General features: G+C 72.6%; 58 protein-coding genes and 1 pseudogene (2 of these 59 cut by a window edge). 22 read left to right on the top strand and 37 right to left on the bottom strand.

Going from position 1 to position 53,819, the window contains the following annotated elements:
- The 4 genes from IO33_RS0123140 to IO33_RS0123155 all read right to left on the bottom strand — a co-directional run.
- Nucleotides 1–271 carry the 5' portion of a GntR family transcriptional regulator gene (locus IO33_RS0123140; RefSeq protein WP_031168073.1) on the bottom strand. Its footprint begins 407 nt before the window's first position, so only the first 271 of its 678 coding nucleotides appear in the window; it begins with the start codon at nt 269–271; its stop codon lies beyond the left edge, outside the window.
- Nucleotides 272–434: 163 nt separating this feature from the next.
- Nucleotides 435–1,382 (bottom strand): beta-ketoacyl-ACP synthase III, encoded by a 948-nt coding sequence (locus tag IO33_RS0123145; RefSeq protein ID WP_031168075.1) that lies wholly within the window; start codon nt 1,380–1,382, stop codon nt 435–437.
- Between the two features lie 136 nt (nt 1,383–1,518).
- On the bottom strand, nt 1,519–1,647 hold the full coding sequence (locus IO33_RS53570) for an MFS transporter small subunit (protein ID WP_280921807.1): 129 nt from the start codon (nt 1,645–1,647) through the stop codon (nt 1,519–1,521).
- Nucleotides 1,622–2,965 carry an OFA family MFS transporter gene (locus IO33_RS0123155; RefSeq protein WP_031168077.1) on the bottom strand — a complete coding sequence of 448 codons (1,344 nt, stop codon included), beginning with the start codon at nt 2,963–2,965 and terminating at the stop codon, nt 1,622–1,624. Before IO33_RS0123155 ends, IO33_RS53570 begins: the two co-directional genes overlap by 26 nt.
- A 103-nt stretch (nt 2,966–3,068) precedes the next feature.
- On the opposite strand from IO33_RS0123155, the pseudogene IO33_RS52605 reads away from it, so the two are divergent.
- Both IO33_RS52605 and fdhD read left to right on the top strand, forming a co-directional pair.
- Nucleotides 3,069–3,281 (top strand): annotated as a pseudogene (locus IO33_RS52605) (2Fe-2S iron-sulfur cluster-binding protein); the annotation flags it as partial.
- A gap of 7 nt (nt 3,282–3,288) precedes the next feature.
- The gene (gene fdhD / locus IO33_RS0123160; protein ID WP_031168079.1) at nt 3,289–4,137 is read left to right on the top strand and encodes a formate dehydrogenase accessory sulfurtransferase FdhD; all 849 of its coding nucleotides are present in this window, start codon (nt 3,289–3,291) and stop codon (nt 4,135–4,137) included.
- A gap of 345 nt (nt 4,138–4,482) precedes the next feature.
- Here fdhD and IO33_RS0123165 read toward each other — a convergent pair whose 3' ends face one another.
- On the bottom strand, nt 4,483–5,010 hold the full coding sequence (locus tag IO33_RS0123165) for an isochorismatase family protein (RefSeq protein WP_031168080.1): 528 nt from the start codon (nt 5,008–5,010) through the stop codon (nt 4,483–4,485).
- A 19-nt stretch (nt 5,011–5,029) separates the two neighbouring features.
- A complete protein-coding gene (locus IO33_RS0123170; protein WP_031168082.1) occupies nt 5,030–5,467 on the bottom strand; it encodes a MarR family winged helix-turn-helix transcriptional regulator in 438 nt (145 codons plus the stop codon).
- Nucleotides 5,468–5,596: 129 nt separating this feature from the next.
- Between IO33_RS0123170 and IO33_RS0123175 the strand changes: the two genes are divergently transcribed.
- Together IO33_RS0123175 and IO33_RS0123180 are read left to right on the top strand one after the other, a co-directional pair.
- Nucleotides 5,597–6,514 carry a quinone oxidoreductase family protein gene (locus tag IO33_RS0123175; RefSeq protein ID WP_031168084.1) on the top strand — a complete coding sequence of 306 codons (918 nt, stop codon included), beginning with the start codon at nt 5,597–5,599 and terminating at the stop codon, nt 6,512–6,514.
- 132 nt (nt 6,515–6,646) lie between these two features.
- Nucleotides 6,647–8,521, top strand: coding sequence for a sialidase family protein (locus IO33_RS0123180; protein WP_031168086.1), 1,875 nt, complete (start codon nt 6,647–6,649; stop codon nt 8,519–8,521).
- Here IO33_RS0123180 and IO33_RS0123185 read toward each other — a convergent pair.
- Nucleotides 8,471–9,487, bottom strand: coding sequence for a bile acid:sodium symporter family protein (locus tag IO33_RS0123185; protein ID WP_031168087.1), 1,017 nt, complete (start codon nt 9,485–9,487; stop codon nt 8,471–8,473). The genes IO33_RS0123180 and IO33_RS0123185 overlap by 51 nt on opposite strands.
- A gap of 181 nt (nt 9,488–9,668) precedes the next feature.
- On the opposite strand from IO33_RS0123185, the gene IO33_RS0123190 reads away from it, so the two are divergent.
- The 3 genes from IO33_RS0123190 to IO33_RS0123200 all read left to right on the top strand — a co-directional run bounded on the left by IO33_RS0123190 (nt 9,669) and on the right by IO33_RS0123200 (nt 14,135).
- Nucleotides 9,669–10,538, top strand: coding sequence for a LysR substrate-binding domain-containing protein (locus IO33_RS0123190; protein WP_031168088.1), 870 nt, complete (start codon nt 9,669–9,671; stop codon nt 10,536–10,538).
- Nucleotides 10,539–11,302: 764 nt separating this feature from the next.
- On the top strand, nt 11,303–13,129 hold the full coding sequence (locus tag IO33_RS0123195) for an AMP-dependent synthetase/ligase (RefSeq protein ID WP_031168089.1): 1,827 nt from the start codon (nt 11,303–11,305) through the stop codon (nt 13,127–13,129).
- Between the two features lie 169 nt (nt 13,130–13,298).
- A complete protein-coding gene (locus IO33_RS0123200) occupies nt 13,299–14,135 on the top strand; it encodes an aldo/keto reductase (protein WP_031168091.1) in 837 nt (278 codons plus the stop codon).
- A gap of 181 nt (nt 14,136–14,316) precedes the next feature.
- Here the strand turns inward: IO33_RS0123200 and IO33_RS0123205 are convergent, their stop codons facing one another.
- A complete protein-coding gene (locus IO33_RS0123205) occupies nt 14,317–14,928 on the bottom strand; it encodes a hypothetical protein (protein ID WP_031168092.1) in 612 nt (203 codons plus the stop codon).
- 221 nt (nt 14,929–15,149) lie between these two features.
- Between IO33_RS0123205 and IO33_RS0123210 the strand changes: the two genes are divergently transcribed.
- Nucleotides 15,150–15,860: a glycoside hydrolase family 75 protein gene (locus tag IO33_RS0123210; protein WP_031168094.1), complete on the top strand. Its 711-nt coding sequence runs from the start codon at nt 15,150–15,152 to the stop codon at nt 15,858–15,860.
- Between the two features lie 68 nt (nt 15,861–15,928).
- Here IO33_RS0123210 and IO33_RS0123215 read toward each other — a convergent pair whose 3' ends face one another.
- Nucleotides 15,929–16,861 (bottom strand): class I SAM-dependent methyltransferase, encoded by a 933-nt coding sequence (locus IO33_RS0123215; RefSeq protein WP_031168096.1) that lies wholly within the window; start codon nt 16,859–16,861, stop codon nt 15,929–15,931.
- A gap of 144 nt (nt 16,862–17,005) precedes the next feature.
- On the opposite strand from IO33_RS0123215, the gene IO33_RS0123220 reads away from it, so the two are divergent.
- Entirely contained in the window at nt 17,006–17,770 is a 765-nt protein-coding gene (locus tag IO33_RS0123220; protein ID WP_037685854.1) for a phytanoyl-CoA dioxygenase family protein, read from the top strand.
- Nucleotides 17,771–17,836: 66 nt separating this feature from the next.
- Here the strand turns inward: IO33_RS0123220 and IO33_RS0123225 are convergent, their stop codons facing one another.
- From IO33_RS0123225 to IO33_RS0123235, 3 genes are all read right to left on the bottom strand, one after another.
- Nucleotides 17,837–18,586 (bottom strand): class I SAM-dependent methyltransferase, encoded by a 750-nt coding sequence (locus IO33_RS0123225; RefSeq protein ID WP_031168100.1) that lies wholly within the window; start codon nt 18,584–18,586, stop codon nt 17,837–17,839.
- 5 nt (nt 18,587–18,591) lie between these two features.
- Nucleotides 18,592–18,897 (bottom strand): 4a-hydroxytetrahydrobiopterin dehydratase, encoded by a 306-nt coding sequence (locus tag IO33_RS0123230; protein WP_031168102.1) that lies wholly within the window; start codon nt 18,895–18,897, stop codon nt 18,592–18,594.
- Nucleotides 18,898–19,021: 124 nt separating this feature from the next.
- The gene (locus IO33_RS0123235) at nt 19,022–20,356 is read right to left on the bottom strand and encodes an alpha/beta fold hydrolase (RefSeq protein ID WP_031168104.1); all 1,335 of its coding nucleotides are present in this window, start codon (nt 20,354–20,356) and stop codon (nt 19,022–19,024) included.
- 69 nt (nt 20,357–20,425) lie between these two features.
- Here IO33_RS0123235 and IO33_RS0123240 point away from each other — a divergent pair, with 69 nt between their 5' ends.
- On the top strand, nt 20,426–21,043 hold the full coding sequence (locus IO33_RS0123240) for a TetR/AcrR family transcriptional regulator (protein ID WP_031168106.1): 618 nt from the start codon (nt 20,426–20,428) through the stop codon (nt 21,041–21,043).
- Between the two features lie 40 nt (nt 21,044–21,083).
- Here the strand turns inward: IO33_RS0123240 and IO33_RS54120 are convergent, their stop codons facing one another.
- Nucleotides 21,084–21,404, bottom strand: a complete 321-nt coding sequence (locus tag IO33_RS54120) for a transposase (protein ID WP_425347973.1) — start codon at nt 21,402–21,404, stop codon at nt 21,084–21,086.
- A gap of 134 nt (nt 21,405–21,538) precedes the next feature.
- Nucleotides 21,539–22,609: an ADP-ribosylglycohydrolase family protein gene (locus IO33_RS0123245; protein ID WP_031168108.1), complete on the bottom strand. Its 1,071-nt coding sequence runs from the start codon at nt 22,607–22,609 to the stop codon at nt 21,539–21,541.
- Nucleotides 22,610–22,663: 54 nt separating this feature from the next.
- Between IO33_RS0123245 and IO33_RS0123250 the strand changes: the two genes are divergently transcribed.
- Together IO33_RS0123250 and IO33_RS0123255 are read left to right on the top strand one after the other, a co-directional pair.
- Nucleotides 22,664–23,503, top strand: coding sequence for a helix-turn-helix domain-containing protein (locus IO33_RS0123250; protein ID WP_031168110.1), 840 nt, complete (start codon nt 22,664–22,666; stop codon nt 23,501–23,503).
- A gap of 99 nt (nt 23,504–23,602) precedes the next feature.
- Nucleotides 23,603–24,466 carry a helix-turn-helix domain-containing protein gene (locus IO33_RS0123255; RefSeq protein WP_031168112.1) on the top strand — a complete coding sequence of 288 codons (864 nt, stop codon included), beginning with the start codon at nt 23,603–23,605 and terminating at the stop codon, nt 24,464–24,466.
- Between the two features lie 7 nt (nt 24,467–24,473).
- On the opposite strand, the gene dnaK is transcribed toward IO33_RS0123255, so the two are convergent.
- The 3 genes from dnaK to IO33_RS52610 form a co-directional block, all read right to left on the bottom strand.
- Entirely contained in the window at nt 24,474–26,339 is a 1,866-nt protein-coding gene (gene dnaK / locus IO33_RS0123260) for a molecular chaperone DnaK (protein ID WP_031168114.1), read from the bottom strand.
- A gap of 139 nt (nt 26,340–26,478) precedes the next feature.
- Nucleotides 26,479–26,904, bottom strand: coding sequence for an OsmC family protein (locus IO33_RS0123265; RefSeq protein ID WP_031168116.1), 426 nt, complete (start codon nt 26,902–26,904; stop codon nt 26,479–26,481).
- Nucleotides 26,905–27,050: 146 nt separating this feature from the next.
- Nucleotides 27,051–29,534, bottom strand: coding sequence for a phage holin family protein (locus tag IO33_RS52610; RefSeq protein ID WP_245235851.1), 2,484 nt, complete (start codon nt 29,532–29,534; stop codon nt 27,051–27,053).
- A 166-nt stretch (nt 29,535–29,700) separates the two neighbouring features.
- On the opposite strand from IO33_RS52610, the gene IO33_RS0123275 reads away from it, so the two are divergent.
- Nucleotides 29,701–30,537 (top strand): RNA methyltransferase, encoded by an 837-nt coding sequence (locus tag IO33_RS0123275; protein ID WP_031168120.1) that lies wholly within the window; start codon nt 29,701–29,703, stop codon nt 30,535–30,537.
- Between the two features lie 66 nt (nt 30,538–30,603).
- Here the strand turns inward: IO33_RS0123275 and IO33_RS0123280 are convergent, their stop codons facing one another.
- Complete coding sequence (locus IO33_RS0123280; RefSeq protein ID WP_051926908.1) at nt 30,604–31,038, bottom strand: hypothetical protein; 435 nt, start codon at nt 31,036–31,038, stop codon at nt 30,604–30,606.
- A gap of 85 nt (nt 31,039–31,123) precedes the next feature.
- Between IO33_RS0123280 and IO33_RS0123285 the strand changes: the two genes are divergently transcribed.
- Together IO33_RS0123285 and IO33_RS0123290 are read left to right on the top strand one after the other, a co-directional pair.
- Nucleotides 31,124–31,897, top strand: coding sequence for an MBL fold metallo-hydrolase (locus IO33_RS0123285; RefSeq protein ID WP_031168124.1), 774 nt, complete (start codon nt 31,124–31,126; stop codon nt 31,895–31,897).
- Nucleotides 31,894–32,505: a DedA family protein gene (locus IO33_RS0123290; RefSeq protein WP_031168125.1), complete on the top strand. Its 612-nt coding sequence runs from the start codon at nt 31,894–31,896 to the stop codon at nt 32,503–32,505. The genes IO33_RS0123285 and IO33_RS0123290 overlap by 4 nt, the downstream gene beginning before the upstream one ends.
- Before the next feature lie 15 nt (nt 32,506–32,520).
- On the opposite strand, the gene IO33_RS0123295 is transcribed toward IO33_RS0123290, so the two are convergent.
- The 3 genes from IO33_RS0123295 to IO33_RS0123305 form a co-directional block, all read right to left on the bottom strand.
- Nucleotides 32,521–33,768 carry an MBL fold metallo-hydrolase gene (locus IO33_RS0123295; protein ID WP_245235852.1) on the bottom strand — a complete coding sequence of 416 codons (1,248 nt, stop codon included), beginning with the start codon at nt 33,766–33,768 and terminating at the stop codon, nt 32,521–32,523.
- Nucleotides 33,765–35,021 carry an aminotransferase class I/II-fold pyridoxal phosphate-dependent enzyme gene (locus IO33_RS0123300; RefSeq protein ID WP_031168129.1) on the bottom strand — a complete coding sequence of 419 codons (1,257 nt, stop codon included), beginning with the start codon at nt 35,019–35,021 and terminating at the stop codon, nt 33,765–33,767. The genes IO33_RS0123295 and IO33_RS0123300 overlap by 4 nt, the downstream gene beginning before the upstream one ends.
- A 233-nt stretch (nt 35,022–35,254) precedes the next feature.
- Complete coding sequence (locus tag IO33_RS0123305; protein ID WP_031168131.1) at nt 35,255–36,064, bottom strand: hypothetical protein; 810 nt, start codon at nt 36,062–36,064, stop codon at nt 35,255–35,257.
- 390 nt (nt 36,065–36,454) lie between these two features.
- On the opposite strand from IO33_RS0123305, the gene IO33_RS0123310 reads away from it, so the two are divergent.
- The 4 genes from IO33_RS0123310 to IO33_RS0123325 are packed head-to-tail and all read left to right on the top strand — an operon-like array spanning nt 36,455 to nt 39,872.
- Nucleotides 36,455–38,278, top strand: coding sequence for a thiamine pyrophosphate-requiring protein (locus IO33_RS0123310; RefSeq protein ID WP_031168133.1), 1,824 nt, complete (start codon nt 36,455–36,457; stop codon nt 38,276–38,278).
- A gap of 18 nt (nt 38,279–38,296) precedes the next feature.
- Nucleotides 38,297–38,674 (top strand): DUF2795 domain-containing protein, encoded by a 378-nt coding sequence (locus IO33_RS0123315; RefSeq protein ID WP_031168135.1) that lies wholly within the window; start codon nt 38,297–38,299, stop codon nt 38,672–38,674.
- Nucleotides 38,671–39,324, top strand: coding sequence for a hypothetical protein (locus IO33_RS0123320; protein ID WP_031168137.1), 654 nt, complete (start codon nt 38,671–38,673; stop codon nt 39,322–39,324). Before IO33_RS0123315 ends, IO33_RS0123320 begins: the two co-directional genes overlap by 4 nt.
- 5 nt (nt 39,325–39,329) lie before the next feature.
- Complete coding sequence (locus IO33_RS0123325; protein WP_031168139.1) at nt 39,330–39,872, top strand: type 1 glutamine amidotransferase domain-containing protein; 543 nt, start codon at nt 39,330–39,332, stop codon at nt 39,870–39,872.
- Nucleotides 39,873–39,935: 63 nt separating this feature from the next.
- Here IO33_RS0123325 and IO33_RS0123330 read toward each other — a convergent pair whose 3' ends face one another.
- The 3 genes from IO33_RS0123330 to IO33_RS0123340 form a co-directional block, all read right to left on the bottom strand.
- Nucleotides 39,936–40,223: a DUF6158 family protein gene (locus IO33_RS0123330; protein ID WP_031168141.1), complete on the bottom strand. Its 288-nt coding sequence runs from the start codon at nt 40,221–40,223 to the stop codon at nt 39,936–39,938.
- Between the two features lie 152 nt (nt 40,224–40,375).
- Nucleotides 40,376–41,995 carry an ATP-binding cassette domain-containing protein gene (locus IO33_RS0123335; protein WP_031168143.1) on the bottom strand — a complete coding sequence of 540 codons (1,620 nt, stop codon included), beginning with the start codon at nt 41,993–41,995 and terminating at the stop codon, nt 40,376–40,378.
- A gap of 114 nt (nt 41,996–42,109) precedes the next feature.
- Complete coding sequence (locus IO33_RS0123340; protein ID WP_031168145.1) at nt 42,110–42,766, bottom strand: histidine phosphatase family protein; 657 nt, start codon at nt 42,764–42,766, stop codon at nt 42,110–42,112.
- 81 nt (nt 42,767–42,847) lie between these two features.
- Here IO33_RS0123340 and IO33_RS0123345 point away from each other — a divergent pair, with 81 nt between their 5' ends.
- From IO33_RS0123345 to IO33_RS0123355, 3 genes are all read left to right on the top strand, one after another.
- Nucleotides 42,848–44,350, top strand: a complete 1,503-nt coding sequence (locus IO33_RS0123345) for a bifunctional phosphatase PAP2/diacylglycerol kinase family protein (RefSeq protein ID WP_031168147.1) — start codon at nt 42,848–42,850, stop codon at nt 44,348–44,350.
- A gap of 121 nt (nt 44,351–44,471) precedes the next feature.
- Nucleotides 44,472–45,293 carry a class I SAM-dependent methyltransferase gene (locus IO33_RS0123350; RefSeq protein WP_031168149.1) on the top strand — a complete coding sequence of 274 codons (822 nt, stop codon included), beginning with the start codon at nt 44,472–44,474 and terminating at the stop codon, nt 45,291–45,293.
- A gap of 42 nt (nt 45,294–45,335) precedes the next feature.
- Complete coding sequence (locus IO33_RS0123355) at nt 45,336–45,506, top strand: hypothetical protein (protein ID WP_031168150.1); 171 nt, start codon at nt 45,336–45,338, stop codon at nt 45,504–45,506.
- A gap of 7 nt (nt 45,507–45,513) precedes the next feature.
- Here IO33_RS0123355 and IO33_RS0123360 read toward each other — a convergent pair whose 3' ends face one another.
- The 13 genes from IO33_RS0123360 to IO33_RS0123420 all read right to left on the bottom strand — a co-directional run.
- The gene (locus IO33_RS0123360) at nt 45,514–45,795 is read right to left on the bottom strand and encodes a gas vesicle protein K (RefSeq protein ID WP_031168151.1); all 282 of its coding nucleotides are present in this window, start codon (nt 45,793–45,795) and stop codon (nt 45,514–45,516) included.
- The gene (locus IO33_RS0123365) at nt 45,792–46,007 is read right to left on the bottom strand and encodes a gas vesicle protein (protein WP_031168153.1); all 216 of its coding nucleotides are present in this window, start codon (nt 46,005–46,007) and stop codon (nt 45,792–45,794) included. Before IO33_RS0123365 ends, IO33_RS0123360 begins: the two co-directional genes overlap by 4 nt.
- Nucleotides 46,004–46,771 (bottom strand): GvpL/GvpF family gas vesicle protein, encoded by a 768-nt coding sequence (locus IO33_RS0123370; protein WP_031168155.1) that lies wholly within the window; start codon nt 46,769–46,771, stop codon nt 46,004–46,006. The genes IO33_RS0123365 and IO33_RS0123370 overlap by 4 nt, the downstream gene beginning before the upstream one ends.
- The gene (locus IO33_RS0123375) at nt 46,768–47,103 is read right to left on the bottom strand and encodes a gas vesicle protein (RefSeq protein ID WP_031168158.1); all 336 of its coding nucleotides are present in this window, start codon (nt 47,101–47,103) and stop codon (nt 46,768–46,770) included. Before IO33_RS0123375 ends, IO33_RS0123370 begins: the two co-directional genes overlap by 4 nt.
- Entirely contained in the window at nt 47,100–48,272 is a 1,173-nt protein-coding gene (locus tag IO33_RS0123380) for an SRPBCC family protein (protein ID WP_031168160.1), read from the bottom strand. Before IO33_RS0123380 ends, IO33_RS0123375 begins: the two co-directional genes overlap by 4 nt.
- On the bottom strand, nt 48,269–48,928 hold the full coding sequence (locus IO33_RS0123385) for a hypothetical protein (RefSeq protein ID WP_031168162.1): 660 nt from the start codon (nt 48,926–48,928) through the stop codon (nt 48,269–48,271). The genes IO33_RS0123380 and IO33_RS0123385 overlap by 4 nt, the downstream gene beginning before the upstream one ends.
- Nucleotides 48,928–49,188, bottom strand: a complete 261-nt coding sequence (locus IO33_RS0123390; RefSeq protein ID WP_031168164.1) for a gas vesicle protein GvpG — start codon at nt 49,186–49,188, stop codon at nt 48,928–48,930. The genes IO33_RS0123385 and IO33_RS0123390 overlap by 1 nt, the downstream gene beginning before the upstream one ends.
- A gap of 35 nt (nt 49,189–49,223) precedes the next feature.
- A complete protein-coding gene (locus IO33_RS0123395) occupies nt 49,224–49,997 on the bottom strand; it encodes a GvpL/GvpF family gas vesicle protein (protein WP_031168166.1) in 774 nt (257 codons plus the stop codon).
- A complete protein-coding gene (locus tag IO33_RS0123400; protein WP_031168168.1) occupies nt 49,994–50,413 on the bottom strand; it encodes a gas vesicle structural protein GvpA in 420 nt (139 codons plus the stop codon). Before IO33_RS0123400 ends, IO33_RS0123395 begins: the two co-directional genes overlap by 4 nt.
- A gap of 87 nt (nt 50,414–50,500) precedes the next feature.
- Entirely contained in the window at nt 50,501–50,896 is a 396-nt protein-coding gene (locus IO33_RS0123405) for a gas vesicle protein GvpO (RefSeq protein WP_078963856.1), read from the bottom strand.
- Between the two features lie 45 nt (nt 50,897–50,941).
- Nucleotides 50,942–51,877: a non-homologous end-joining DNA ligase gene (gene ligD, locus IO33_RS0123410; RefSeq protein WP_031168173.1), complete on the bottom strand. Its 936-nt coding sequence runs from the start codon at nt 51,875–51,877 to the stop codon at nt 50,942–50,944.
- Nucleotides 51,874–53,721, bottom strand: a complete 1,848-nt coding sequence (locus tag IO33_RS0123415; RefSeq protein WP_031168175.1) for a transketolase — start codon at nt 53,719–53,721, stop codon at nt 51,874–51,876. Before IO33_RS0123415 ends, ligD begins: the two co-directional genes overlap by 4 nt.
- Nucleotides 53,722–53,797: 76 nt before the next feature.
- On the bottom strand, nt 53,798–53,819 hold the end of the coding sequence (locus tag IO33_RS0123420) for an NAD(P)/FAD-dependent oxidoreductase (protein WP_107069361.1). Its footprint extends 1,514 nt past the window's final position; only the last 22 of its 1,536 coding nucleotides appear in the window; the start codon falls outside the window, past its right edge; its stop codon occupies nt 53,798–53,800.

A 53,819-nucleotide genomic window follows, 5' to 3' on the forward strand; every position in this document is an offset into this window, starting at 1 on the left:
CGGCCTCCTCCTCGGTCGGCTCGTGCACGAACGCGCCCTGCGCGGGCCGCAGATCGACCCAGCCCTCGGTGTTGAGGCGCTGCAGCGCCTCGCGCACCGGCTGCCGGGAGACGCCGAGGTGTCCGGCGAGCTCGCTCTCGACCAGATGCTGGCCGGGCTGCAGGGCGCGGGTGGTGATCAGTTCCAGCAGCGCCTCGTAGACGCGTTCGCGCAGTGGTCCGGGGCGTTCCAGTCGGGGCACGGCACCGTGCGGCAGTCCGGTCGACAACATCGCGTTCCCCCTCCTGAGCAGGACCGACGGGCGGACGCGGGACGCTCCGTCGGATTGCTCAGTATCGATTGTCTTTTGTCTACAGTCTACGGTTGTCTACATCCACGATGGGCGAACTCCAGGGCCGGTGCGCACAGTTGGTTCACTCACGGGCAGCGTCCGCTCACGGGCAGCGTACGACCTGTCCCGCGTACGAGAGGTTGCCGCCGAAGCCGAACAGCAGCACGGGATCGCCGGTGCTGAGCGCTCCCTGCTCGATCAGCTTGGAGAACGCGAGCGGGACACTGGCGGCGGAGGTGTTGCCGGATTCGGTGACATCGCGGGCGACCACCGCGTTGACGGCGCCGAGCTTCACCGCGAGCGGTTCGATGATGCGCAGGTTGGCCTGGTGCAGGACGACCCCGGCGAGATCCTCCGGGGCCAGGCCGGCCTTCTCGCAGGCACGGTGGGCGATGGCCGGCAGCTGGGTGGTGGCCCAGCGGTACACGCTCTGCCCCTCCTGCGCGAACCGCGGCGGGGTGCCCTCGATCCGTACCGCGTGCCCCATCTCCGGCACCGATCCCCACAGCACCGGCCCGATCCCCGGCTGCTCCCCCGGCGCGCAGGCCTCGACGACGGCGGCCCCGGCACCGTCCCCGACGAGGACGCAGGTGCTGCGGTCGCTCCAGTCGGTGACGTCGGACATCTTGTCGGCGCCGATGACGAGCGCCCGGCCGGCCGCGCCGGCCCGGACGGTGTGGTCCGCGGTGGCCAGCGCGTGCGTGAAGCCGGCGCACACCACGTTGACGTCCATCGCGGCCGGCTGCGGGATGCCGAGCCGGGCCGCGACCCGGGCGGCCGTGTTCGGGGATCGGTCGATCGCCGTGGAGGTGGCGACCAGCACCAGGTCGATGTCGCCGGGGGTCAGACCGGCGGCGGCGAGGGCCTTGGCGGCGGCGTGCGCGGCCAGCTCGTCGACCGGCTCGTCGGGCCCGGCGATGTGCCGGGTCCTGATGCCGACCCGGCTGCGGATCCACTCGTCACTCGTGTCGACCAGGCCCGCCAGGTCCTCGTTGGTGAGCACCCGGGCGGGCTGGTAGTGACCGATGGCGGCGATGCGCGAGCCGTTCATGGCGGAGGTCCCTCGTTTCCGTCGTAGCGGGATCCACCAGTCTGATCAGTGACTGGCGAGTACGACGGCAGGTGAAGCCACAGGAATCAGGCGCCCGGGTTGTCGGCTTCGCTCAGCACCTCGAAGGCTCGTGCCCTCATCCCGTGAACAGCTGGGTCGCCTTGTGTACGAGTTCGTACACCCCGTACGCGAGGGGCGCTGCGACCCACAGCCAGGCGAGGGTGATCAGGCCCCGGCGGCTAGGCGGGCTGCTGTCGCTGGGCATCTGCGGCCTCCCTGGGCGCGGGGACGTGATGGCGGGCGTGGACGGGGCGGACGAGTTCGTTGGCGACGAAGCCGACGACGAGCAGGCCGATCATGATGCCGAACGACAGCCCGTACAGCGACGAGCCGTGCTTGCCGGCCTCCTTCTGCCGGTCGGCGATCCAGTTGACGATCAGCGGTCCGAGCACGCCGGCCGTGGACCAGGCGGTGAGCAGCCGGCCGTGGATGGCACCGACCTGGTAGGTGCCGAAGAGGTCCTTCAGATAGGCGGGGACGGTCGCGAAGCCGCCGCCGTAAAAAGAGAGGATCACCAGGGCGCACAGGACGAACAGCGGCTTGGACGCGTCCCCGAACAGGGCGATGAGCAGGTACATCAGTGCGCCGACGCCCAGGTAGACACGGTAGATGTTCTTGCGTCCGATCAGGTCGGAGGTGGACGACCAGCCGATGCGGCCGGCCATGTTGGCGGCGGACAGCAGGGCGACGAACCCCGCTGCCGCGGAGGCCGACACCGGCGCGGAGCTGTCGGCGAAGAAGTCCGTGATCATCGGTGCGGCCTTCTCCAGGATGCCGATGCCGGCGGTCACGTTCATGCAGAGCACGATCCACAGGCACCAGAACTGCGGGGTGCGCACCGCGCCGCGCGCGGAGACCTGCACCCCTTCGAGGCCGCTCGGCCCGCTCGGACCGCTCGCCGTGCCGCCGCCGTCCCCGGTGCGCGGCACACGGACCAGGAGCACGCCGAGGGTCATGAAGACGGCGTACGACAGCCCGTGCACCAGGAAGGCGAGGGCGATGCCATCGTTGTCACCGCCGAAGGACGCGAGCATCTGCGCGGACCACGGCGAGGCGATCAGCGCGCCGCCGCCGAAGCCCATGATGGCGATCCCGGTGGCCATGCCGGGCCGGTCCGGGAACCACTTGATCAGGGTGGAGACGGGCGAGATGTACCCGATACCGAGGCCGATCCCGCCGACGAAGCCGTAGCCGAGGACGATCAGCCAGTACTGCCTGGTCCAGGCCCCGAGCGCGGAGATCAGGAAGCCGGTGCAGAAGCAGACGAGGGCGACGGTCATCGCCCAGCGCGGTCCGTTGCGCTCGACGAGTGTGCCGCCGAACGCGGCCGACAGCCCGAGCATGACGATGGCCAGCTGGAAGGGCAGCGCGCTCTGGGTGCCGTCGAGGTGCAGGGCGGATTCCAGGGGCGGCTTGAACACGCTCCAGGCGTAGGCCTGGCCGATGGACAGGTGGACGGAGAGGGCTGCGGGCGGGACGAGCCAGCGGCTCCAGCCCGCGGGTGCGACAGGGGGGCTGCTCATGAGGCCGGACGGTACGGCGGGGCAGGGGTGTTGAGAAGGCGCGGCGTCGACCGTATGCGATGAGCGGTAGGCGGAATGCGGTAGGCGGTCGACGCGCGGGCGGCGAGTGGCGGGTGCCCGGGATGAGCCGCGGCAGAAGGAGACGGCCCACGGTGTGCGCGTCGCGCGGAGTGGCTGGAGCGGGCTGCAGCCTCACGGTCCCTGTGCAGGACAATGAGATCGTGAGGTCACCTCGCCGCACGACGACCCGGTGACCCACGGCAATCTCCGCATCAAGGGCCGTTTCGGCCACCAGCACGTACAGAACCGGGGCTGATCAGGACATGGGACGAGTCACGGAACGACGCAAGGTCCTGCGCATCCGGGACGGGGCGGTCTCCACGCGGCCGGACACACTGGTCGCCGAGGAACCCCTGGAGATCCGGCTGAACGGAAAGCCGCTGGCGATCACCATGCGCACACCGGGCGACGACTTCGCGCTGGCGGCGGGGTTCCTGGTGAGCGAGGGCGTACTGGCGACTGCATACGATCTGCAGAACATCGTCTACTGTGCCGGCGCGACGGCGGACGGCTCGAACACCTACAACGTCGTCGACGTGAGGACGGCGCCGGACGTCACCGTGCCGGACTTCACCCTGGAGCGGAACGTCTACACGTCCTCCTCCTGCGGCCTGTGCGGCAAGGCCAGCCTGGACGCGGTGAGGACCACCGCCCGCTTCCCGATCGCCGACACTCCCCCGGTGCGGGTCACCCCCGAGCTGCTGGCGAGCCTGCCGGAGCGGCTGCGGGCGGCCCAGCGGGTCTTCGACCGGACCGGGGGCCTGCACGCGGCGGCCCTGTTCACCGAGGACGGGGAGCTGCTGGACATACGCGAGGACGTGGGCCGGCACAACGCGGTGGACAAGCTGGTGGGGCGCGCGCTGCAGAACGGCGGACTGCCGCTGTCGCGGACGGTCCTGCTCGTCTCCGGGCGGGCCTCGTTCGAGCTGGCGCAGAAGGCGGTGATGGCCGGCATCCCGGTGCTGGCGGCGGTGTCGGCGCCGTCGTCGCTGGCGGTGGACCTGGCCGCCGAGACGGGACTGACCCTGGTGGGGTTCCTGCGGGGCAGCTCGATGAACGTGTACGCCGGTGAGGACCGCATCGCCTTGCAGGACGCGGCCGCCCAGGGCTGAGGCCTCTCCCCGCGGCACGGCGGCGAGGCCCCGGCCGGCGGGGAGTGCCCCGTGCGCCGCAGGGCCCCGTTACAGCCGGGGGACGGCGCCGCGTCGGCGCACGCCGTGACCAAGGCTGAGCAGCGACCGGCCACCGGGGCCGGCAGCGCGTGTGGGTTCGGCGTCGGCGACCTGGAGGCGAGCGGTGCCCGCGCGGGGGCTGTTCCGGTCGTCCGCCGGGTCGCCGCCGGTGGGGCGGACCGGGGAGCCGGCGGATGGGGCGGAGGTGCATCCGGACCCGATGCGTGCGGCATGAGGGGACGGCACCGGGCCGGTGGTGCGGGGGCGGAACGCCGCTGCGCGCGGTCAGGCGGGTGTGAGGTGTACGTCGGCGGCGGTGACGACCGTGCCCAGCCGGGGGAAGTCGAGCCGGACGGAGGCCTCGTGCTCGGCGGCGGTGAGGGCGGCCATGGCGTCCTCGGCGAAGACGAGGTCGTAGCCGAGGTCGGCGGCGGCGCGGGCGGTGGACTCGACGCCGAGGTTGGTGGCGATGCCGCCGAACACCAGGGTGGTGACGCCGCGTTCGCGCAGCCGTTCGTCCAGGCCGGTGCCCTGGAAGGCGCCGATGGTCCGCTTGACCACCTCCAGGTCGCCGCTCGCCGCGAGGCCGGGGACCAGGGCGCTGCCGGGCGGCTGTTCGGCGACCGAGGGGCGTTCCACCCGGACGAGGACGACGGGCGCTCCGGCGGCGCGGAAGGTGCGCGCCAACTCCTCGGCGACGACGAGCACTTCGGTGCCTTTGCGGGGTTCCAGGGGCAGCGCGACGATGCGTTCCATCAGGTCGACGAGGACGAGGGCGGTGCGCTGCGGATCGAGCACGGGAGCTGCGGTCATGACGGAACGTTAGCCGCCGTCAGCCGTCCGTGCCGGAAATCCGGATCAACAGGCCCGTGAACTGATCGCGTTCGGCGGCCGACAGCGGGGCGAGCAGCGCGTCGTTGGCCTCGCGGGCCGCCTGCTCGCAGCGCCCGAGGAGGCGGGCGCCGCCGTCGGTGAGGGACACGGCGTTCTTGCGCCGGTCCCTGGGGTCGGGGGCGCGCAGGACGTGGCCGGCGGACTGCAGGTCGTTGAGCACGCCGACCAGGTCCTTGGGGTCCAGGCCCACGCTGCGGCCGAGGTCGGCCTGGGCGACGGGCTGGAGGTCGCGGACGGCGGAGAGGACCACGTGGTGCCACATCTTCAGGCCCTCGGCGGCGAGCGCGTCGGCGACCAGGGCGCGCCCCCGGGCCGCGGCGCGGCCGAGGAGCCAGCTGGGCAGGGAGCGGATCGCGGGCAGGGGTGCTTCGGCCATACGGGCAGCGTATCCCGAGAATCGTTGGACCTCCCCATGAATGTCCGCTACCGTTGGGGCTCCCAACGAGTTCGTGGGGCTTCCCAACGATCGATGCGCCGGCAGATGCCGGCCCTGGAGGTGTGCGCGATGCGTCGTGTCCGGTACGAGTCCACCGGCGGCCCCCTGTTCGTCGAGGAGGCCCCGGTCCCCGAGCCCGGCCCGGGCGAGCTGCTGATCCGCTGCGCGGCGGTCGGCGTCACCCTGCCCGTCGTCCGCAAGGTCACCGAGGCCGCCGAGCCGATCGCGCTCGGCGGCGAGATCGCCGGCGAGGTGGTGGCGGCCGGCGAGGGCGTGACCCGCTTCCGGCCTGGCGACCAGGTGACCGGGATGTGCTTCGGGCACGGGTACGCCGACTTCGCCCTGCTGCACGAGGCCATGACCTCCCCCATACCGGACGGCGCCGACGCGGTGGACGCGATCGCACTGGTGCGCAGCGGTCTGGTGGCCTTCGGGGCCTTGGAGGCGGCACGCCCGGTGCCGGGCGAGGCGGTGCTCGTCACGGCGGCGGCGAGCGGAGTCGGACACCTCGCCGTGCAGCTGGCGCGGGCGCGGGGTGCGGGCCGGGTGGTGGGGGCCGTGTCCGACCCGGGCAAGGCGGACTTCGTCCGCTCGCTCGGCGCGGACGACTGTATCCAGTATGGCGACGACCGCTGGGGAGATCCCGTCGACTGTGTACTGGATGCCGTCGGCGGTGACCTGCTCACCCCCGCGCTCACCGCCCTGGCCCCGCACGGCCGCCTCGTCTCCTACAGCTCCGGCGGCGGCACCATCCAGGCGTACGACCTGCTGGTGGGCGCCAAGTCGGTGATCGGCTTCCAGATGGCGCTGATCGCCCGCGGCCGGCCGGACCTGTACGAGCAGTGGCGCCAGGAGCTGTGGCGGCTGTTCAGCGAGGGCACCCTGAAGCCCGCCGTGCACGCCGAGTTCACCCTGGAGGACGCGGCGAGGGCGCACGAGGCGATCGAGCGGCGGGCCAACCTCGGCAAGGTCGTACTGCGCCCGTAGGCCCCCCGCGCGGCCCTTGTGCTGCACGCTCCTTGTGGGGCGACCAGGCCCCAACTACCTTCGATGAGGCGCACGTTGGACATGGGACGTCCGGATGTCCAGATGTCCGGCCGACGAAGGGCAGGTCGCACCATGCCGTCAGGTCTTCGCGCCCGTCTCAGAGCCGCACTCACCGCCGCCGTCACCGTGGCGGCGGCCCTCGCGGCCTTCCTCCCCGGCACCACGGCACAGGCCCAGCCGGCCGCCAAGGCACCCGAGTTCGAGCAGCAGATCCTCTTCAAGGCGTCCCAGGACCCCGGCTACGCCTGCTTCCGCATCCCGGCGGTCGTGCGGACGACCGACGGCACCCTGCTGGCGTTCGCCGAGGGCCGGGTCCTCAACTGCGGTGACGCCGCCGACATCGACATCGTGCTCAAGCGCTCCACCGACGGCGGCCGCACCTGGGGCCCGCTGCAGGTGGCCAACGAGGGCGCCGGTGACACGCACGGCAATCCGGCGCCGGTCGTGGACCGCGAGACGGGCCGGATCTGGCTCGCGGAGACCTACAACACGGGCCGTACCGACAGCGCCGGTTGCCCGGTCCCCTGCGACCGCACCCCGCATCTGCAGTACAGCGACGACGACGGCCGCAGCTGGTCCGTGCCGCGCGACCTGAGCCCGGAGATCCTGCCCGCCGACTGGAACTCCTGGTACGCGACCGGGCCCGTGCACGGCATCCAGCTCACCCGCGGACGGTACGCGGGCCGGCTGGCCTTCGGGGTCAACACCGAGACCTCGGACGGCAGCCGGGTCACCGCCAACCACGCGGCACTGGTCGTGAGCGACGACCACGGCGAGCACTGGCGGATCGGCGCCACCGACACCTGGCCCATCGCCGACGACGGCACCTTCCGGCAGAAACCGTCCGAACTGACCCTCGCCGAGCGCGGCGACGGCTCGGTCCTGGTCAGCGGCCGGGAGCAGGACGGCACCGACCTCGGCCACCGCACCCAGGCGGTCAGCCGCGACGGCGGCGACAGCTTCACGGCGCCCTTCCACGACCTGCCCGACCTGTACGCCCCGCAGGTCCAGGGCTCCCTGCTGCGCCTGGGCGACCGGCTGCTGCTCGCCTGCCCCGCCGACCCCGACCGGCGGCGGACGATGATGGTCCGCTCCTCCTACGACGGCGGCCGCACCTGGGACAGCGTGGACCGCGGCACGGTCGTCACCACCGACTGGTCGGGCTACTCCGATCTGGTGCGCGCCGACGCGGACACGGTGGGCCTGGTCTACGAGGGCGGCGCGGTGGACGCGCGCGACGAGATCCGCTTCGCCCGCTTCACCGAGGACTGGCTCGCCCCGCGCCGCGGACCCGACCCGGTCACCGGCGACCGGGCTCCGCACGCCCGTCCCGCCGCGGTGCTCGGCGGGGCGGAGGAGACGGACGGGGTGTTCGGCGGGGCGCTGCGGTTCGACGGCACCGACGACGCCGTACGCCTGCCGTTCCGCGGTGGGCTGCCGCTGGGCACCAGGGACTTCACCGCGTCCCTGTGGTTCCGGTACACGGCCACGACCGGCGAGCAGCCGCTGCTGTGGATGGGCGGCGTCGGCACCACCCAGCCGCAGGTGTGGGTACGCGGCGAGCCGGCGAACCACCGGATCCAGGGACTGATCACGGTGCGGGACGGGGCGATCGCGCCGCAGACGGCCTACGTGCGGACGGACACCGCGTACAACGACGGCCAGTGGCACCATCTGGCGCTGCGGAGGGGCGACGGCCGACTGTCGTTGTTCGTCGACGGTATGCAGTCTTCCGTCGCCGACATACCGGGGTCGGTCAGCCGTAACTCACCCTTCGGCGTGCACATCGGTCAGCGCATGGACAGCCGGGCCTTCTTCACCGGTGCCATGGACGAGGTGCACGTCTGGGACCGGGCGTTCAGCGACGAGGAGCTGTCGGACCCGAAGGCGCTCCGGTCACCGAAGGACACGGTCCTGTGGCTGCCCCTGGACCGCGTGCGGGGCTGACGCACCGGAGGCGTCCGGGGCCTCCTCGGGGTCCCGGGCGCGCCGCTTGGCGATGACCGCGCACACCATCAGCTGCATCTGGTGGAACAGCATCAGCGGCAGCACGGCGAGGGAGGCCTGCGCGCCGAACAGGACGCTCGCCATGGGCAGCCCGGAGGCCAGGGACTTCTTCGAGCCGGCGAACTGGATGGCGATCCGGTCGTCCCGGCCGAATCCGAGTGCCCTGGCGCCGTACCAGGTCAGCAGGAGCATCGCGGCGAGGAGGACGGCCTCGACGGCGAGCAGGGCGCCCAGCCGCAGCGGGCTCACCTGGTGCCAGATGCCCCGGGTCATGCCCTCGCTGAAGGCGGTGTAGACGACCAGCAGGATCGAGCCGCGGTCGACCAGGCCGAGCACCTTCTTGTGCCGGGCGACGAAACCGCCGATCCAGCGGCGCAGCAGCTGCCCGGCGAGGAACGGCACCAGCAGCTGCAGCACGATCTTGACCAGGGAGTCGGCGGAGAATCCGCCCCCGTTGCTGCCGAGCAGCCCGGCCGCCAGCAGCGGCGTGACGCCTATGCCGATGAGCGAGGAGAAGGAGCCGGCGCAGATCGCCGCCGGGACGTTTCCGCGGGCGATGGAGGTGAACGCGATGGACGACTGGATCGTGGACGGCACCAGCGTCAGGAACAGCAGGCCCTGGTAGAGCGGCTGGGTCAGCAGCACCGGCACCAGTGCGCGCGCGGCCAGACCGAACCCCGGGAAGAGGATGAAGGTGCAGGCCAGCACCGTGATGTGGAGCCGCCAGTGGCGCAGTCCGTCCAGCGCCTCCCGGGTGGAGAGCCGGGCGCCGTAGAGGAAGAAGAGGAAGGCGATCGCGGCCGTCGACGCGCCCGAGGCCACGTCGGAGGCGGTGCCCCGGGCCGGCAGGAGCGCGGCGAGGCCCACGGTCCCGAGCAGCAGGACGATGTACGGGTCGATCGGCATCCAACTCGGCCAGCGCAGGCGTTTCACGGTGCTCCGATCGCTGTGCGGGGTCTGTTCGGACGGTGTCGTTCTTCGGGGCCGCGGAGCCCCCTTCATCGTCCTCCTGGGGTCGCCGATCGGGAATCCCGTACACCACTCTGACTGTCATCATGTTCTGCGATGACCCGAGTAGCCTGGGGGTGTGTACGACCCCACGCAGCTGCGCACCTTCCTCGCCGTGGCCCAGACGCTCAGCTTCACGCAGGCGGCGGGCCGGCTCGGGCTGCGCCAGTCCACGGTCAGCCAGCATGTGCGCCGGCTGGAGGACGCGGCCGGGCGGCAGCTGTTCGCCCGGGACACCCATTCGGTGGAGCTGACCGAGGACGGCGAGGCGATGCTGGGCTTCGCCCGGCGGATCCTGCAGGTGCACGAGCAGGCGGCGGCGTTCTTCACGGGCACGCGGGTGCGCGGCCGGCTGCGGTTCGGGGCGTCGGAGGACTTCGTGCTCACCCGGCTGCCGGAGATCCTGGAGGGCTTCCGCTACGACCATCCGGAGGTCGACCTGGAGCTGACGGTGGAGCTGTCCGGCACGCTGCACGAGCAGCTGGCCGCCGGGAAGCTCGACCTGGTGCTGGCCAAGCGGCGCCCGGAGGATCCCCGGGGTGAACTGGTGTGGCGCGACGACCTGGTGTGGATCGGCGCCGAGCGGCTGCATCTGGACGCCGACCGGCCCGTGCCGCTGATCGTGTATCCGCCGCCGGGCATCACCCGGGCCCGGGCGCTGGAGGTGCTGGAGCGCGAGGGCCGCGCCTGGCGGATCGCGTGCACCAGCGGCAGCCTGAACGGGCTGATCGCGGCGGCCCGCGCCGGGCTCGGGGTGATGGCCCACTCCCGGCGACTGATCCCGCCCGGCCTGTTGCGCCTGCCGGAGCGTTGCGGACTGCCCGACCTGGGCAAGGTCGACTTCGTGCTCGTCCACGGCCGCCGGCGGGGCGCTGCGGAGGGGGCTGCTGACGCGCTGGCGGCGGCGGTCCTGGCGGGCGGGGAACGCCTCAGCCGCCGGGGCGGCTGAGGTCCGCCGCCCGAGCCGGTCAGCGGGCCCTCGGGTAGGTGAGGTTCCTGACCTGGCGCAGGAAGGGCGTAGCTCCGTGTGCTGGACGCCGGCCAGGCCGCCGAGGGGGCCGCTGAGGCAGGCGTGGAGAGCCGCGGGCCCGCGGAACAGGCTGGTGGACGGCGAGGCGGGACGGTCCCGGCCGTCGCGAAGACCCAGGCGGTCTCCTCGCGCCCGCCCAGGCCTCGCCGACGGAGTGCAGCGCGTCGGGCGCGGCGGTGACCCACGGCGCGGCGACGAGGGGGTGGCCGAGGACGCCGGACCGGTGCTCGACGTCGGTGCACACCGCTCCCGAGGCGCGCAGCGCGGCCGGCCGGCGTCCGACCGAGGACTCCGAGCGGCCTGCCGCCACTGGAGTTCGGGCGGCCCGGCCGCGCCCCGCCGGCGAACCCGTGCCCGGACCGGACCGCAGCGAACCCGGGGACGAACCCCTGCCGGCAGCCCTGGAGACGCATATGCGCCCCTTATATGGCGAGAAGTACGGTGTGCGCCGTAATCGCCGCGTACAGATTCGGTGGAGATTACGGCACCGAAACTTACTGACCCGTCAGTATCGTGTCCGGCCCTTCCCCATGTGCGGGCATTTTCCGGTCACCGACGAACCAAAACGTGAGGTTTGCTCGGTTTCCGACCCCCTCCCGCCCGATGACGGCGTGGGGTAGCTTTCACCGCGCTGTGCCGCGTACCACGGGCGTGACCAAGCAGTGAGGATCGGGGAGCGAGGTTTGCGCGAGTTCACCAACCCGCCGCTCACGTCGGCACCGCCGGTGGGCGGTCTGGCCGACGCGGTCTTCGAGCATGCCCGGACGGACCCCACGCACATCGCCCTCGGCCGCAAGGACACCTCCGGGCAGTGGCGGGAGGTGACCTCCGCCGAGTTCCGCGACGAGGTCCTGGCCCTCGCCAAGGGCCTGCTCGCGCGCGGCATCCGCTTCGGCGACCGCGTCGCGATCATGTCCCGCACCCGCTACGAGTGGACCCTGTTCGACTTCGCCCTGTGGTCGATCGGCGCCCAGGTGGTGCCCGTCTACCCCACGTCCTCGGCCGAGCAGTGCTTCTGGATGCTCTACGACGCCGAGGTGTCCGCGGCGATCGTGGAGCACGAGGACCACGCGATGACCATCGCCACCGTCATCGACCGCCTCCCGCAGCTGCGCCAGCTGTGGCAGCTGGACGCGGGCTGCGTGCAGGAGCTCTACGACGCCGGGGCACACCTGGACGACGAGGTGGTGCACCGGCACCGGCAGGCGGTCACCCCGGAGTCGGTCGCCACCATCATCTACACCTCGGGCACCACCGGCCGCCCCAAGGGCTGTGTCCTCTCGCACGCCAACTTCATGTACGAGGCCGACACGATGATCCAGCGGTGGCAGCCGGTGTTCCACACCAAGAAGGACGACGAGGCCTCCACCCTGCTGTTCCTGCCGCTCGCGCACGTCTTCGGGCGGATGGTGGAGGTCGCCGCGATCCGCGGCCGGGTCCGCTTCGGGCACCAGCCGCAGCTGAACGCCGCCGCCCTGCTGCCCGACCTGCAGGCCTTCAGGCCGACCTTCATCCTCGCGGTGCCGTACATCTTCGAGAAGGTCTTCAACGCGGCCCGCCGCAAGGCCGAGAAGGAAGGCAGATCCGGGCCGTTCGAGAAGGCGGTCGACATCGCGGTGAAGTACGCGGAGGCCGTGGAGGCCAAGGCGTGGGGCACCGGGCCCGGCCCGTCGGCGGGGCTGCGCATGCAGCACCAGCTGTTCGACAAGCTCGTCTACTCCAAGGTCCGCGCGGCGATGGGCGGCCGGATACGGAACGCGATGTCCGGCGGTTCGGCGATGGACCGCCGGCTGGGACTGTTCTTCGCGGGCGCCGGCGTGCAGATCTACGAGGGTTACGGCCTGACCGAGTCGACGGCCGCGGCGACCGCCAACCCGCCCGAACGCACCCGCTACGGCACCGTCGGCCAGGCCATCCCCGGCGTGACCGTGCACATCGCCGACGACGGGGAGATCTGGCTGCACGGCGGCAACGTCTTCCAGGGCTATCTGAACAACCCCAAGGCCACCGACGAGACGCTGCACGAGGGCTGGCTGGGCACCGGCGACCTGGGCTCGCTCGACGAGGACGGCTATCTGACCATCACCGGCCGCAAGAAGGAGATCCTGGTGACCTCCGGCGGCAAGAGCGTCTCCCCCGGTGTGCTGGAGGAGCGGGTCCGTGAGCATCCGCTGGTCAACCAGTGCATCGTGGTCGGCAACGACCGCCCCTACATCGCCGCCCTGGTCACCCTGGACCAGGAGGCCGTGGAGCACTGGCTGCAGATGCGCGGGAAGCCGAGGATGACCCCGGTCGAGCTGGTGCGCGACCCGGACCTGGAGACGGAGGTGCGGCGGGCGGTGGTCGCCGCCAACACCCTCGTCTCCCAGGCCGAGTCGATCCGCACCTTCCGCATCCTCGCGCAGCCGTTCACCGAGGAACACGGCCTGCTCACGCCGTCGTTGAAGCTGAAGCGGAAGGCGATCGAGAAGGCGTACGACAACGAGGTCGAGGCCCTCTACCGGACGTGAGGGATCTGATGGGGCGCCAGCCGACCGCCATGCGTTTCCGGCCGGCCTCCGCCGCGAAGACTGACTGACCGGCCGGTCAGGTCGGATCGCGCGGTCAGGAATGCGGGGCGGCGCGTGATCGTTGACGATGGGAGTACCACCTGTCGACAACCGAAGGATCAAGAAGCTCGTGAGCAGCAAGGTCCCCCCGATCATCCTCAACAACGGCGTCGAGATGCCCCAGCTGGGCTACGGCGTCTGGCAGGTGCCGGACGACGAGGCCGAGCGGGCCGTCGCCACGGCGCTGGAGGCCGGGTACCGCAGCATCGACACAGCGGCGATCTACGGCAACGAAGCGGGCACCGGCAAGGCCATCGCCGCCTCCGGACTGCCCCGCGCGGACGTCTTCGTCACCACCAAGCTCTGGAACAGCGACCAGGGGTACGACTCCACGCTGCGCGCCTTCGACGCGTCGCTGGAGAAGCTGGGCCTCGACTACGTCGACCTGTACCTGATCCACTGGCCGCTGCCGTCCCGCGGCGCCTACCTCGACACCTACAAGGCGTTCGAGAAGCTGCTCGGTGACGGCCGGGCCCGCGCCATCGGCGTGTCCAACTTCCTCCCCGAGCACCTGCGGCGGCTGATCTCCGAGACCTCGGTCGTCCCGGCGGTCAACCAGATCGAGCTGCACCCGCATCTGCAGCAGCACGCCGCCCGCGAGGTGCACGCCGAGCAGGGCGTCGCGACCGAGGCCTGGTCGCCGCTGGGCCAGGGCAAGGGCCTGCTGGAGGTGCCCGCGATCGTCGCGATCGCGCGGAAGCACGGCCGCACCCCGGCCCAGGTCGTGCTGCGCTGGCACATCCAGCTCGGCAACATCGTGATCCCGAAGTCCGTGACGCCGGCCCGCATCAAGGAGAACATCGAGGTCTTCGACTTCAGCCTGGACGACGAGGACCTCGCCGCGATCAGCGCGCTCGACGAGGACCGCCGCCTGGGCCCCGACCCGGCCACCTTCGACATGGCCTGACACCCCTCACGGCCGTCCGCCCCCACCGCACAGCGGGGTGGACGGCCGTCCGCGTTCCGGGGACCCGCGCGCACCCGGGCCCTCCTCGTTCCGGGGACCCGCGCGCACCCGGGCCGCCCGCGCCGAGCGGCCGTCCGCTCCCCGGCGTCAGGCCGCCCCGGCCGGGAGCGTGTCCCGGCGCTCAGTCGCCCCGTACGTCGGCGTGCAGGATGTCGAACTCCTCCAGGGCGATCACCGCGATGCGGGCCTTGGCCGTGCCCTCGCGGCGGATCGCGGCCTGGCCGGTCCGGGTCGCGGCGAGGGAGGCGCGGTCGGCGAAGAGGACGCCGGTCATGCCGCGCCCGCGTTCGCGGTCCAGGAAGAGGGCCGCCCCGGCGAAGCCGGGCAGCATCTCCAGCCGGGGCAGCACACCGGCGTGGAAGGTGTCGACGGCGAGGTCGGCGTCGGCCGGTTCGCAGTCGAAGCGGGTGAGCCGCAGCCCGCCGCCGGACAGGACCCGTTGCCCGGCGTGGTAGACGGCGGCTTCGTAGTTCTCGACGGAGACGGTCCCGGCGAAGGGCTGCAGCAGCTCCGGCCGCCGGACGCTCATCACCTCGTCGCTGACGCGCCGCGCGTCCGCGGACTCCCACCAGCTGACGGTGAGCAGTTTGCCGAGGTCGCGGTCGACGAAGACACCCGCCCCCCGGTATCCGGGGCGCTCCTCCAGCAGGTCGTGCCCCCGGGTGTTCAGGGCCCGGACGGCCGTGCCCAGCTGCGCCGGATCGCCGGTCGCGTACACCGTGCGTACGAACATGCGCCTCGCCTCCCGGAGCCATGCCCCTGTCCGGCCTGTCGGCCGACAGCCGCCGGCATATCCGCAATCGCCGGTTCATCCAGTTTTGCCATGGTCATAAATCACCGCAATACGCACGCATTTCACCAGTTCGCAGCGGCGGGCTTGACGAGGACATGCATACGGGGTCACGGTGTACGGCACCTGGTAAGGAAACTTTCCTAACAGAAGGGCCCCCCACTGTGCGCCTTCGAAACCTGACCCTTGCCGCGGCCTTTGGAGTCGCGCTGCTCGCCGCCGGAGTGCTTCCCGCGCACGCGTCCTTTGCCGGCTCCACGCCGCGGACCGCCCCGGCCTCCGCCCAGGAGGGCTCGGTCAGTGCGGCCGACCTGCTGGCCAAGGTGAAGTCCTGTTCCCAGATATCGAACGGCAAGTACAAGACGGACGACGAGACATCGGCCACGGTCCCCGTGTGCGGCAAGAACGGCGCGGTGTTCTGGAAGGCCGACATGGACATCGACTGCGACGGCCAGCGCACCACCAACTGCAACGCGGACCGCGACCCCTGGTACCAGGACGACACCGCCTTCCACCAGTCCGACGGCAAGCCGCTGAAGGCGGAGTCGCTGCCGTACGTCGTCGTCCCCAGCTCCAGCAGCATCTGGAACTACTCCGGTGCCGGCATCAAGGGCGGCGGCGTGGTCGCGGTCGTCTACGACAACAAGGTCGAGTACGCCGTCGTCGGCGACACCGGCCCCACGAAGATCATCGGCGAGGCGTCGTACGCCACCGCCAAGGCGCTCGGCATCGACCCCGACCCGGCCACCGGTGGCGTCGACTCGGGCGTGACGTACATCCTGTTCAAGAACTCCAAGGCCTCCCCCATCGAGAGCCACAGCGCCGCGGTCTCGCTCGGCGACCAGCTGGCCAAGCAGTTCCTGGCCGCCAACTGACCACCCCCCTTCCCTCCGCCCACCGGGCCCTCCGTCCACCGGGCCGGCTCGCCATGCCCGGCACCGGATCAGACCGGCCGTACCGCGCGGTGCACCGTGTGGGCCGCCAGCACGAACACATCCGGACGCCGGTGGGCGCTGCCGGGATCGGCGGGGTCGAGGAGACGGTCCAGGGTGGCGAGGTCCTCGGCGTCCAGGGCGTCGGCGTGGACCTCGCGGGCCCGGGCCAGGGCGGAGACCACGAAGGCGCGCGCCCGGTCCGGGACCGGGGCGGGCACGTCGAGGAGGAAGCTGCGGGTGCCCGTGTGCTTCAGGCCCGCCCCGGCCAGCAGGGCGGGCCAGTCCTCGGTCTCGGCGACCGCGCCGGGCAGCTCGGCGCGCATCCGGGCGAAGCGGTCCTCCTGGGCCACGTCGATGCGGGCCTGGAGCCCGGGACGGCCGAAGCCGATGTCCCGGGGCAGCCAGCGTACGGGCAGGCCGCCCTCCAGGACGGCCAGAGTGCCGCCGGGGGCGAGCCGGGCGGCGAACGCGGTGAGCGCGGCCTTCTGGTCACCGAGGTGGTGCAGGCTGCGGCTGGCCCACAACAGGTCCGCCGGATAGTCCAACTCCGCCAGCGAGCCGGGCAGTTCACCGGCCAGGGTGCCGAAGCGGTCGGCGACGCCCAGCCGGGCGGCGCGGGCGCGGGCACGTTCGAGAAGGGGGACGGAGGCGTCGGCGGCGACCACCCGCGCACCGGGGAACGTCTCCGCCATCAGGCAGGCGATCACCCCCGGTCCGCTGCCCGCGTCCACGATCAGACCGGGCTCGGTCACCTCCTTGCCCAGCCAGGCCAGGGCGCGCGCGTACGCCGGACCGAACAGTTCGGCCTCCGCCTCCAGCAGCTCCGCGACGGTGGCCCAGTCGACCGTGCCGCCGTGGTCGTGGCGGTGGGCGTGGGCGTGCGGGGTGGGGTCCCCCTGGTGGGCCTGCTGGTCGTGGGGGAACTGCCGGTCGTGTGCCATGGCGGTCAGCCTCTCGCTCGGGTGCGGCCAGCCTGCGACGGCGCACGGGGGCGGTGCCACTTTCGTTGCCGGTACCGCAAAAAACGTGCCGGTGCCGCAAAAACCGGGTGCGCGGGAGCGGGCCGGGCGGCCAGCATGGCGCCCGTGGACGACGAGCTTGTGACACGCTTCGTGACCGACGGCTTCGTGAAGATCGAGGGTGCCTTCCCTCCCCGGGTCGCCGCGGACTGCGCCCGGCTGCTGTGGCGGGAGACGGGGTACGACCCGGACGACCCGGGCACCTGGAAGGAGCCGGTGGTCCGGCTGGACGGCATGGCACAGGGGCCGTTCGCGGCCGCCGCCAACTCCCCCGCCCTGCACGCGGCGTTCGACCGGCTCGTCGGAGCGGGCCGGTGGGAGCCGCGGTACTCGCTGGGCACGTTCCCGCTGCGCTTTCCGCACCCGGCCGAGCCGGACGACGCGGGCTGGCACATCGAAGGCAGCTATCTCCCCGAGGGCGAGCGGTGGTACTTCGCCAACCTGCGCTCCAAGGGCCGCGCGCTGCTGATGCTGTTCCTCTTCAGCGAGGTCACCGAGGCCGACGCCCCGACCCGGATCCGGGTCGGCTCGCACCTGGACGTACCGCCGCTGCTGGAGCCGTACGGCGAGGCGGGCGTCTCGGGACTGGAGATCGAGCCGCAGCTGGTGGCGGCCTCGGCGCACCGGCCGCTCGCGTACGCCACCGGCCGCCCCGGTGACGTCTACCTCTGCCACCCCTTCCTGGTGCACGCGGCCCAGCCGCACCGCGGCACCCGGCCCCGCCTCATGGCACAGCCGCCGCTGGAACCGGCGGTGCCGTACGAACTGGACCGGCCCGACGGGGCGTACTCACCGGTGGAGCGGACGATCCGCCGGGCCCTGCGCCGCTAGCGGCCCGGGGGTGCGGACCCTCGGCCTGGGCGCCGTCGTGGCGTCCGCGGCGGCCGCGCCCGGTCCTCAGCCCGCCGTCGGCTTGCGGTAGGCGCGCAGCGCGAACACCGGGTCGGGGCGGGGGCGGTCCTGGTCCGGCAGGCGGGCCAGGCGGGCGGCGAAGTCCTCCGTGCGCGGCTCCCCGGGCGGGAGCCGGGTGAACCAGCCGCGGCGCAGGTCGGTGATGGTGGTGCGGGGGCTACGGCCCTGACCGATGCCGGGGAACGCGGTTCCGCCGGCCGGCCGCAGCCCGTGGCGTACGGCGTGCGCGGTGACGGTGGGGGCGGCGTCCTGGGCGGGGCGGCGCGGGCGGGTGGCGAGGACGGCGTCGACGTCACTGCCGACGTCGTGGGCCGCCGCCTTGTCGACGGTGGTGACGTACACCCCGCCGGGGCGCAGCACGCGGGCGCATTCGGCGACGATGGCCCGGACGTCCTCGGCGTCGTCGAGCAGGTGCAGCAGCCAGATGCTGGTGACGGCGTGGAAGGTGCCGGTGCGGAAGGGCAGTCGGCGGCTGTCGGCGCGTACGACCGCGCCCGGCAGCCGGGCCCCCGCCATGCGGACCATGGCGGGGGTGAGGTCCGCGCCCGTCACCCGCAACGCGGGGCGGTCGGCGGCCAGCCGACGGGTGACGATGCCGGTACCGCAGGCCACGTCGAGGAGGTGGCCCGGGCCGTCGGGGACGAGACCGAGGACCGCCTCGGTGGCCGCTGCGGCGCGGGCCTCGCCGCCCCGGGACGCGTCGTAGGCGTCGGCTTCCTTGTCGTAGTCGAGCACGTCCCTCAGTGTGCGCCGTGACCTGGGGCGATGTCCTCCACCCTGAGGGCGAGAGCGAAATCCTTCCCGGTGACGGCGCCGCCCGCGCTGTGGGTGTTCATGCTGAGGGAGACGGTGTTGTAGCCGAGGGTGAGATCGGAGTGGTGGTCCAGCTCGTCCTGGACGGCGGCGATGTGCATGACCAGCGCCGCCGCCGCGACATGTGAGCCCAGGCGGTAGGAGCGGGTGAGCCGGCCGGACTCCACCGACCAGCCGGGCAGCTCGGCGAGCCGGTCCTCGATCTCCTTCTGCGACAGCGGTTCGACGGCCATGGCCGGGGCTCCCTTCGAGGCGGCGGGAAGGAGGGGTACGGATTCAGCCTGCCACGCCGGCCGTGTGTGTACTCCGCCCGCGTGGTCCGCCTGCGCACGCCCCGGCGTCCCGCTCCGCACGTCTTCATTTGTGGTCGCGCAGGAAGGTAGGGATCTCGTCGGGGGTCGGGTAGTTCGGCAGGGGTCCTGGCTTGCCCTGAAGGAACGCGGTGATGACGGCGACGGCCCGGTCGTTGTTGTCGTCGAGGCCGTTCCACATGTGATGTCCGACTCCGGGCATGTACTGCGTGCGCTGGATGGCGGGGTCATCGGCGAGGACGGTGGTCTCCCATTGACGGACCTGGGAGGAGCACTCGGCGATCATCAGCATCGCGGGGGTCCGGGAGCGCCTCAGTTGCGGGGCGATGGAGGGCGAGTCCTTGACCGTCTGCTGGATGCGGAGGCTGGCGGCGGGGCTGAAGGAGAAGTTCTGTGCGGTGTCCTCGGCGGGGATGCGGCGCGCGTCGCGTGCGCAGTAGGCGGATGCGGTGTCGCTGCCGAGGTCTGCGGCGGTGAAGGCGTTGTCGCCTTCGGCCTGTCCGATCAGTCCGGTGTCGGGGGTGAGGAGTCCGAGTCGCATGAGGCCGAATGCCACGGCGTACCGGGGGGTGTGTGTCGATCGCGGTCCGGTGGGGGCCGGCGCGAGGCCGCGTGCGGATTTTCGGCCCTTGTGCCCGGCGATGTGCGCGGTGGGGCCGTCCATGGGGCCGGGCTCGGCGATGATCGCCCGGTGCAGGCGCGCGGCGACGCTCGGGTCGCCCAGGGCCCGGGTGAGCACGGCCCCGCCCGAGGAGAATCCGAGGATGTCGACCTTGCCTTTGTTCAGGCGGTCGATGAAGGCGGCGAGGTCGCCGACCGACCTGGAGATCGTGTACTGCCTCATGGGGAGCAGGTCGCTGCGTCCGCCGCCGGCCTGTTCGTAGGCGTAGACGTCGTGGCCCTCGCGGGCCAGGAGTTGCAGGAACCGGTGGTCGAGTACCGAGATGCCGCGGACCGGTCCGCCGTTGAGGTACACGAGCGGGACGGGATGCCGGGGGCTGGGGTGCGCGGGCGGGTAGTGGTACACCGCGACCCGGCTGCCCGTGGTCAGGCTCCAGTGCTGCGTGGTCACGAAGGGTGGCGCGGGCGGGTAGCGCCGGGCCGTCGGCACGGTCGGGATGCAGACCGACGCCGTCAACGCCGCCGCGACAGCCACCGGCAGGAACCGCACGAGCCGCGCCGGCCAAGTGCCGTGCCGGCCCCGCCACGTCGCGAGGACAGCCCCGACTCCAAGGGTCGTCAACCATGCGGCGAGCCCCGAGCCTGCCCCGTCCGTGAGGGCGATCAGTGCGAGAAAGACGACGACCAGCATCGCGACGGCGCCCAGGGCCAGCAGTAAGCGTCCGGTGAAGCGGACAAGACGTAGGGCGGACGTAGGCAAAGCGGACCTCCGATAGTTTCAGAACGGCGTTTCAAAACGACGTTATCAAACCGAGGTAGGCTGCTGGCCGTGGGTAGGCCGAGAACAAACGACGAGGCCGTCAAAGAGCGGCTTGTGAAGTGCGCGACCGAGATGCTTGCCACCCGTCCGCGGGAGTCGCTCACGGTCCGCGCCGTGGCCGCTGCTGCCGAGGCGTCGACGACGGCGGTGTATTCGTTGTTCGGCGGCAAGGACGGGCTGATCGGTGCGGTGCGCGACAGAGCCGTCTCAGGCCTGTTCCAGGACCTGTCGGCGGCGCAGACCTCCGCCGACCCTCTCGCCGACCTCTACGCGCTGGCCGTCGCCTACCGTCGTTGGGGGCGCGGGCACAGCCACCTGTACACGGTGCTGTTCGGCGGTGTGCAGCCCTTCGACCCGTCGGGGGAGGTCGGTGCCGGTGACCCGGTCCGTCCGCTCCTCGCGGCGATCGATCGCGCGTTGGCGGCGTCCGTCCTCGTCGGCGATGCAACGTCGATCGCCCTGTCGATCTGGGCCACTCTGCACGGGCTGGTGACTCTCGAACTGGCTGGGGCCCTCGACGCCGCCACGGCCGAGGCCGCATTCCGACCGGCGATTCACGCCACGTTGCGCGGATGGGCAACCCCGGCGGTGTTCCGCAGCCTTCGCCAGGCCGAACTCGCTCATTGACAGAATCAGGGGCTGCCGCTGCTCGCAGGCGAGGTCAATCTCAGTTGTCCGGCCACCACGTGAACGCCCCAGACCGTGGTCGTCGGGCTCGGGACGGCTTCCTCCCGGCGGTTTCCTTCTGATGTTGCCCGCCACGCCGGGCACCGGCGGCGTGCTGGTGAGCGCGGCAGACCGTGGAGTCGACGTTCACCTCCCAGGTGATCACCCCGGCCGCGTCAGCACGTGCCTGAAGACCAGTCAGCACCTGTGCCCACACACCACTCCGCTGCCAGCGCCGGAAAAGCCCGTAGACCGTCTGCCACGGCCCATACTCCGGTGGAATGTCCGGCCACGGCGTCCCCTCGCCACACACCGGGATCATCACGGCACGGGGCGAGACGCAGGACCCACTTCTCAAACACGCCCCAGGCCGGTTGCGGGACGTGCTCCAGGTCGGTGTGTCCTTCGGTAGTCGGGTCAACACCCCGGTGTCAGCCGCCCGCACGCCCCGCCGTCTCAGCCGTGCGCGCACTCCGCCGCGAGGTCGTCGGCGAGGGCGGCGATCGTGGCCCGGCCCTCCACCTGCGCCACCCAGGCGTGCGGCAGTCCGGTGTCGCCGTACCGGGCGCCCAGCAGATTGCCGCAGATCGAGCCGGTGGAGTCGCTGTCGCCCGAGTGGTTGACGGCCAGCAGCAGGGCGCGTTCTACGGCGGGTTCGGCGAGCGCGCAGTAGACGCCGATGGCGAGGGCCTCCTCGGCGACCCAACCCGCGCCGAGGGACTCCACCTTCTCGGCCGTGGGCGCGCCGTCGGCGGCGAGGTCCAAGGCGGCGCGCAGGGCGGAGGTGGTCTCCGTGTGGCCGCGGTGCCGTTCCAGCAGCCGCAGCGTGCGCAGCACCGCGCCCTCCAGGGAGTCCCCGGCCACCAGGTGGGCCACGATCGCGGCGAGGGCGCCGGCCGCGTAGTAGCCGGTGGGGTGGCCGTGGGTGATCTGGGCGCCGCGCGCGGCCATGGCGAAGGCCGCGTCGGCAGGGGCGACCAGGCCGAAGGGCGCCGAGCGCATGACCGTGCCGCAGCCCTTGGAGTCGGGGTTGACCCGGCCCGGTGCGCCGTCGAGCGGGAGCGCCGGGTCGGGCGCGTACGACTGGGCGATGCCGGACAGGCAGGCGTTGCCGGGGGCGCGGCGGGCGTACAGCCAGGCCTCGGTGACCAGGCCGCCGGCCGGTGCGGCGGGCTGCTGCGGGGCCGGCCCGGACTGGGTCTCCAGCCAGCGCTCGTACGCCTGGCGCAGCAGCAGCGGCCAGGCGCCGCCGACGCCCTTCTCGCGCTCCCGTGCGTGCGCCTGGATCAGGGCCTCCACGGTGAACAGGGTCATCTGGGTGTCGTCGCTGATCAGACCGACCGCGCCGGACGCGTCGGGGACGAGGCCGGTGACGCCGCGCGCCCCGTGCGCGGCGCGGATGTGGTCCAGGGAGGAGAACTCCACGGTGTAGCCGAGGGCGTCACCGAGCGCGCCGCCGAGGAGACAGCCGCGGACCCGGGCCCGGTACACGGCCGCGGCCTGAAGGGACGGGGTCCGCCACGGCATCGGCCACGGCTCGTTCGTGCGCACCTGGACAACTCCTCGACTACGGTCGGACGTATGACCATTGTCGCTTCCGGCCCCGTCGCGTCCGCCACCGCCCCCGCCGCCTCCGACAAGGGCGTCGGCCCGCTGCTGCGGGCCTGGCGGGAGCGGCGCCGGGTCTCCCAGCTGGAGCTGGCGCTGCGCGCCGACTCCTCGGCCCGGCACATCAGTTTCATCGAGACCGGCCGTTCCCGGCCGAGCGAGGAGATGGTGCTGCGGCTCGCCGAGCACCTGGACGTGCCGGTGCGCGAACGCAACTCCCTGCTGCTGGCGGCCGGTTACGCGCCGCACTATCCCGAGACCCCGCTGGACGACCCGGCGCTGGACGCGTTGCGCGACGGCATGGAGCGTCTCATCCAGGGCTACGAGCCCTATCCGGCGCTGGTGGTCGACGCCGGCTACACGGTCGTCGCCGCGAACCGGGGCATCGCGATGCTCCTGGACGGCGTGCCGGAGAAGCTGCTGAGCCCGGCGCCGAACGCGATGCGGCTGACCCTGCACCCGGAGGGGATGGCGCCGCGCATCCGCAATCTGCGCGAGTGGCGCGGGCATCTGCTGGCGCAGATGGAGCGGCAGATCGCCCTGGAGCGCTCGGACCGGCTGCGCGCCCTGTACGAGGAGGTGGCGGCCTACCCGGTGCCGGAGGAGGACACGCCGGGCGGCGAACCGGACGAGTCCGTCGCGTACTTCGCGCTGCCGCTGCGCATCGAACTCGGCGGCCGGATCCTGTCGTTCGTGTCGTCGATCTCCACGTTCAACACGCCGATGGACGTCACGGTCGCCGAACTCGCCATCGAGACGTTCCTGCCGGCGGACCCGGCGACCGCCAAGTACCTGCACACGCTGGCCGGTTGACCCCTCCCGCACCGTCCGGATCCTTCTCGGACCGGTGTGCGAGAGGGGATCACATGGCAGACTGCCCGGGTACTTCGGCGCGTAAGGGGAGGGCGTGGCGTGAGTGAGCGGCGGGCTGCGCCCACCGTGGGCCAGGTGGTGCTCGGCAAACGGTTGCAGGAGCTGCGGGAGGCGGCCGGTCTGGGCCGCGAGGAGGCCGCCCGGGTGCTCAGGGTGGCGCCCGCGACCGTACGGCGGATGGAGATGGCCGAGGTCGCGCTGAAGATCCCGTACGTGCAGGTGCTGCTGGACACCTACGGGGTGGCCGAGGAGGAGGCCGCCGCGTTCGTGCGGCTGGCCGAGGAGGCGAACCAGCCGGGCTGGTGGCAGCGGTTCCACGACGTGCTCCCGGACTGGTTCAGCCTGTACGTCAGTCTGGAGGGCGCCGCCCGGATCATCCGCTCCTACGAGCCGCACTTCGTACCCGGTCTGCTGCAGACCGAGGACTACGCACGGGCGGTGCTGGAGGCCGGGACCATCGGGCAGAGCTCGCCGCAGACCGTGGAACGGCATGTGTCGCTGCGCATGGAACGGCAGCGGCTGCTGGAGCGGGAGGATCCGCCCCATCTGTGGGTGATCATGGACGAGACGGTGCTGCGGCGTCCGGTGAGCGGGCGCGGCGAGGTGATGCGGGCACAGCTGGACCGGCTGCTGGACTACGCCGAGCGGGACCGGGTCACGCTGCAGCTCGCCGAGTTCGCGGCGGGCCCGCATCCGGGGACGTACGCGCCGTTCACACTGTTCCGGTTCGCCGAACCGGAGCTGCCGGACATGGTGTTCACCGAGTACCTGACCGGCGCGCTCTACCTGGACTCCCGCCGCGAGGTCGCCGCGCATCTGGAGGTGCTGGACCACATGACGGCACGTGCCGCGTCGGCGCACCGCACCCGGACCCTGCTGCGGGAGTTCCGCAGGAGCCTGTGACCTCCCGTCAGGCCGCGCCGCCCTTGGCGTCCCTGTCCTCGTCCACGATCTCCGCGTCCACCACACCCTCCTCCTCGGGGGCGGAGGTCTGTTCCGTGCCCGTCTGGCCGCCTCCGGCGGCGGCGGCGCCCTCGTACATGGCCTGCCCCATCTTCTGGCTGACGGTGGCGAGTTTCTCCACCCCGGTGCGCAGGGCGGTGGTGTCGGCGTTCTGTTCCAGCAGCGCCTTCAGTTCCGCGACGGCCGCCTCGACCTCGCCGCGGGTGTCGGCGGGGACGCGGTCGTGGTTGTCACGGATGAACTTCTCGGTCTGGTAGACGAGTTGCTCGGCCTGGTTGCGGGTCTCGGCGGCCTCGCGGCGCTTGCGGTCCTCGTCGGCGTACCGTTCCGCGTCCCGCATCATGCGGTCGATGTCCTCCTTGGCGAGGGCGGAGCCGCCGGTGACGGTCATCTTCTGCTCGCGGCCCGTGGCCAGGTCCTTCGCCGAGACGTGCATGATCCCGTTGGCGTCGATGTCGAAGGCCACCTCGATCTGCGGGATGCCACGCGGGGCGGGCGGCAGCCCGGTGAGGTCGAAGACACCGAGCTTCTTGTTGTAGGCGGCGATCTCGCGTTCGCCCTGGTAGACCTGGATGCCGACCGAGGGCTGGTTGTCGGTGGCGGTGGTGAAGATCTCCGAACGGCGGGTGGGGATCGTGGTGTTGCGTTCGATCAGCCTGGTCATGATGCCGCCCTTGGTCTCGATGCCGAGGGACAGCGGGGTCACGTCGAGGAGGAGCACGTCCTTGACGTCGCCGCGCAGGACGCCGGCCTGGAGGGCGGCGCCGACGGCGACCACCTCGTCGGGGTTGACGCCCTTGTGCGGGTCCTTGCCGGTGAGGTCACGGACCAGGTCGGTGACGGCCGGCATCCGGGTGGAGCCGCCGACGAGGATGACGTGGTCGATCGCGGACAGCTCGATCCCGGCGTCCTGGACGGCCTGGTGGAAGGGCTTCCTGCACCGGTCGAGCAGGTCCGCGGTCAGCTCCTGGAACTGGGCCCGGGTCAGTTTCTCGTCCAGGTGCAGCGGGCCCTCGGCGGATGCGGTGATGTAGGGGAGGTTGACCGAGGTCTCCGAGGACGAGGACAGCTCGATCTTGGCCTTCTCGGCGGCCTCGCGCAGCCGCTGCACCGCCATCTTGTCGGCGGCGAGGTCGATGCCGTGACTCCCCTTGAACCGCTTCACCAGGTGCTCGACGATCCGCTGGTCCCAGTCGTCGCCGCCGAGGCGGGTGTCGCCGTTGGTGGCCTTCACCTCGATGACGCCGTCGCCGATCTCCAGCAGGGACACGTCGAAGGTGCCGCCGCCGAGGTCGAAGACCAGCACGGTCTGTTCCTCGCCGCGGTCCAGGCCGTAGGCGAGGGCGGCGGCGGTCGGCTCGTTGATGATCCTCAGCACCTTCAGGCCCGCGATCTCACCGGCCTCCTTGGTGGCCTGCCGCTGGGTGTCGTCGAAGTACGCCGGTACGGTGACCACCGCGTCCGTGACGTCCTCGCCCAGGTAGGCCTCGGCGTCCCGCTTCAGTTTCTGCAGCACCCGCGCGGACAGCTCCTGCGCGCGCAGGCGGGTGCCGTCGATCGAGCCCTCCTCCGGGAAGCGCCAGCCCGCGTCGCCCATGTGGCGTTTCACCGAGCGGGCGGTGCGCTCCACATTGGTCACGGCCTGCCGTTTGGCGACCTCCCCGACCAGCACCTCGCCGTTCTTCGCGAACGCCACCACGGACGGTGTCGTCCGCGCACCCTCCGCGTTGGTGACGACGGTGGGCTCGCCGCCCTCCAGGACGGCCACCACCGAGTTCGTCGTCCCGAGATCGATCCCGACCGCACGTGTCATGGTCCGTCCCCTTCCGCCCGGGCACCTGCCGCTCTCCCAGCACATGACGTGCCTGCGACGCTGTCAATGCCCGGGTTCCCCGGGAACGGCGATGCCGCGCCCCTGAAACGGGACGCGGCATCCGGGGTCGTACGAGCCCTCAGGCCAGCTCGGCCGTCAGGGTGATGGTCGTACCGGTCAGGGCCTGGCTGACCGGGCAGTTCTTCTTGGCGTCCTCGGCGGCCGAGGCGAACCCCTCGGCGTCCAGACCCGGCACCTCGCCGCGCACGGTGAGGTGGATGCCGGTGATGCCCTCGCCCGGCTGGAAGGTCACGTCGGCGTTGGTCTCCAGCCGGGTGGGCGGGGTGCCGGCACCGGCCAGGGCGTGCGAGAGGGCCATGGAGAAGCAGCTGGAGTGAGCACCGGCGATCAGCTCCTCGGGGCTGGTCTTCCCGTTCGCGTCCTGGGAGCGCGAGGCCCAGGTGACCGGCTGCTCGCCGATGCCGGAGGAGTCGAAGGTGACGACGCCGTTGCCCTCGAGAAGGTTGCCTTCCCAGACCGTGTGCGCGGTGCGCGTGGTGGCCACGATGATTCCTTTCCGTCGGATCCCGTTACGGGGGCTTTCCGTACCCCTATCCGATCACATCCGGGCTCCTCGCACTCCGAAGACCGGCCCACGCGGGGTGAACGGGAGGTGACTTCCCGCAGGGGGCGGGTGGGCGCGGCCGGGTTTCAGGCGGCCCGCTCGTCCTCGGTGGCCCCGGCGTCCTTGGCGGCTTCCGGGTCCTTGGCCGCCTCGGGGTCTTTGGCGGCCTGCGTGGCCTGGGTGTTCTCGGTGGCCGTGGTGTCCTCGGTGAGGGGGATCTGGGGGCCGTTCAGCTCGTCCAGCCAGCGGCGCAGTACCCGGTGGACGTGCCCGGCGCCGCACAGTTCCCCGTCGTCGACCGGGGCGGACAGCTCCAGCGGCGAGAGCAGGAACGGGTGGGACTGGGCGCCGCCGAGACCGCCGTGCGAGCCGATCTGCTCCTCGAAGGCGAGGACCTCGCCGTCGGCGGGGTCGAAGGCGGAGTTCACCATGATGTCGGCGGTGTGCGGGAAGGAGTGGGTACGGCGGACCGAGTCGGCGGCGCCGGGGCCGAAGCGGGCCAGCGGGCCGGGCTCCTCGTCGAGCCGGGCGAGCGGGATCTCGGCGCCGTGGGCCCCCAGCACCACCCCGCCGTGCTCCTCGCCGCGCACCAGCAGGAAGCCGATGCCGGGATGGTTGGCGAGGGTGGTGAGCAGGGCGGGGTGGCGGGCGTCGATCTCCTCCTTGGTCATGCGGTGGGGCACGTCCGGGAAGGAGACCAGGCCGAGGTTGCCGGATGCCAGCACGATCGGCTCGGAGCCGGGGGCAGGACGGTGCCGCTCGTTCTCCTCCTCCACGGGCCGGCGCAGCGCGGCACGGACGGCGGCGCGGGCCTCGGCGCCGCTGTGCGTGCGGTCGGCGCGGCGCGGCACATGCAGTCCACAGCCGGCCCGGACGAGATCGCCGAGCGTGAGGCCGTAGCGGGAGCGGAAGGTCTCGCCGGGGCTCTGGCCGTGGTCGGAGAGGACGACGAGGTGGTACGGGCGGGGAGCGTGCTCGGCGACCCGCTGCAGCAGGGCGAGGGAGCGGTCGAGGCGCTGCAGGACCTTTTCGGCGTCCCGGCTGCACGGCCCGGAGTGGTGGGCGACCTCGTCGTAGGCGACGAGGTCGGCGTAGACGGCGGTGCGGCCGGCGAGCATGTCCCCCATCACCGCGGCGACGACGACATCCCGTTCCACGACGGTGGCGAAGGCGCGGACCAGCGGATACAGGCCGCCGCGGCTCACCCGGGGGCGCTGCCTGCGGAGCCGGGCCCGGGCGGACTGGCCGATCTCGCGGGCCACCTCGGCGACGAAGGACAAGGCGGTGCGGACGGCGTTGGCGGGGTCGGAGAAGTAGGCGAAGTACCCGGCGCGGGAACGGTTCTCCCGGCTGCGGCGGCGGGCCGCGATCGACAGGACGAGCGCCTGCTCGCCGGCGCCGCCGCTGAACAGGTTGCCGCGGCTGGCGCCGTCCACGGTGAGCAGTCCACCGTCGCCGGTATGCAGCATGGCGCGGCGCTGCAGTTCGGCGGCGCTCGTCGGCCGGTTGCACACCATCACCTCCCCGCGGTCCTTCTCGTACCAGCGGAAGGCGGGCACGTCGAAGGTGCTGCCGTGGAGGATGCCGAGCTGGCTGGCGCCGGTCTGGCTGGACCAGTCGGTGCGCCACGGGGTGAGGCGGTGGGTCGGCCGTGGACCGTCGCCGGTCGGCTGTATGCCGTCAGCGGTCGGCCGTGGACTGTCCCGGGTCGGCTGCAGGCCGTCCGCCCTCACCCGGATGCGGTCGGTCGTCTGCGACTCGGCGCCCGTCGGCTGTACGCGATCGACGGTCTGCGGCGCGTCGCTCGGCTGTATGCGGTCCGCCGCTCGTGGCCCGTCGTCCGCCGGCTGTATGCAGTCGACCGTCTGCCGGTCGTTGTCCGCCGGCTGCACACGGTCCACCGCCTGCCGGTCGTCGCCCGACGGCTGCACACGGTCCACGGTCTGCCGGTCATCGTCGCCCGCCGACTGCATACCGTCGCCCGTCGCCAGCCAGCGGGCGACCGTGGGCATCAGGCCCTTGCGCACCGCGTCCGTGAGGACGTCGTGGCCGACGCCGTCGAGCTGCACGAAGACGAGGCCGGGGGTGGTGGGGCAGGGCGGGTCGGATCTGCGGCGGCGTGCGGCGAGACGGTGCAGGCGGCGCCGGTAGGTCTCGTCGTCGCGGACGGCGAGGGCCGCGCCGGTGGCGGAGGCGACGGCGGACATCACCGCCGCCACGATGACGGCGGTCTCCGGGGCTGCCTCCCCGTGTCCGGAGGGGTTGATGCGCAGGGCGAGCAGCAGTAGGGAGCCGTTGAGGAAGAAGACCAGCAGGCCCAGCACGAGCGCGGGGACGAGCAGCAGGAGCCGGACCAGGAGGGGCCAGGCGACGGCCGACAGCACACCGAAGGCGCCGGCGCCGCAGGCGGCGGTGACGGCGATCCGGGTGGCGCTGTCGCCGTCGGCGGACTGGAGCCGGAAGTCGGGCAGGAGCACGGCGAGGACCAGCATGGTGAGGGTGGAGGCCGCCCAGACGACGACGCTTCGCCCGATCTGACTGGCGACCCGTCGCCACCGCACCCCTCGCACGCCCTGTACCCCTCACGTCCGGGCCCATACGTCTTCCGGGCCTCGCTCCACCTTGTCACACGGGCTGCGGCGCACAGCGGGAAGCGGTGCTCGGTACCACCGCCTTCCCAACCCCTCCTAGGCTGGCGCGGATACAGCATCGATACTGGCTCAGCTTGGAGAACACGTGCCGCCGGTCCAGCGCATCACCTCACGCAACGCCCGCTTTCAGCAGTGGGAGTCGCTGCTGAACAACCGCAACAAGCGCACGCGAGCGCGCGAGTTCCTGGTGCAGGGTGTTCGCCCCATCTCGATGGCGGTCCGGTACGGCTGGCCCGTCAAGGCGCTGCTGTACGACGCCGGGCGGACGTTGTCGCAGTGGGCGGAGGATCTGCTGCGGACCGTCGACGCCGAGCGGGTCGCCATGGCGCCGGACATGCTGGCGGACCTCGGGGAGAAGAACGAGAGCGCGCCGGAGCTCGTCGCCGTCATCGAGATGCCGGCCGACGACCTCGGCCGGTTCAGCGCCGACGGCGACTTCCTGGGCGTTCTGTTCGACCGGCCGACCAGTCCGGGGAACATCGGCAGCATCATCCGGTCAGCGGACGCCTTCGGGGCGCACGGGCTCATCGTGTCGGGGCACGCGGCCGATGTGTACGACCCCAAGTCGGTGCGGGCGAGCACCGGTTCGCTGTTCGCCGTGCCCGCGGTGCGGGTTCCCTCGCCCGGCGGGGTGATGGCCTGGGTCGAGGCGGAGCGGGCCCAGGGGCGGTCGATCGTCCTGGTCGGTACCGACGAGAAGGGGGACTGTGATGTCTTCGACTTCGACTTCACGCAGCCGGTGTTGCTGCTGGTGGGCAACGAGACGTCCGGGCTGAGCAGCGCCTGGCGGGGCCTGTGCGACCACACGGTCAGCATTCCGATGACGGGGTCGGCGAGTTCGCTGAACGCCGCGAACGCCGCGACGGCCGTGCTGTACGAGGCTTCCCGGCAGCGGATCGCGGCGCGGAGGCGTCCGGCCTGATCGTCACGCGCGGCAGATGTGCGGGGGTCACCGCCTCCAGCCGCGGTGACGGTGGCGGTGGCGGGGCTAGCGGCCGTCGTAGCCGGCTGTGGGCATGGAGAGCCGGCGGTGTACGCGGGCTTTCATCTGCGCGTCGTAGGACGGCTCGGCGCGCCCGACGGTCTCCACGCGTACGCCGCGTCGGACGCATTCGGCGGTGAACGCCTCGACCGAGGACACGGCGCGGCGGAGCACGCGCAGGCTGGGCGCGACGAAGACGTCCACGCCGGGCCGGACTCCGTCCCACAGGGCGCAGTGGTCGAAGCGCAGTCCGCCGACGAGGAGTTCCCGGGCGATGACGTAACCGCGTTCGGCGGCCCAGCGGGCGCACATGGCGTGCTGGCTGCGGGAGTCGACGAGGAAGGGATCCGCCTCCAGTTCTTCCAGGGGGGTCAGGCTCGCGATGGCGGTGACCCGCACCACCGCCGCGAGCGCGTCGGGAGAACCCCGCAGCTGTCCCATGGCGTCCCCCCTCACCTCCGGGTTTCGCCGCTGACCCTACTCCTGCCCGTAGGCTTCGGGGAGTCGCGTGAAGGAGGCGAAGAAGGTGCCGGTGGAGATCACCTGGTGGGGTCACGCCACCTGCACGGTCCGGGACGCGAACATACGGGTGCTGACCGATCCGCTGTTCGCCCGCCGGCTGGCGCATCTGCGGCGGCGCCGGGGTGTGCTGCCGCCGGCCGAGGCCCGTCGCGCGGACGCGGTGCTCGTCTCGCATCTGCACGCCGACCACCTGCATCTGCCCTCGCTGGCGGGCCTCGCCCCGGGCACGCGCCTGCTCGTGCCACGGGGCGCACCACGGGCGGTACCCGGCTTGCGCCGGCTGCGGCAGCTGCGCGTGACGGAGGTGGCGCCCGGGGACGAGGTGCGGATCGGTGAGCTGCTGGTGCGGGTGGTGCCGGCGCTGCACGACGGGCGGCGGCTGCCGGTGGGGCCGCGGCGTTCGCCCGCGCTCGGCTATGTCGTGGAGGGTGAGGCGCGGACGTATTTCGCCGGGGACACCGGGCTGTTCGACGCGATGGCCGAGCGGGTGGGCCCGGTGGACGTGGCGCTGCTGCCGGTGGGCGGCTGGGGGCCGTATCTCGGTGCGGGGCATCTGGACGCGGGGCGGGCGGCGCGGGCGCTGGCGCGGCTGGCGCCGCGGGCGGCGGTGCCGGTGCACTACGGGACGTACTGGCCGATCGGGATGGACGCGGTGCGGCCGCACGAGTTCCATGCGCCGGGTGACGAGTTCGTGCGGCTGGCGGCCGAGGCGGCGCCGGGGGTGGCGGTGCACAAGCTGGGGCACGGGGAGCGGGTGCGGCTGGAGGTCGCGCGGTGACGTGGCTGGCTGCCGCGTCGACGGCCGTCGCGCCCGAGTCGACGCAGCAGGCGATCGGGTATCCGATGCTGTTTCTGCTGGTGTGCCTGGGGGCGTTGGTGCCGGTCGTGCCGACGGGGGCGCTGGTGAGTTCGGCGGCGGTGGTGGGGTTCCATCAGACGGCGCCGTTCTCGTTGGCGCTGGTGTTCGTGACGGCTTCTTCGGCCGCGTTCCTCGGGGACATCGCCCTCTACTGGCTGGGGCGGCGCGGGATGGGTTCGAAGAACGGGTCGCGGTGGCTGGCGGCGATCCGGTCGCGCGCGCCCGAGGAGCGGCTGGCGCAGGCGCGGGGGAAGCTGGCCGAGCACGGGGTCGCGGTGCTGGTGCTGTCCCGGCTGGTTCCTGCGGGGCGGATACCGGTGATGCTGGCCTGTCTGATGGCGGAGTGGCCGCTGCGGCGGTTCGTGCGGGGGAACCTGCCGGCCTGCCTCGCGTGGGCGGTCACGTATCAGGTGATCGGCATCCTTGGGGGTTCGTTGTTCGAGGAGCCGTGGGAGGGTGTCGTCGTGGCGGTTGCGCTGACCGTGGTGATCAGTGCGGCGCCGGGGGTGGTGCGGCGGTTTCGGTAGCGCCGTGGGGGCGCCTCACTCCAGCACCTTCGAGGCTCCCACCGGCAGATCCCACAGGTCCGCCCGCTCCAGCCCCTCCTTCTCCCAGGCCGCCCGCACTCTGGTCAGCGGTTCGAGGACCGGCTCGGCCGAGAGGACGAAGGTGCCCCAGTGCATGGGGGCCATCCGGCGGGCGCCTACGTCCAGGGTGGCCCGGACGGCCTCCTCGGGGTCGCAGTGGACGTCGCGGAGCCACCAGCGGGGGTCGTAGGCGCCGATGGGCATGAGGGCGAGGTCGATGCCGGGGTAGCGGCGGCCGATGCGGGAGAACCAGTGGCCGTAGCCGGTGTCGCCGGCGAAGTAGAGGCGCTGTCCGGCGGTGTCGGTGAGGATCCAGCCGCCCCAGAGGCTGTGGCAGGTGTCCCTGAGGGTGCGCTTGGACCAGTGGTGGGCGGGGACGAAGTCGAAGCGGACGCCGGCGAGTTCGGCGCCCTCCCACCAGTCCAGCTCGGTGACGCAGGTGAAGCGGCGGCGGCGGAACCAGCGGGCGAGGCCGGCCGGTACGAACACCGGTGTGGCGCGCGGGAGTTGCCGCAGGGTGGGGGCGTCGAGGTGGTCGTAGTGGTTGTGGCTGATGACGACGGCGTCGATACGCGGCAGGCTCTCCCAGGGGACGCCGACGGGGGTGATGCGGGCGGGTGTGCCGAGGATCCGGCGGGACCAGACGGGGTCGGTGAGGACGGTCAGGCCGCCGATCCGGACGATCCAGCTGGCGTGTCCGGCCCAGGTGACGGCGAGGGTGCGGGTGTCGACACGGGGCAGCGGGGCGGGTGCGCAGGGGAGCCGGGAGATGTCGGTGAGGCCTTCGGGGCCGGGGCGTACGGCGCCTTCGCGGGCGAAGCGGGCGAGGGCCTTGAGGCCGGGGAGGGGGGCGGTGAGCCGGTCGTGGAAGGTGCGGGGCCACACGCGGTGTTCGCCGAGGGGGCGGGGCTCGGCCAGCGGTGGGAACGGGGGTGCTGCGGGGCCGGGCCTGCGGGCGTCTCGGCCGGGCGCGGGCTTCGTGATCGGGGCCGGTGCGGCCGTCGCGGTGGGCACGTTCGTCGTGACCGCCGTAGCTGTCGTGACCGCCGTAGCTGTCGTGACCGCCGTGGCCGCCGTAGCCGTCGTGGTCGTCGCGACCGATCCCGGCCCGTGCGGCGCAGGGCCATACCTCTCGGCCTCCGTCGTGGGGGGCTCGGTCGTCTCCGGATCATGCGTCTCGGGCTCATGCGTCTGCTGCGTCATCGAGGAGGCTCCCATCGCTGGGCGTCGTCGCGGAGATCGTCGAGGAGCGCCGTCAATCCGATCAAAGCGCTGTGCACATGCGGCAGTTCCAACGGCGCGGGGGAGGCGAGGCATTCCGCGCGCTCCTCGTCCGTGCCGCCCAGCAGGGGGCCCGTGGCGAGTCGGACGCGCAGCGCACCGAGGTCGTCGCCGAAGCGGTGCCCCCCGGGGGCGGGCATGCCGAGGCGGGCGGTGAGGAGGTCCTCCAGCTCCTGGGCGTCACCGACGCCTTGTGCGGCGAGGGGTTCGCGCAGCGGGCCGAGGTCGGCGTACAGGTGGCGGCCGGCCTGCGGGGGCCGGGCGAGAGCGCCGGCGGCGACGACGGCGGCGTGCGCGGCGGCGGCCACGCACGCGTGCAGGCGTACGGCGGCCTCGCGGCGCTCGGTGACGGGCGGGGGTTCGTCGAGGGCGTAGCCGGCGGCTGCGGCGAGGGGAGCGGCCACGCGGGCGCCGAGCGCGGTGAGGATGTCGAGCACGCGCGCGTGGAGGTGGCGTCCGGGCTCGGTGGCCGGGAAGCGGGCGACGGCGGCGGGCCAGCCGGGCGGCAGCAGGGACCCGGCGAGGTCGGTGACGACGGTGACCAGGTCGGGCCGCATCTCGGCGGGGCTGAGCAGGACGTTCTCGTGGGGGCGGTGCACGGTGTCGCGCCAGGTCTCGTCGCTGACCAGGTGCAGTCCCTCGGCCGTGGCGGCCTCGACGGTCTCGTGGAGCAGTTCGGGCGGCGCGACGGTGGCGGTGGGGTCGTCGGCGACGGACAGGACGAGCAGCCGGGGGTCGCCGCCCTCGGTGCGGACCCGGCGGACGGTCTCCAGCAGGGCGTAGGGATCGGGGACGCCGCCGCTCTCGGCGGGTGTCGGCACGTGGTAGGCGGGCCGGCCGAGGACACGGGCGTACGGGGCCCACCAGGCGGCGCAGGGGCGCGGGACGAGGATGTCGGCGCCGTCCCCGGCGAGTGCGGCGGTGAGGGCGAGCAGCAGCGCGGGGGCGCCGGGGCCGGCGGCCACCTGGTCGGGGACGGTGGGCAGGCCGCGCCGGGTCCAGTAGCCGCAGGCCGCTTCGAGGAGGGCGGGGGCGCCGCCGACCGGCTGCGCGTCGGTGCGGCTCGCCGCGGCGGCGAGTACGGCGGTGAGTTCGGGGAGTACGGGCAGTCCGTCGCCGGGCAGGGGCGGGCCGTAGCGGACGGGGCCGTGCCCCTCGGGGTCGGTCCGCCGCATGTCCGCCTCCGCGCAGTCCGGGTGCCGGGTGCCGCCCGGTCGGCCGCCGTGCGAGTCGGCCGCCGTGCGGCCGGGGCGGGCTGTGTCGTCGTGGGCTGCTGTGTGGTGTGGGTCCGTGGCCGGTGGTGTCGGTGGCCGGTGGTGTCGGTGGGTGGGGGGCCGCTTGCCGGTGTCCTTGTGAGGGTGTGTACCCGCCGGACGGCCGTCCATGGGGGTGAAGACCGTTGCCCCGGTCACACGTCCGTGGGCCGGTCTTCGGGGGCGCGCCGGCGGCCGTACAGCCGGTAGCCGGCACCGCCGCAGGCCACGGCGACGAAGGCGGCACCGCCGGCGAGGGCAGGGACCGAGTCGGTGAAGGTGCCTCCCTGGCCGGCCTCGACTCCGTGCTGCACGGTGGCCGGGTCGCATCCGTCGCTCTGATGGCCCTGCCGGTCGCCGGAGCCGCCGCAGCCGGGGCCGTCGTCGGAGCAGTCCGCCCCACCGGTGCACTCGCGGCCGTCGTCCTGGCACCGGCCGCCGTCACGGCACGGGTTCCGGCCGGAGCAGGCCTCCCCCGCCTGGCAGCTCACGCCGCCCCCGCAGTCCTCCCCCGCCCTGCAGCCCGCACCACCGCCCTGGCAGTCCTCCCCGGCCCTGCAGCCCGCGCCCCCATCCCCATCCCCGCTCCCGCCCGCGCCCGCGCCCGCGCAGTCCTCCCCCGCCTTGCACCCGGTTCCGGCCGTACCCGGGCAGGCCTCCGGGCTGCGGCAGCCGCCGCCGTCCTCCTCGCAGGGCTCGTTCGCCCGGCACGCGGTGGCGCCGTCGTCGCAGGGTGCGGTGGCGGTCGCGCAGGTGAGGGACGCGCCGCACTGCTGGGGCGCGGCACACGGGCCGGTGCCGGTGTCGGGGACGGCGGTGTGGGGCGGGGACTCGGGGCCGGCGCTCTGGGTCGGGGCGCCGGTGCCGGGACCGGTCTCGGCGCCGGCGGGCGCGGCGGGACCGGCCAGGGCCAGCGCGGCGCCGGCTATGAAGGCTATGGACAGGGCGCGGGCGGTGCGGCGCATGGGGCGAACTCCTCGGCGGGCACGGCGGGGCGGTCGGCGGCGGCGGTGCACCGGACACCGGTACGGCAGGGCACCGGGCACCGGTACGGCAGTACGTCCAGCACCGGTACCGCAGCGGTACGCGGGCACCGGTACCTCGGTACGGCCGGTACCGGTACGGCACCCGGGCACGGGGCGTGCCCTCGCTGCCATCACAGCCCCGCCGGCGCCGTGGCGCGCGCGGCCGGCCCCCATTCGCGGGACAGGGTGGGCCGGCCGGGTGACAGCCGGCGCCCGCCGGTCCCGTGCCCGCGCTCCGGCGGGGTTTCCGAGGTTTTCCGTCCCGTGCGCAGGTGACTCGGTATCTGCTGACCGGATCGTCCGCCTCGCACCTCACCGGGAGGTTCCTCCATGAGCACCAAGGTCTCCGACCACATCCTCGAGCGCCTGCGCGCTTGGGGTGTGGAACAGGTCTTCGGCTATCCGGGCGACGGCATCAACGGACTGCTCGCCGCCTGGGGCCGCGCCGAGGACCGGCCGCGGTTCATCCAGTCCCGGCACGAGGAGATGTCCGCGTTCGAGGCAGTCGGGTTCGCGAAGTTCAGCGGCCGCATCGGGGTGTGCGCGGCGACGTCGGGACCGGGCGCCATCCATCTGCTCAACGGCCTGTACGACGCCAAGCTGGACCATGTGCCGGTGCTGGCGATCGTCGGCCAGACCAACCGGACCGCGATGGGCGGCTCCTACCAGCAGGAAGTCGATCTGCACACGCTGTACAAGGACGTCGCCTCGGACTTCGTGGAGACGGTGACGGTGCCCGAGCAGCTGCCGAACGTGCTGGACCGGGCGATCCGTACCGCGTACGCCCGCCGCTCCCCGACGGCGCTGATCATTCCGGCCGATGTGCAGGAGCTGGACTACTCGCCGCCGACGCACGAGTTCAAGATGGTGCCGTCGAGCCTGGGCATGAGCGACTACACGGCGACCCCGACGGACGAGGCGCTGCGCCGCGCGGCGGACGTGCTGAACGAGGGCGACAAGGTGGCGATCCTCGTCGGGCAGGGCGCGGCCGGTGCGGTCGCGGAGGTGCAGGAGATCGCCGAGCTGCTCGGTGCGGGAGTGGCGAAGGCGCTGCTCGGCAAGGACGTGCTCAGTGACGAGCTGCCGTACGTGACCGGGCCGATCGGGCTGCTGGGCAGCCGGCCGTCGTACGAGCTGATGCGGGACTGCGACACCCTGCTGACGATCGGGTCGTCGTTCCCGTACACGCAGTTCATGCCGGACTTCGGCAAGGCGCGCGGGGTGCAGATCGACATCGACCCGCACATGATCGGCATGCGCTTCCCGTACGAGGTGAACCTCGTCGGCGACGCGCAGGCGACGCTCGCGCGGCTGATCCCGTTGCTGCGCAGCGACCGGGGCGGGCGCGAGTGGCACGACACGGTGTGCGCGAACGTGAAGCGCTGGCACGAGACGATGGAGCGGCGGGCCGGGCTGTCGGCCGACCCGATCAACCCGGAGTACGTGGCCCGGGCGCTGGACCCGCTGCTGCCGGACAACGCGATCCTCACCTCGGACTCCGGTTCGGTCGCCAACTGGTACGCGCGGCACATCACGATGCGGCCGGGCATGCGCGGTTCGCTGTCCGGGACGCTGGCGACGATGGGGCCGGGGGTGCCGTACGCGATCGGTGCGAAGTTCGCGCATCCGGACCGGCCGGTGTTCGCGCTGGTCGGTGATGGCGCGATGCAGATGAACGGCCTCGCGGAGATGATCACGGCGGCGAAGTACCGGGACCGCTGGTCGGATCCGCGGCTGGTGGTGGGGGTGTGGAACAACCGGGACCTGAACCAGGTGACCTGGGAGATGCGGGCCATGGAGGGCGCGCCGTCGTTCCTGCCGTCGCAGGAGATCCCGGACGTGCAGTACGCGGCGTTCGCCCGTTCGCTGGGCCTGACGGGGATCCGGGTGGAGAAGCCCGAGGAGGTGGAGGCGGGCTGGCGGGCGGCCCTGGAGGCCGACGGGCCCGCGGTGATCGAGTTCCTCACCGACCCCGCCGTGCCGCCGATCCCGCCGCATGCCACCTGGGAGCAGATGGAGGCGACGGCCGCGTCGATCCTGAAGGGCGACGCCGACCGCGGCTCGATGATCCGGCAGGGGCTGAAGGCGAAGGTGCAGGAGTTCCTGCCCGGCGGCAAGGACGGCAAGAACGGCAAGCACAAGGACAAGCGCTAGCTCCCTGTGGAGGAAGACATGCAGCGAGGCAGTGACCGGCTGAGCGTCCACCGGGACGACGAGATGAAACACGAACTGCAGGGGATGCTGAGGTCCGGGCATCCGACCCGGGTCGAGGAGTGGCACGATCCGGAGCCGGCCGCGGACGACGACCCCGAGGTCTGGAGCGGGCCCGTGGGCGGACTGGGTTCGCCGGCGTCGCTGGAGCGGGTGCGGGCGGAACTGGCCCGGACCCTGAGCCGCAGTTGCTTCCCGGCGACCGCGCGTGACCTGGCGCGGATGCTGCGGCGGCGGAACGCGCCGGCCGCGCTGGCCGACACGGTGGCGGCGTTGCCGCACTCGGCCCGTTACGACAACGTGCAACAGCTGGCCGAGGCGCTGGCGGCTCGCGGATGAGCCGGGGCCAGGCGGCCGAGATAGCGCACGGCGCCGACGTCGACGCCGATGTGGCGACCACCCGGTTCCTGCTGTACGGGCTGCTGCCCGGCTGGTTCCTGCCGGGGCTCGCCGACTGGGCGATGCACCGGCGCACCCGGATCGAGGAGACCGCGGGGACGAAGGAGTCGTTGATCCACGCCCTGATGATGGCGCAGGTCGGTCTGCCGATCGCGCTGACCCTGCGCTACCGGATCAATCCCGCGCTGCTGAGCGTGCAGCTGGGGGCGGCGGCGGTGCACGAGGCGACCGCGCTGTGGGACGTGCGGACGGCCGTCGACAGCGACCGGGAGGTGACGCCGGTCGAGCAGCACATCCACAGCTTTCTGGAGTCGCTGCCGTTCGGCGCTCTGGCCTCGCTGATGTGTCTGCACGCCGGCCAGGTGCGGTCGCTGCTGCGCGGCGGGCGGGGGGATCCCGACGCCTGGCGGCTGCTGCCGCGCCGGCGCGCGCTGTCGCCCGGCTATCTGGCGGGTGTCGGAGTGGCGATCGGCGCTTTCGTGCTGCTGCCGTACGGCGAGGAGCTGCTGCGCTGCCGGCGGGCGGCCCGCGCGCGCGGGCGACGGGCGCGTGCCGAGCGGGTGGCGCCGAGGAATCGGAAAGGGAACTGAGCATCATGCGTATCGCGTTTCTCGTGGCGCCCGAGGGCGTCGAGCAGGTGGAGCTGACCGAGCCGTGGAAGGCGGCCTCGGACGCCGGGCACGAGCCGGTGCTGGTGTCGACGCGGCCGGGGAAGATCCAGGCGTTCGACCATCTCGACAAGGCGGACACCTTCGACGTGGACGAGGTGGTGGGCGAGGCGTCGGCGGGGTCGTTCGGCGGTCTCGTGCTGCCCGGCGGGGTGGCCAATCCGGACTTTCTGCGGATGGACGACAAGGCCGTGGCGTTCGTGAAGGACTTCTTCGACCAGGGCCGTCCGGTCGCGGCGATCTGTCACGCGCCGTGGACGCTGGTGGAGGCGGACGTCGTACGGGGCCGGGTGCTGACGTCCTGGCCGAGTGTGCGGACGGACATCCGCAATGCGGGCGGCACCTGGGTGGACGAGCAGGTGAAGATCTGCGACCACGGCTCCAACCAGTTGGTGACCAGCCGCAAGCCGGACGATCTGAAGGCGTTCTGCGACGCCTTCCTGCACGTGTTCGCCGGTGAGCCCGGCTGACCGGCGTCGTCGCGTGCACGGGCCGGCCCGAACGGGCCGGCCCGTTCGCCGCGCGGGCGCCGGTCAGGTGCCCGGCACGCCGGGGCTCGCCGTCTCGCCGCAGCCGCGCTCGCGGGCGCCCTCACGGGTGCGTCCGGCACTCACCAGGCGGCGCGGATTGCGGCGCAGGTACTCGCCCTCCAGCTGTGCCATGCGCTCGTTGTGGGCCCGGAGCGCGTCGTTCGAGGCGTACAGCAGAGTGTCGTGGCGCGTGCGGTGGATCGTCTCCAGCTCCTTCATGAGCTGTTGGTCGTCCAGCCGGCTGGGGTCGACTCCGGTCATCGTGGTGCCCCGCTCGTCGTGTTCGTTCATGGGGTACGGGTACCCGCCCGGCGCGCACAGCCCCCGAGCGATTTCCGGGAGGAATCCTTGGAGCTCACGGTCCTGAGTCCACTGTACGAACATCCGGGGGCGTGAGCCCGGTGAGGCCCCTGCCCCGCGGCGGGAGCGGTACCCGGCCCGCCTCAGCGGGGGCGCGACACGCGGCGTTCGTCCCAGACCGGTTCCGGTGTCTCGCGGACGCGGCCGTCGCTGCCGAAGACCAGGAAGCGGTCGAAGGAGCGGGCGAACCAGCGGTCGTGGGTGACGGCGAGAACGGTGCCCTCGAAGGCCTCCAGCCCCTCCTGGAGGGCCTGCGCCGACTCCAGGTCGAGGTTGTCGGTCGGCTCGTCCAGGAGCAGCGCGGTGACGCCCGCCAGTTCCAGCAGCAGGATCTGGAAGCGGGCCTGCTGGCCGCCGGAGAGCCGGTCGAAGGCCTGCTCGGCCTGCTGGGTCAGTTCGTAGCGGCGCAGCCTGGACATGGCCGCGCCCCGGTCCTGGGCGTGCTCCTTCCACAGGATGTCGAGCAGGGGGCGGCCCTGGAGTTCGGGGTGCGCGTGGGTCTGTGCGAAGTGGCCGGGCACGACGCGCGCGCCGAGCTTCCACGCGCCCGTGTGTGTGACGTCCTCGCCGGCCAGCAGGCGCAGGAAGTGCGACTTGCCCGAGCCGTTGGAGCCGAGGACGGCGACCCGTTCGCCGTAGAAGACCTCCAGGTCGAACGGTTGCATCAGGCCGGTCAGTTCAAGGGCCTCGCAGGTGACGGCCCTGACGCCGGTGCGGCCGCCCTTCAGGCGCATGGTGATGTCCTGCTCGCGGGGCGGCTCCGGCGGCGGGCCCGCCTCCTCGAACTTGCGCAGGCGGGTCTGGGCGGCGGCGTAGCGGGAGGCCATCTCGTGGCTGACGGCGGCGGCCTGCCGGAGGTTCAGGACCAGCTTCTTCAGCTGGGCGTGTTTCTCGTCCCAGCGGCGGCGCAGTTCCTCGAAGCGTGCGAAGCGTTCCCGGCGGGCCTCGTGGTAGGTGCCGAAGCCGCCGCCGTGCACCCAGGCGTCGGCGCCGGCCGGGCCGGGCTCCACGGAGACGATCTTCTCGGCGGCGCGGGCGAGGAGTTCCCGGTCGTGGGAGACGAACAGGACGGTCTTGCGGGTCTCCCGCAGCTGTTCCTCCAGCCACCGCTTGCCGGGCACGTCGAGGTAGTTGTCGGGCTCGTCCAGCAGCAGCACCTCGTCGGTGCCGCGCAGCAGCGCCTCCAGCACGAGGCGTTTCTGCTCGCCGCCGGACAGGGTGCGGACCAGGCGCCACTGGGCCTTCTCGTACGGCACGCCGAGGGCGGCGGTGGTGCACATGTCCCACAGGGTCTCGGCCTCGTAGCCGCGGGCTTCGGCCCAGTCGGCGAGGGCCTGCGCGTAGGCCAGCTGGGCGGCCTCGTCGTCGACGGTCATCAGGTCGTGTTCGGCCCGGTCGACCGCCTGGGCGGCCTCGCGGATGCGGGGCGGGGCGACGGACACCAGCAGGTCGCGTACGGTCGTCTCGTCGCGTACGGAGCCCACGAACTGGCGCATCACGCCGAGGCCGCCGCTGACGGTGACGGTGCCGGCGTGGGGCTTCAGCTCGCCGGAGATCAGCCGCAGCAGGGTCGTCTTGCCGGCGCCGTTCGGTCCGACCAGGGCGACGGCGGCGCCCTCGCCGACCCGGAAGGACACGTCCCCGAGCAGGGTCCTCCCGTCGGGGAGGTGGTACTCGAGGTGCGCGGCTTCCAGGTGTCCCATGGGCAGGCATTCTCCGGGTCGGCCCGGGGGAACGGCAAACCGTTATCAGGCGGCGGGACGGTGAGGGGGTGGCGGCGGCGGTCGCCGCGGGCGCCGTCCCGGCGGGCGGCGCCGCTATCGCGCCGTCTGCACCGGCTCCCCGGCCGGGCCGCCCTCCCCGGCCGGTTCCACCGTGGCGCCCTGCCAGGACAGCGCCTTCCAGCCGTCGGACGGGGATCCTTCGACGACCACCACGCCGGTGTTCTTCAGGGGGCGGGCGGCGGCGAAGGCGACGTCGACGTTGGCGGCGCGGGCGGCGGCCCACAGGCGGATCGCGGCGCCGTGGCTGACCATGGCGACGGTACCGGCCCCGCTCGCGGCGGCCTCGGCGATCACGGCGTCGTACCGGGCGAGGACCTCCTCGCCGCTCTCCGCGCCGGGGACGCGCGGGGCGGTGTCGCCGGCCGCCCAGGCGAACACCGTCCGCATGTACCGCCGGCCCTCGGGCGATTCGCCGGGCAGCATCTCCAGGTCACCGGCGGACACCTCGCGGATGCCGTCGCGGACGAGCACCGCAAGGCCCCGGGCCGCGGCGAGCGGTGCGGCGGTGAGCCGGGTGCGCAGCAGTGTGGAGGCGTACAGGGCCTCGATGTCCTCGTCCGCGAGCGCCTCGGGCAGCGCGGCGGCCTGCGCCTCGCCGAGCGGGGTCAGCCCAGGTCCGGGCACGGCGGTGTCCAGCAGGTGGTCCACGTTGGACGGGGTCTCGGCGTGGCGGACGAGGAGCAGGCGCATCCGGGGGAACTCCTTACGCGCCGGCCGGGCATCCGGTGCCGGCCGGCACAAGAAACGGGCACTTCAGGGTAACCGCACCCCATGACCGCAGACCTGGACCTGACTGACCGGACGATCGCCCCGACCGCCCGCGGCCTGCTGCGCCGGCTGCTCGATCTGGACGGCCGGGTGTTCGAGGCGGCCGCCGCCTGGCACTGGCCGGGCGCCGAGCGGGTGCTTCCCCGGCTCAGCCGCGGCGCGAACCACGGGGTGCTGTGGTTCGCGACGGCCGCCGCGATGGCCGCGAGCCGCACCCCGAGGGCCCGCCGGGCGGCCCTGAGGGGCCTGGCCTCGCTCAGCGTGGCGTCGCTGACCATCAACACGATCGGCAAGCGCTCGGTGCGCCGGGCCCGGCCGGTGCTGGACCCGGTGCCGCTGGTGCGGCAGCTGAGGAGGCAGCCGATCACCACGTCCTTCCCGTCGGGGCATGCCGCGTCGGCCGCCGCCTTCGCGACCGGGGTCGCGCTGGAGTCCCCGGCCTGGGGCGCGGTGGTGGCGCCTGTGGCGTTCTCGGTGGCGGCCTCCCGGGTGTACACGGGTGTGCACTTCCCGAGTGACGTACTGGCCGGGGCGGCGTTCGGCGTGGGGGCGGCCTTCCTGGTGCGGCGGCTGGTGCCGACCCGCGCCCAGGTGCGGCGCCCGGCCCGGCCGCGTGCCGAGGCACCCGCGCTGTCGGAGGGCGAGGGTCTGGTGATGGTCGCCAACCGGGCCTCGGGCACCGCCGACCGGGTCCGGGCGCTGCAGGGTGCGCTGCCGAAGGCGGAGGTCGTGGAGTGCGCGCCGGAGGAGGTCGGTGACGCGCTGGCGAAGGCGGCGGCCCGGGCGCGGGTGCTGGGCGTGTGCGGTGGTGACGGCACGGTGAACACGGCCGCCGGGATCGCCCTGCGGCACGGCCTGCCGCTCGCGGTGCTGCCCGGCGGCACCCTGAACCACTTCGCCTACGACCTGGGCGTGGAGGACGAACGTGATCTGGTGCGTGCGGTCCGGCACGGCGAGGCGGTACGGGTGGACGCGGCCCGGTACGACACCGGCGACGGCGGGGGTCTGTTCCTGAACACGCTGAGCCTGGGGGTCTACCCGGAGCTGGTGCGCGAGCGGGACCGCTGGTCGCACCGGGTCGGCGGCTGGCCGGCCGGGCTGCTGGGCGCGCTGCGGGTGCTGCGCGCGGACCGGCATCCGCTGGAGGTGGAGCTGGGCGGGCAGCGGCGGCCGCTGTGGCTGCTGTTCGTCGGCAACGGTGTCTACCACCGCATGGGGTTGGCGCCCGGCCGGCGCACCGATCTCGCGGACGGGCTGCTGGACGTGCGGGTGGTGCACGGCAGCCGGCGGCCGGCGCTGCGGTTGCTGGCCGCCGCCGTGGCGGGCCCGCTGACCCGTTCCCCGGCCCATGCGGCGGTGCAGGTGAACCGGCTCCGGCTCACCGGGATCGCGCCGGGTACCCCGCTGGCCTACGACGGCGAGGTGACGGCGGTGTCGGGCGAGGTGACCCTGCGGAAGCTGCCCGAGGCCCTGACGGTCTACCGCCCCCTGCGCCCCGGGGTCTGACCCAGATATGACGCTCCGTCAGCCCACATGGTGAAACTCGTATCTCATCATTCGGCGCACGCGCGTACGGTGAGGCCTGCTGACCCGCCGTGACCGGCGACGAGGGTGAAGGGGAACAGTCATGCCGAAAGCGCAGGAGACCGCCGTCTACACGCACGGCCACCACGAGTCGGTGCTGCGTTCGCACACCTGGCGCACCGCCGAGAACTCCGCGGCCTATCTGCTCGCCTCCCTGAAGCCCCACATGAGGATCCTGGACATCGGCTGCGGACCCGGGACCATCACCGCCGACCTGGCGGAACGGGTCCCCGACGGCCATGTCACCGGCGTCGACCACGCGCCGGGCATCCTGGAACAGGCCCGGGCCACCGCCGCCGCGCGCGGCCTGGCCAACGTGGACTTCGCGGTCGCCGACGTGCACGCCCTGGACCATCCGGACGACACCTTCTGCGTGGTCCACGCCCACCAGGTGCTCCAGCACGTCGGCGACCCGGTGCAGGCACTGCGCGAGATGCACCGGGTGACGCGGCCGGGCGGGTACATCGCCGTGCGCGACGCGGACTACGCGGCGATGACCTGGTACCCCGCGGTGCCGGGGCTTGAGGACTGGCTGGACCTGTACGGGCGGGTGGCGCGCGCCAACGGGGGCGAGCCCGACGCCGGACGCCGGCTGAAGGCGTGGGCGCTGGCCGCCGGACTGCGCGACGTCACCGCCACCTCCAGCACCTGGACGTTCGCCACGCCCGAGGAGCGGGCCTGGTGGAGCGGCCTGTGGGCGGACCGCACCCTGGCCTCCGCCTACGCGGACCGGGCCACCGAGGGGGGCCACGCGACGGCGGAGCAGCTGCGGGCGGTGTCCGAGGCCTGGCGTGCGTGGGGCAGGCGGGAGGACGGCTGGTTCGCGGTTCTGCACGGGGAGATTCTGTGCCGTAAAGAAGTCTGATTCATGAAATTCGGGAAACCCGGACTGCAGGAGGTTCACACTATGGTTCCCATCCTGCTGGTACTGCTTCTGGCGCTGATTCTTTTCGGGGCCGGATTCGCGGTGAAGATTCTCTGGTGGATTGCCTTGGCGGTGCTCGTCATATGGCTGCTGGGTTTCCTGGTCCGCAGCACGACCGACGGCGGCGGCAGGGGCCGCTGGTATCGGTGGTGACGTGAGGTCAGTCGCGCGGAAGCAGCGGCCCGAGCGGCCCGAGGTCCAGGTTCAGGTCCTCGGGCCGCAGTCCGTAGCGCTCGCGCAGCTCGCCCATCCGGTCCTCCAGGAGCATCAGGGTGAGCCCGATCCGCTCCTCCTGCTCCTCGGTCAGCTCACCGGTGTCGAAGCGGCGCACGGCCTGCCGCTCCATCAGCTGGCGCAGCAGTTCCACGACGGTGAGCACCAGTTTCACCAAGTCCCGCTCGACCGTGTCGGGTTCCAGGTCGAGCCGGTTGCGCGGGGTCACACGGCCTCCTCGGGCTCGCAGGGCGGGGGAAGCAGTTCGAAGGGCGAGGGGACCGACTCGTTCACCGAGCTGATCAGGGCGTTCAGATCGATGCGGACGAGGTCGACGTCCGCGATCCTGAGGGTGACGTCGCCGGTGATGACGACTCCGCCGGCCAGCAGCCGGTCGAGCAGGTCGACGAGGGCGATCTCGCGCCGCTCCACGACGGTCACGACTGTCCCTCCCCCGTGAACGAATAGGCGGCCCACGGCCCGGTGAGTTCCACCCGGATTCCGGGTGCCTCACCCTTTGTCCGGTCCACCGTTTCCACGAATTCCTCGGAATGCATACGGGGCACCAGATAAGCCGCGTTGAGGACGTTCTGGCCGGGCGTCGTGGAAAGCGTGGAATTCTGCGGAGGGTGCAGTCGGGAATCCTCGGCGTACTGGCACAGACGCTCGTGCAGCGCCCCGGCGAACGCCTCGGCGCGCTGCCACCTGTCCTCCTGGGCATGGGTGCTCTCGCGCCGCCGGCGCAGATAGTCCCGGCCGCTGCCGGGCCGAGCGGCGACGGCGGGTGCGGGCTCGGGCTCGGCGGGCTCGGGGTCCAGGTAGACCTTCACACCCCACTCCACCCGCCCCTCCAGCCGTTCGAGGGTGCGCCGGAAGTCGTCCTCGCGGGCCTCGATCATGGAGCGCACGCCGCTGCAGTCCCGGAAGACGGTCCCGAGCCGCAGCGGCAGCGGGGTGGTGACCGTGGTGAGCGCGTCGATCACGCCCTGGTGGGCGCGGGCGGTCGCGGCCAGCCAGTCCAGGTCCTCCAGGTGGGCCTTGAAGGCCTCCTCACCGAAGTCCGCCTCCGGGACCTGACTGACGACCGCGACCAGGCCGTGATGGTGCAGCAGCCCCGGCGGAGCGCCCCCGACACCGGTGAGCTGGGACTGCAGGGGCGTCCCGAAAGGGCGGCAGACGGCGTACACGTAGCGCAGTCCTGTCATGGGGCCTCCTTCGGCACATGGCCCGGTTCCAGCTCCTCCAGCCGGGCCAGGCGTTCTCTGAGCTCGGCGTTCTCCCGGGTCAGCTCGTCACGGCGGGCCCGGGAGGAGAGGGCCGGGTCCGTCTCCCACCAGTCGATGCCCATCTCCTTGGCCTTGTCGACCGAGGCGACGATGAGCCGCAGCTTGACGGTCAGCAGTTCGATGTCGAGGAGGTTGATCCGGATGTCTCCCGCGATCACCACACCCTTGTCGAGCACGCGCTCCAGGATGTCGGCGAGATTGGCTCCGCTGCTGTGACCGTACGGCTCGGGGAACCGGCTGGGCGTCGTCATCGACGGCTCCCGCGCTCGGCGTACTCGGGCTCTTCTTCCTCCTCCTCGGCGTACTCGTCCTCTTCCCCGGATCCCTCCTCGTCCGGCCCTTCCTGCTCGTCCTCGTACTCCTCGCCCTCCTCGTCGGGCTCCTCCTCGTCCTCGTACTCCTCCGGCTCGTCCCGGCCCTCGTACTCCTCGTCCTCCTCGTCCTCCTCCTCGGGCTCTTCCTCGTCCTCCCGGTCCTCCCGGTCCTCGTCCTCCGTCTCCTCGTCCTCGCCGCGCGGCTCCTCGGACTCCTCCTCTTCCGCCACCGCGTCCTCGTGGCTGCGGACCACCTCGCCGTCGCGGATCTCGCCGCGCCAGCTGTCCTGCGCCTCTCCCTTCAGGGTGATGAAACGGGCGAAGTTCTTCAGGTCCAGCCTGACCCGGCGGCCCTGCGCGCGCCACAGATTGCCGGTCTTCTCGAACAAACCGCTCGGGTAGTACTCCATGACCAGCAGGACCCGGGTGAGGTTCTCGCCGAGCGGGTGGAAGGTGACGACGCCCTTGGTGCTGCCCTTGGCGCCCTGCGACGTCCACTGGATGCGCTGGTCGGGTACCTGTTCGGTGGTGTGCGCCTTCCAGCTCCGGCTGGACCAGAAGATCTTGGCCTGCCAGTCGGAATGGGTGTCGTCGGCGCGGTTCGCGCTCTTGACGCCCTTGGCGAAGGTGGAGAAGTCCTGGTACTGGGTCCACTGGTCGTAGGCGGTGCGCACCGGGACGCCGACGTCGACGGACTCCAGGATGACGATGGGCTTGTTGCCGCCCCCGCCCTTCTTCTTCCCCCCACCGCCTCCGAGGTTCTTGACCGCGTCCATCACGTTCTCCTTGACACGGGACGCGCCGAGCTCCAGAGCGGAGCGCAGCGGGCCCTTGCCCTCGGCGAGCTTGCGGCCGCCGTCGAGTGCCAGCTTGGCGAAGCCGGGGCTGTTGCCCTCGGCGATGTCGTTGAGTTTGACGGTGGTCTCGCCCAGCTTGCGTCCGAGGCCGGTGAGCAGCCGCTGGGCCTGGGCGGACAGGTATTCCTGGGCCTCGGCCTTGAGCCGGTCGGCGGCCTCGCTGTGGGCGAGGTCGGTGAGCGGGTTGTCCTTGGCCGCGCCCGTGGCCTTGCCGGCCGTGGACGTGGCCGACCCGAGGGTCTCGGTCATTCGTCGTCACCGCCCTTGGACTGCCGGGCACCGGCCGTCTTCCGGCCGGCCGCCTTACGGGCAGCACCGGTCTTGCGGGCCGCCGCCTTCTTCGCGGGGGCCGTCTTCCTCGTCGCGGCCTCCCTGGCGGAGGCCTTCTTCTGCGGGGCCTTCCTGGCCGCCGTCTTGCCGGACTGCTTGTCCTGCCCGGCCTCGCGCTCGCCGTCCTCACGGGCCTCGCGCTCGCCGTCCTCACGGGCCTCGCGGTCGCCGTCCTCGCGCGCCTCGCGGTCGCCGCCCCCCGACCCCTCGCGGTCGCCGTCCTGCTCCGGCTCCTCGTCGGAGCCGGCCGCGGACAGGGCCCCGGACAGCTGGCCGCGCACCTGGGCGGTACGGTCGTGCAGCCGGTCGGCGAGTGCGCCCATCTGCCGCTCGACCACGGCCCCGGACGCGGCCTTGCCGACACCCCGCAGGTCCTCGCGCAGCTGATCGCCGATCTCCTTGAACTGCGGATTGTCACGCAGCTGCTGCCGCGCCATGTCCGCGAGCGCCCCCGGGCCGAGGTTCAGCTTCTTGCCCGCGACCAGGGAGCCGACCGCGAGTGCCATTTTCAGTTTCTTCGTGCGTCCCAGCAGGTATCCGGCCCCTATCGCGAGGCCCATTGCCGTGCGGTTCATCATCGCGTCCCGTCGCCAGTGGTGTCGCCGGAGCGCAGGGCGATCTCCAGCCGGTCGAGCAGCTCGTCCTCCTGCCGGTCGAACTCCTCCTCGGTGATCTCACCCGCCTCCAGCCGCTCTTCGAGTCGGGCGAGCTCGGCCCGTACGGTGGCGGGGTCGTAGTAGATCCGTTCCGCCTCGCGGAGCACCTGGCCGATCGCCCAGCCGCTGCCGCGCACCGGTGCGAACGGCAGCAGCAGCACCTCCTTGATCAGTCCCATGGACTCCTCCCTTCCGTCCCGGGCTCGCCCGTCACCTACGCCCCGGTGTCCTGGTCGGCGCCCGCGGTGCCGGCCGCCGGCTGGGCGGGGCCCGGCTCGACGAAGCTGTACGGCGGCAGCGGGCCGTTGACGCGCAGCTCCAGATGGGGGCGGGCGGCGCGGACCCGCTCGACGGCCGCCAGGAACTCCTCGGCCGTGTCCCGGGACACCAGGAACGAGACGTTGAGCAGCCAGCCGGTGGACTGCGGGCCGGCGCTGACCGCGGCGGCGGCCGGCTCCAGCTCGGCCTGCACCTCGGCGGCGTCCTCGGCCTCCTGGGCCTTGACGGCGGCCGCGACCATCTCGCCGAGGCGCAGCTTGTCGTCGTAACCGCCGCCGCCGGAACGCCGGTTGGCCTCGGCGAGGCTGCGGATCTCGGCGTGCTCGGCCATCACCCGGTGCAGCACGGCATCTTCGACGTGGTTGGCCTTGACGTTGTACTCGACCCTGCCGTCCAGGGCCTTCAGCCGCTCCAGGTAATGCTCGGCGCGCTCCTCGAGCACCTGGACGACCGTCTCGTCGTCGGGGGCCACGTTCCCGAACCGCATGGGCAGCACACAGCCGCCGGCGCCGGTCTCGGCGAGCACGTTCTGGTGCGCGAGCAGGTCCCGGCGTTTGGCCCGCAGCCCCTCCGGGGCGTCGCTGACCACGGCGGCCAGCTCGCCGGAGGTGAGGACCCGCACCGGCCGGGCCGGCTCGCCCACGCCGGTCATGCCCTCGGGGAGGGCGGCGTGCGAACGGTCGGTGATCCCGTAGACGTAGGTGCTCACTCCTGCTCCTCCTTCCGGCGGGCCGTGGACTTACGGGGGCGGGGCCGGGCCTCGCCGCCCTCCTCGCGGGCCTGCTTGAACGCGTCGGAGATGGTCTCCGCGGCTCCGGACAGGGCACCCTTGGACTTGCCGCGAGCACCGGACTCGGTGATCTCGCCGACCAGGTCGGGCAGCCCGGGGCTCTTGCGGGGACCCGCCTCCAGGTCGAGGCGGTTGCACGCCTCGGCGAACCGCAGGTAGGTGTCGACGCTGGCCACCACGACCCGTACGTCGATCTTCAGGATCTCGATGCCGACCAGGGAGACCCGCACGAAGGCGTCGATCACCAGTCCCCTGTCCAGGACCAGTTCGAGTACGTCGTAGAGGCCGCTGCTGCCACCTCCGCCTCCGGTCTGCTGTGCCGGGACAACGGTCATACCGGCCATTCCTCCTCTTGAGTAGTCGGTCTCTTTCAGTAGTCGGTGCCAGGGTGGCTGCGCGGACGCGGCAGGCGGTGGGGCGGCCTACCGGCCGCCGGTTCGGCGCGTGTCGGCGCGCCCGCGTTCGTAGCGGCGAACGCGCCGGTAGCCGGTGAGCTGCCCGTCCTGGTCGATGTCGACCTGGTAGCCCGCCATCAGACTCATCGTGTCCGGCACCCTCGCCAGTTCGAGGACCTCCACCTCCAGCACCCATCCGTCCTCGGTCTGCTCGAAGGAGGTCACCGACTCGGGGGCGAGCCCGGTGAGTTCGGCGAGCTGGGAACGGGCCTGGCGCAGCACCTCCATGGGGGCCGGCCGTCGCTCCCGCGCCTTGTTCCGCGTGTCACTCCGCGTGTCGTTCCGCGTGTCGTTCTGTGACTCCTCTGAGTTTTGGTCTTCCCGTGAACTCTGTGACTGGGATGTGTGGTTTGTGTTCGACATGGCCACCTCCCTCTGCGGGTGGCCTCTCATCCACTGGCCAAACCTTCAGGAGCGGATGTCCGCGAGGCGCCGCCGGGCCGGGCCCAGGGCGCGCCCCCGCTGCGGCAGGCCCGCCCAGGGGTCGGTGCGGGCCTGGTCTGCGGCGTCGGCGATGGTCCAGCGGCGTGCGTCGAGCCCGGGGTCGGCCAGCTGCTCCCAGGCGAGGGGCACGGCGACGGGGGCGCCGGGGCGGGCCCGGACCGTGTAGGGGGCGACGGCGGTCTGGGCGTAGGCGTTGCGCTGCACGTCGAGGTAGAGCCGGTCGCCGCGGTCCTGTTTACGGGCGGCGGTGGTGAGCCGGTCGGGATGCCGGGAAACGGCCGCCTCCGCGACGTCATGGGCGAACCGGCGCACCTCGTCGAAGTCGTGGCGGCCGTTCAGGGGCACGACGAGATGGAGTCCGCGGGAGCCGGTGGTCATGGGCGCGGCGGGCAGTTCCAGCTCGTCCAGCAGCTCCCTCAGCCATCCGGCCGCCTCCCGGACCCGGGCGAAGTCGTCACTGGCGGGGTCCAGGTCGAAGACCAGCCGGTCGGGGTGGTCGGCGCCACCGGCCCGGTCGGTGCGCGAGAGCCAGCGGTGCAGGGTGAGACAGGCCTGGTCGGCCAGGTAGAGCAGGGTGGCCGTGTCGCCGCAGACCACATGGGTGACCGTGCCGCCCTCCTTGGCGACCTCGACCCGCTCGATCCAGTCCGGATAGTGCTCCGGGGTGTTCTTCTGCATGAACCGCTGCCCGTCGACGCCGTCCGGGTAGCGCTCCAGCATCAGCGGACGGCCCCGCAGGTGCGGCAGCAGGCAGGGGGCGATGCGCCGGTAGTAGTCGGCGAGGTCGCCCTTGGTGTACTCCTTCGCACCCCCGCCGCCCGGGAAGAGCACCTTCCCGGGCCGCTGGATCGCGACCGAACGGCGGCCCGCCCGCAGGGTCCGCGCGTCGGCGTCGCTCATCGCACGACCGCCTCCTCCACCAGCAGCTTGGCGGCGGCCGCGATGCCCACGGCGTCGATGCCGGCCGCGTGCAGCTGCTCGTCGGGCGCGGCCGAACCCGGCATGGTCCGTACCGCGAGCCGGACCAGCCGGGGTACGGGCCGGCCGTCGCCGAAGGCCTCCGCGACGGCGTCGCCGAGGCCGCCCTCGGCGTGGTGGTCCTCCACGGTCAGCAGACAGCCTGTCTCCTCGGCGGCCCGGCGCAGCGTGTCCACGTCGACGGGCTTGACCGAGTACAGGTCGATCACCCGCACCAGGATGCCGTCCTCGGCGAGCCGGTCGGCCGCGGCCAGCGCCTCGGGCACGGTGACCCCGGCCGCGACGACCGTCAGCCGGTCCTCCTCGCTGCTGACGAGCGTCTTGCTGCCGCCCACCGGGAACTCCTCCCCGGGGCCGTAGATCACCGGTGTCTTGCCGCGCGAGGTGCGCAGGTAACGGATGCCGTCGAGGCCGGCCATGGCCGCGACCAGCCGGGCGGTCTGGTTGGCGTCGCACGGGTACAGCACGGTCGAGCCGTGCACGGCACGGAACATCGCCAGGTCCTCCAGGCCCATCTGGGAGGGCCCGTCCTGCCCGATCGCGACGCCGGCGTGCGAGCCGACCAGGTTGAGGCCGGCACCGCTGATCGACGCCATCCGCACGAAGTCGTAGGCACGGGTGAGGAAGGCGGCGAACGTCGAGGCGTACGGCAGCCAGCCCCGCGTGGCCATGCCGACGGCCGCGGCGACCAGCTGCTGCTCGGCGATGTAGCACTCGAAGAACCGCTCGGGGTGGGCCTTGGCGAACTCCTCGGTTCGGGTGGAGTCGCCGACCTCGCCGTCCAGGGCGACGACGTCGCCGCGGGCGGTGCCGAGCGCGGCGAGGGCCGCGCCGAAGGCGTCCCTGGTGGCGACCTGGTCGCCCTCGTCGTAGTGCGGGAGCTGGAGCACCTCGGTGGTCAGGTCCCGCAGCGCTGCGGCGGCCGGCGGCTCGCTGACCCGGACGGGCACCTCGCGCGGCCCGCCGAGTTCGGCGACGGCCCCCTCGGCGTCCGGCAGCGGCTTGCCGTGGTGGCCCTCCATGTCCTCGACGGCGGCGACGCCCTTGCCCTTGAGGGTGCGGGCGAGGATCACCACGGGCTGCCCGGCCGTGGACAGCGCCTCACCGTAGGCCCGGTCGATCTTGTCGACGTCATGGCCGTCGATCTCGATGGTGTGCCAGCCGAAGGCCTGGAACCGGCGGGCGTAGGCGTCCAGGTCGTGGCCGTGCCGGGTGGGACCGCGCTGGCCGAGCCGGTTGACGTCGACGATCGTGATCAGGTTGTCGAGGCGCTCGTACCCGGCGTGTTCGGCGGCCTCCCACACCGAGCCCTCCGCCAGCTCGCTGTCACCGCACAGCACCCACACCCGGTAGCCGGTGCGGTCCAGCCGCTTTCCGGCGAGGGCGATACCGACGCCGACCGGCAGGCCCTGGCCGAGGGATCCGGTGGCCGTCTCCACCCAGGGCAGCCGTCGGGGCGTCGGGTGCCCTTCGAGCCGGCTGCCGATCTTGCGGAAGGTGAGCAGCTCACCGTCCTCGACGGCCCCGGCCGCCTTGTACGCGGCGTACAGCAGGGGCGAGGCGTGCCCCTTGGACAGGACGAAGCGGTCGTTGGCGGGGTGTTCGGGGCGTTCGAAGTCGTAGCGCAGATGGTTGGCGAGGAGGACGGCCATCAGGTCGGCGGCGGACATCGAGGAAGTGGGGTGCCCGGATCCCGCGGCGGCGGACGCCCGCACGCTGTCCACGCGCAACTGCTGTCCCAGTTCGGCGAGTTCGGCGGTGTTCATGAGTCTCCTTGCACAGAGTCGAGGGGGTCACGGCGGCCCGGACCCGAGGGCCGAGCAGGGCCCGGGGCCCGCACCATCACGAAGCGGCGGGCCCCGGA

Source organism: Streptomyces durhamensis (assembly GCF_000725475.1).
GTDB lineage: Bacteria > Actinomycetota > Actinomycetes > Streptomycetales > Streptomycetaceae > Streptomyces > Streptomyces filipinensis.

Coding starts and splice junctions, on each gene's coding strand:
- IO33_RS0123145 (WP_031168075.1), bottom strand. CDS start 1,382: ATGAACGGCTCGCGCATCGCCGCCATCGGTCACTACCAGCCCGCCCGG.
- IO33_RS53570 (WP_280921807.1), bottom strand. CDS start 1,647: ATGCCCAGCGACAGCAGCCCGCCTAGCCGCCGGGGCCTGATCACCCTC.
- IO33_RS0123155 (WP_031168077.1), bottom strand. CDS start 2,965: ATGAGCAGCCCCCCTGTCGCACCCGCGGGCTGGAGCCGCTGGCTCGTC.
- fdhD (WP_031168079.1), top strand. CDS start 3,289: ATGGGACGAGTCACGGAACGACGCAAGGTCCTGCGCATCCGGGACGGG.
- IO33_RS0123165 (WP_031168080.1), bottom strand. CDS start 5,010: ATGACCGCAGCTCCCGTGCTCGATCCGCAGCGCACCGCCCTCGTCCTC.
- IO33_RS0123170 (WP_031168082.1), bottom strand. CDS start 5,467: ATGGCCGAAGCACCCCTGCCCGCGATCCGCTCCCTGCCCAGCTGGCTC.
- IO33_RS0123175 (WP_031168084.1), top strand. CDS start 5,597: ATGCGTCGTGTCCGGTACGAGTCCACCGGCGGCCCCCTGTTCGTCGAG.
- IO33_RS0123180 (WP_031168086.1), top strand. CDS start 6,647: ATGCCGTCAGGTCTTCGCGCCCGTCTCAGAGCCGCACTCACCGCCGCC.
- IO33_RS0123185 (WP_031168087.1), bottom strand. CDS start 9,487: ATGCCGATCGACCCGTACATCGTCCTGCTGCTCGGGACCGTGGGCCTC.
- IO33_RS0123205 (WP_031168092.1), bottom strand. CDS start 14,928: ATGTTCGTACGCACGGTGTACGCGACCGGCGATCCGGCGCAGCTGGGC.
- IO33_RS0123215 (WP_031168096.1), bottom strand. CDS start 16,861: ATGGCACACGACCGGCAGTTCCCCCACGACCAGCAGGCCCACCAGGGG.
- IO33_RS0123230 (WP_031168102.1), bottom strand. CDS start 18,897: ATGGCCGTCGAACCGCTGTCGCAGAAGGAGATCGAGGACCGGCTCGCC.
- IO33_RS54120 (WP_425347973.1), bottom strand. CDS start 21,404: ATGATCCCGGTGTGTGGCGAGGGGACGCCGTGGCCGGACATTCCACCG.
- IO33_RS0123245 (WP_031168108.1), bottom strand. CDS start 22,609: ATGCCGTGGCGGACCCCGTCCCTTCAGGCCGCGGCCGTGTACCGGGCC.
- IO33_RS0123250 (WP_031168110.1), top strand. CDS start 22,664: ATGACCATTGTCGCTTCCGGCCCCGTCGCGTCCGCCACCGCCCCCGCC.
- dnaK (WP_031168114.1), bottom strand. CDS start 26,339: ATGACACGTGCGGTCGGGATCGATCTCGGGACGACGAACTCGGTGGTG.
- IO33_RS0123280 (WP_051926908.1), bottom strand. CDS start 31,038: ATGGGACAGCTGCGGGGTTCTCCCGACGCGCTCGCGGCGGTGGTGCGG.
- IO33_RS0123295 (WP_245235852.1), bottom strand. CDS start 33,768: ATGACGCAGCAGACGCATGAGCCCGAGACGCATGATCCGGAGACGACC.
- IO33_RS0123300 (WP_031168129.1), bottom strand. CDS start 35,021: ATGCGGCGGACCGACCCCGAGGGGCACGGCCCCGTCCGCTACGGCCCG.
- IO33_RS0123305 (WP_031168131.1), bottom strand. CDS start 36,064: ATGCGCCGCACCGCCCGCGCCCTGTCCATAGCCTTCATAGCCGGCGCC.
- IO33_RS0123310 (WP_031168133.1), top strand. CDS start 36,455: ATGAGCACCAAGGTCTCCGACCACATCCTCGAGCGCCTGCGCGCTTGG.
- IO33_RS0123315 (WP_031168135.1), top strand. CDS start 38,297: ATGCAGCGAGGCAGTGACCGGCTGAGCGTCCACCGGGACGACGAGATG.
- IO33_RS0123320 (WP_031168137.1), top strand. CDS start 38,671: ATGAGCCGGGGCCAGGCGGCCGAGATAGCGCACGGCGCCGACGTCGAC.
- IO33_RS0123325 (WP_031168139.1), top strand. CDS start 39,330: ATGCGTATCGCGTTTCTCGTGGCGCCCGAGGGCGTCGAGCAGGTGGAG.
- IO33_RS0123330 (WP_031168141.1), bottom strand. CDS start 40,223: ATGAACGAACACGACGAGCGGGGCACCACGATGACCGGAGTCGACCCC.
- IO33_RS0123335 (WP_031168143.1), bottom strand. CDS start 41,995: ATGGGACACCTGGAAGCCGCGCACCTCGAGTACCACCTCCCCGACGGG.
- IO33_RS0123340 (WP_031168145.1), bottom strand. CDS start 42,766: ATGCGCCTGCTCCTCGTCCGCCACGCCGAGACCCCGTCCAACGTGGAC.
- IO33_RS0123345 (WP_031168147.1), top strand. CDS start 42,848: ATGACCGCAGACCTGGACCTGACTGACCGGACGATCGCCCCGACCGCC.
- IO33_RS0123350 (WP_031168149.1), top strand. CDS start 44,472: ATGCCGAAAGCGCAGGAGACCGCCGTCTACACGCACGGCCACCACGAG.
- IO33_RS0123355 (WP_031168150.1), top strand. CDS start 45,336: ATGGTTCCCATCCTGCTGGTACTGCTTCTGGCGCTGATTCTTTTCGGG.
- IO33_RS0123370 (WP_031168155.1), bottom strand. CDS start 46,771: ATGACAGGACTGCGCTACGTGTACGCCGTCTGCCGCCCTTTCGGGACG.
- IO33_RS0123375 (WP_031168158.1), bottom strand. CDS start 47,103: ATGACGACGCCCAGCCGGTTCCCCGAGCCGTACGGTCACAGCAGCGGA.
- IO33_RS0123380 (WP_031168160.1), bottom strand. CDS start 48,272: ATGACCGAGACCCTCGGGTCGGCCACGTCCACGGCCGGCAAGGCCACG.
- IO33_RS0123385 (WP_031168162.1), bottom strand. CDS start 48,928: ATGAACCGCACGGCAATGGGCCTCGCGATAGGGGCCGGATACCTGCTG.
- IO33_RS0123390 (WP_031168164.1), bottom strand. CDS start 49,188: ATGGGACTGATCAAGGAGGTGCTGCTGCTGCCGTTCGCACCGGTGCGC.
- IO33_RS0123400 (WP_031168168.1), bottom strand. CDS start 50,413: ATGACCGTTGTCCCGGCACAGCAGACCGGAGGCGGAGGTGGCAGCAGC.
- IO33_RS0123405 (WP_078963856.1), bottom strand. CDS start 50,896: ATGTCGAACACAAACCACACATCCCAGTCACAGAGTTCACGGGAAGAC.
- ligD (WP_031168173.1), bottom strand. CDS start 51,877: ATGAGCGACGCCGACGCGCGGACCCTGCGGGCGGGCCGCCGTTCGGTC.
- IO33_RS0123415 (WP_031168175.1), bottom strand. CDS start 53,721: ATGAACACCGCCGAACTCGCCGAACTGGGACAGCAGTTGCGCGTGGAC.